Source organism: Stenotrophomonas sp. YJH_SMC_119, from assembly GCF_059368315.1.
The window spans coordinates 56848-112804 of sequence record NZ_JCAFRP010000008.1; the positions used below are offsets into that span (position 1 = coordinate 56848).

55 protein-coding genes (2 of these 55 running past the window's edge) are annotated in these 55957 nt (G+C 67.8%); 30 read left to right on the plus strand and 25 right to left on the minus strand.

The window, feature by feature from the left end; all coding sequences use genetic code 11:
- From AC5P6S_RS13560 to AC5P6S_RS13570, 3 genes are all read left to right on the plus strand, one after another.
- Positions 1–560 carry the 3' portion of a LysR substrate-binding domain-containing protein gene (locus tag AC5P6S_RS13560; RefSeq protein WP_005412310.1) on the plus strand. Its footprint begins 403 nt before the window's first position, so only the last 560 of its 963 coding nucleotides appear in the window; its start codon lies off the left edge, out of view; it ends in the stop codon at positions 558–560.
- Positions 561–683: 123 nt separating this feature from the next.
- Positions 684–1088 (plus strand): nucleoside diphosphate kinase regulator, encoded by a 405-nt coding sequence (gene rnk, locus AC5P6S_RS13565; RefSeq protein ID WP_005408156.1) that lies wholly within the window; start codon positions 684–686, stop codon positions 1086–1088.
- 50 nt (positions 1089–1138) lie between these two features.
- Positions 1139–2095 (plus strand): transaldolase, encoded by a 957-nt coding sequence (locus tag AC5P6S_RS13570; RefSeq protein WP_235643797.1) that lies wholly within the window; start codon positions 1139–1141, stop codon positions 2093–2095.
- Between the two features lie 676 nt (positions 2096–2771).
- On the opposite strand, the gene msrA is transcribed toward AC5P6S_RS13570, so the two are convergent.
- A complete protein-coding gene (gene msrA, locus AC5P6S_RS13575; protein WP_049418682.1) occupies positions 2772–3437 on the minus strand; it encodes a peptide-methionine (S)-S-oxide reductase MsrA in 666 nt (221 codons plus the stop codon).
- Between the two features lie 30 nt (positions 3438–3467).
- Positions 3468–3731, minus strand: a complete 264-nt coding sequence (locus tag AC5P6S_RS13580) for a putative signal transducing protein (RefSeq protein ID WP_005408153.1) — start codon at positions 3729–3731, stop codon at positions 3468–3470.
- A 259-nt stretch (positions 3732–3990) separates the two neighbouring features.
- On the opposite strand from AC5P6S_RS13580, the gene AC5P6S_RS13585 reads away from it, so the two are divergent.
- The 6 genes from AC5P6S_RS13585 (at position 3991) to AC5P6S_RS13610 (ending at position 9366) form a co-directional block, all read left to right on the plus strand.
- On the plus strand, positions 3991–5739 hold the full coding sequence (locus AC5P6S_RS13585) for a glutamine--tRNA ligase/YqeY domain fusion protein (RefSeq protein WP_060380611.1): 1749 nt from the start codon (positions 3991–3993) through the stop codon (positions 5737–5739).
- A gap of 43 nt (positions 5740–5782) precedes the next feature.
- Entirely contained in the window at positions 5783–6436 is a 654-nt protein-coding gene (locus tag AC5P6S_RS13590; RefSeq protein WP_012479203.1) for a membrane protein, read from the plus strand.
- A 51-nt stretch (positions 6437–6487) separates the two neighbouring features.
- Positions 6488–7210 carry a DUF6348 family protein gene (locus tag AC5P6S_RS13595; protein WP_033834175.1) on the plus strand — a complete coding sequence of 241 codons (723 nt, stop codon included), beginning with the start codon at positions 6488–6490 and terminating at the stop codon, positions 7208–7210.
- Between the two features lie 97 nt (positions 7211–7307).
- A complete protein-coding gene (locus AC5P6S_RS13600) occupies positions 7308–7868 on the plus strand; it encodes a nucleoside deaminase (RefSeq protein WP_004154307.1) in 561 nt (186 codons plus the stop codon).
- Positions 7852–8919, plus strand: a complete 1068-nt coding sequence (rlmM, locus tag AC5P6S_RS13605) for a 23S rRNA (cytidine(2498)-2'-O)-methyltransferase RlmM (RefSeq protein WP_049418717.1) — start codon at positions 7852–7854, stop codon at positions 8917–8919. Before AC5P6S_RS13600 ends, rlmM begins: the two co-directional genes overlap by 17 nt.
- Before the next feature lie 51 nt (positions 8920–8970).
- Positions 8971–9366 (plus strand): EF-hand domain-containing protein, encoded by a 396-nt coding sequence (locus AC5P6S_RS13610; protein ID WP_495204638.1) that lies wholly within the window; start codon positions 8971–8973, stop codon positions 9364–9366.
- Positions 9367–9508: 142 nt separating this feature from the next.
- On the opposite strand, the gene AC5P6S_RS13615 is transcribed toward AC5P6S_RS13610, so the two are convergent.
- Both AC5P6S_RS13615 and ubiH read right to left on the minus strand, forming a co-directional pair.
- Positions 9509–10690 (minus strand): UbiH/UbiF family hydroxylase, encoded by a 1182-nt coding sequence (locus tag AC5P6S_RS13615; RefSeq protein ID WP_049419202.1) that lies wholly within the window; start codon positions 10688–10690, stop codon positions 9509–9511.
- Positions 10687–11895, minus strand: coding sequence for a 2-octaprenyl-6-methoxyphenyl hydroxylase (gene ubiH, locus AC5P6S_RS13620; RefSeq protein WP_242874992.1), 1209 nt, complete (start codon positions 11893–11895; stop codon positions 10687–10689). The genes AC5P6S_RS13615 and ubiH overlap by 4 nt, the downstream gene beginning before the upstream one ends.
- Before the next feature lie 106 nt (positions 11896–12001).
- Between ubiH and AC5P6S_RS13625 the strand changes: the two genes are divergently transcribed.
- The 10 genes from AC5P6S_RS13625 to AC5P6S_RS13670 all read left to right on the plus strand — a co-directional run bounded on the left by AC5P6S_RS13625 (position 12002) and on the right by AC5P6S_RS13670 (position 21909).
- Positions 12002–12586, plus strand: a complete 585-nt coding sequence (locus AC5P6S_RS13625; RefSeq protein ID WP_005408145.1) for a hypothetical protein — start codon at positions 12002–12004, stop codon at positions 12584–12586.
- A gap of 8 nt (positions 12587–12594) precedes the next feature.
- Positions 12595–13149 carry a cob(I)yrinic acid a,c-diamide adenosyltransferase gene (locus AC5P6S_RS13630; protein ID WP_005408144.1) on the plus strand — a complete coding sequence of 185 codons (555 nt, stop codon included), beginning with the start codon at positions 12595–12597 and terminating at the stop codon, positions 13147–13149.
- A gap of 9 nt (positions 13150–13158) precedes the next feature.
- Positions 13159–14097 (plus strand): histone deacetylase family protein, encoded by a 939-nt coding sequence (locus tag AC5P6S_RS13635; protein WP_138969801.1) that lies wholly within the window; start codon positions 13159–13161, stop codon positions 14095–14097.
- Positions 14098–14186: 89 nt separating this feature from the next.
- Positions 14187–16688, plus strand: a complete 2502-nt coding sequence (gene lptD / locus AC5P6S_RS13640) for an LPS-assembly protein LptD (RefSeq protein WP_080334831.1) — start codon at positions 14187–14189, stop codon at positions 16686–16688.
- A complete protein-coding gene (locus AC5P6S_RS13645; RefSeq protein WP_005408141.1) occupies positions 16685–18028 on the plus strand; it encodes a peptidylprolyl isomerase in 1344 nt (447 codons plus the stop codon). The genes lptD and AC5P6S_RS13645 overlap by 4 nt, the downstream gene beginning before the upstream one ends.
- Before the next feature lie 3 nt (positions 18029–18031).
- Entirely contained in the window at positions 18032–19012 is a 981-nt protein-coding gene (gene pdxA / locus AC5P6S_RS13650; RefSeq protein WP_099498191.1) for a 4-hydroxythreonine-4-phosphate dehydrogenase PdxA, read from the plus strand.
- Positions 19009–19812, plus strand: coding sequence for a 16S rRNA (adenine(1518)-N(6)/adenine(1519)-N(6))-dimethyltransferase RsmA (gene rsmA, locus AC5P6S_RS13655; RefSeq protein ID WP_005408139.1), 804 nt, complete (start codon positions 19009–19011; stop codon positions 19810–19812). The genes pdxA and rsmA overlap by 4 nt, the downstream gene beginning before the upstream one ends.
- A gap of 13 nt (positions 19813–19825) precedes the next feature.
- The gene (apaG, locus tag AC5P6S_RS13660) at positions 19826–20209 is read left to right on the plus strand and encodes a Co2+/Mg2+ efflux facilitator ApaG/CorD (protein WP_005412297.1); all 384 of its coding nucleotides are present in this window, start codon (positions 19826–19828) and stop codon (positions 20207–20209) included.
- Between the two features lie 15 nt (positions 20210–20224).
- Entirely contained in the window at positions 20225–21250 is a 1026-nt protein-coding gene (locus AC5P6S_RS13665; protein WP_005412296.1) for a symmetrical bis(5'-nucleosyl)-tetraphosphatase, read from the plus strand.
- Entirely contained in the window at positions 21247–21909 is a 663-nt protein-coding gene (locus AC5P6S_RS13670; protein ID WP_062607764.1) for a DUF1287 domain-containing protein, read from the plus strand. The genes AC5P6S_RS13665 and AC5P6S_RS13670 overlap by 4 nt, the downstream gene beginning before the upstream one ends.
- Before the next feature lie 125 nt (positions 21910–22034).
- On the opposite strand, the gene AC5P6S_RS13675 is transcribed toward AC5P6S_RS13670, so the two are convergent.
- From AC5P6S_RS13675 to AC5P6S_RS13715, 9 genes are all read right to left on the minus strand, one after another.
- Entirely contained in the window at positions 22035–22526 is a 492-nt protein-coding gene (locus AC5P6S_RS13675; protein WP_414498528.1) for a dihydrofolate reductase, read from the minus strand.
- A 5-nt stretch (positions 22527–22531) separates the two neighbouring features.
- Complete coding sequence (locus AC5P6S_RS13680; protein ID WP_057498746.1) at positions 22532–23326, minus strand: thymidylate synthase; 795 nt, start codon at positions 23324–23326, stop codon at positions 22532–22534.
- Positions 23323–24210, minus strand: a complete 888-nt coding sequence (gene lgt / locus AC5P6S_RS13685; protein WP_012479192.1) for a prolipoprotein diacylglyceryl transferase — start codon at positions 24208–24210, stop codon at positions 23323–23325. The genes AC5P6S_RS13680 and lgt overlap by 4 nt, the downstream gene beginning before the upstream one ends.
- A gap of 51 nt (positions 24211–24261) precedes the next feature.
- Complete coding sequence (locus AC5P6S_RS13690; protein ID WP_060380614.1) at positions 24262–24756, minus strand: TPM domain-containing protein; 495 nt, start codon at positions 24754–24756, stop codon at positions 24262–24264.
- Positions 24756–25643 (minus strand): TPM domain-containing protein, encoded by an 888-nt coding sequence (locus AC5P6S_RS13695; RefSeq protein WP_043035668.1) that lies wholly within the window; start codon positions 25641–25643, stop codon positions 24756–24758. The genes AC5P6S_RS13690 and AC5P6S_RS13695 overlap by 1 nt, the downstream gene beginning before the upstream one ends.
- Before the next feature lie 3 nt (positions 25644–25646).
- Complete coding sequence (locus AC5P6S_RS13700; RefSeq protein ID WP_012479189.1) at positions 25647–26267, minus strand: LemA family protein; 621 nt, start codon at positions 26265–26267, stop codon at positions 25647–25649.
- Between the two features lie 539 nt (positions 26268–26806).
- A complete protein-coding gene (locus AC5P6S_RS13705; protein ID WP_005408128.1) occupies positions 26807–27967 on the minus strand; it encodes an MFS transporter in 1161 nt (386 codons plus the stop codon).
- Positions 27968–28189: 222 nt separating this feature from the next.
- Positions 28190–28939, minus strand: a complete 750-nt coding sequence (locus AC5P6S_RS13710; protein WP_049418805.1) for a TerC family protein — start codon at positions 28937–28939, stop codon at positions 28190–28192.
- 29 nt (positions 28940–28968) lie between these two features.
- A complete protein-coding gene (locus tag AC5P6S_RS13715; RefSeq protein ID WP_049418807.1) occupies positions 28969–29364 on the minus strand; it encodes a diacylglycerol kinase in 396 nt (131 codons plus the stop codon).
- A 212-nt stretch (positions 29365–29576) separates the two neighbouring features.
- Here AC5P6S_RS13715 and AC5P6S_RS13720 point away from each other — a divergent pair, with 212 nt between their 5' ends.
- Complete coding sequence (locus AC5P6S_RS13720) at positions 29577–30278, plus strand: SGNH/GDSL hydrolase family protein (protein ID WP_049418809.1); 702 nt, start codon at positions 29577–29579, stop codon at positions 30276–30278.
- Positions 30279–30589: 311 nt separating this feature from the next.
- Here AC5P6S_RS13720 and AC5P6S_RS13725 read toward each other — a convergent pair whose 3' ends face one another.
- From AC5P6S_RS13725 to AC5P6S_RS13735, 3 genes are all read right to left on the minus strand, one after another.
- Positions 30590–31861, minus strand: a complete 1272-nt coding sequence (locus tag AC5P6S_RS13725; protein ID WP_005412286.1) for a sensor histidine kinase — start codon at positions 31859–31861, stop codon at positions 30590–30592.
- A gap of 156 nt (positions 31862–32017) precedes the next feature.
- Positions 32018–32731: a response regulator transcription factor gene (locus AC5P6S_RS13730; protein WP_002811889.1), complete on the minus strand. Its 714-nt coding sequence runs from the start codon at positions 32729–32731 to the stop codon at positions 32018–32020.
- Positions 32732–32818: 87 nt separating this feature from the next.
- Positions 32819–33463 (minus strand): arylesterase, encoded by a 645-nt coding sequence (locus AC5P6S_RS13735; protein ID WP_012479183.1) that lies wholly within the window; start codon positions 33461–33463, stop codon positions 32819–32821.
- Between the two features lie 75 nt (positions 33464–33538).
- Here AC5P6S_RS13735 and AC5P6S_RS13740 point away from each other — a divergent pair, with 75 nt between their 5' ends.
- Both AC5P6S_RS13740 and AC5P6S_RS13745 read left to right on the plus strand, forming a co-directional pair.
- Positions 33539–34186, plus strand: a complete 648-nt coding sequence (locus tag AC5P6S_RS13740) for an ABC transporter ATP-binding protein (RefSeq protein ID WP_024957309.1) — start codon at positions 33539–33541, stop codon at positions 34184–34186.
- A complete protein-coding gene (locus tag AC5P6S_RS13745; protein WP_099526900.1) occupies positions 34183–36699 on the plus strand; it encodes an ABC transporter permease in 2517 nt (838 codons plus the stop codon). Before AC5P6S_RS13740 ends, AC5P6S_RS13745 begins: the two co-directional genes overlap by 4 nt.
- Before the next feature lie 107 nt (positions 36700–36806).
- Here AC5P6S_RS13745 and AC5P6S_RS13750 read toward each other — a convergent pair whose 3' ends face one another.
- The 5 genes from AC5P6S_RS13750 to AC5P6S_RS13770 form a co-directional block, all read right to left on the minus strand.
- A complete protein-coding gene (locus AC5P6S_RS13750) occupies positions 36807–37733 on the minus strand; it encodes a DUF6607 family protein (RefSeq protein WP_111151159.1) in 927 nt (308 codons plus the stop codon).
- A gap of 73 nt (positions 37734–37806) precedes the next feature.
- Complete coding sequence (locus tag AC5P6S_RS13755) at positions 37807–38406, minus strand: ChuX/HutX family heme-like substrate-binding protein (RefSeq protein ID WP_005408118.1); 600 nt, start codon at positions 38404–38406, stop codon at positions 37807–37809.
- 4 nt (positions 38407–38410) lie between these two features.
- Complete coding sequence (locus tag AC5P6S_RS13760) at positions 38411–40654, minus strand: TonB-dependent hemoglobin/transferrin/lactoferrin family receptor (protein WP_495204639.1); 2244 nt, start codon at positions 40652–40654, stop codon at positions 38411–38413.
- Between the two features lie 154 nt (positions 40655–40808).
- On the minus strand, positions 40809–41003 hold the full coding sequence (gene hemP / locus AC5P6S_RS13765) for a hemin uptake protein HemP (RefSeq protein WP_005412278.1): 195 nt from the start codon (positions 41001–41003) through the stop codon (positions 40809–40811).
- Positions 41004–41334: 331 nt separating this feature from the next.
- On the minus strand, positions 41335–42306 hold the full coding sequence (locus AC5P6S_RS13770) for an aldo/keto reductase (RefSeq protein ID WP_044571190.1): 972 nt from the start codon (positions 42304–42306) through the stop codon (positions 41335–41337).
- A gap of 193 nt (positions 42307–42499) precedes the next feature.
- On the opposite strand from AC5P6S_RS13770, the gene AC5P6S_RS13775 reads away from it, so the two are divergent.
- Together AC5P6S_RS13775 and AC5P6S_RS13780 are read left to right on the plus strand one after the other, a co-directional pair.
- The gene (locus AC5P6S_RS13775; protein WP_005408115.1) at positions 42500–43798 is read left to right on the plus strand and encodes a NupC/NupG family nucleoside CNT transporter; all 1299 of its coding nucleotides are present in this window, start codon (positions 42500–42502) and stop codon (positions 43796–43798) included.
- Positions 43799–43823: 25 nt separating this feature from the next.
- Positions 43824–44789 (plus strand): ribokinase, encoded by a 966-nt coding sequence (locus AC5P6S_RS13780; protein ID WP_005408114.1) that lies wholly within the window; start codon positions 43824–43826, stop codon positions 44787–44789.
- Between the two features lie 65 nt (positions 44790–44854).
- On the opposite strand, the gene AC5P6S_RS13785 is transcribed toward AC5P6S_RS13780, so the two are convergent.
- Positions 44855–46075 carry an MFS transporter gene (locus AC5P6S_RS13785; RefSeq protein ID WP_012479178.1) on the minus strand — a complete coding sequence of 407 codons (1221 nt, stop codon included), beginning with the start codon at positions 46073–46075 and terminating at the stop codon, positions 44855–44857.
- A gap of 92 nt (positions 46076–46167) precedes the next feature.
- On the opposite strand from AC5P6S_RS13785, the gene AC5P6S_RS13790 reads away from it, so the two are divergent.
- The 6 genes from AC5P6S_RS13790 to AC5P6S_RS13815 all read left to right on the plus strand — a co-directional run bounded on the left by AC5P6S_RS13790 (position 46168) and on the right by AC5P6S_RS13815 (position 52650).
- On the plus strand, positions 46168–47085 hold the full coding sequence (locus tag AC5P6S_RS13790) for a LysR family transcriptional regulator (protein ID WP_005408112.1): 918 nt from the start codon (positions 46168–46170) through the stop codon (positions 47083–47085).
- 109 nt (positions 47086–47194) lie between these two features.
- Positions 47195–47626 (plus strand): hypothetical protein, encoded by a 432-nt coding sequence (locus AC5P6S_RS13795; RefSeq protein WP_012479177.1) that lies wholly within the window; start codon positions 47195–47197, stop codon positions 47624–47626.
- 147 nt (positions 47627–47773) lie between these two features.
- Positions 47774–48769, plus strand: coding sequence for a tRNA dihydrouridine synthase DusB (gene dusB / locus AC5P6S_RS13800; RefSeq protein WP_235643747.1), 996 nt, complete (start codon positions 47774–47776; stop codon positions 48767–48769).
- Between the two features lie 57 nt (positions 48770–48826).
- Positions 48827–49654, plus strand: coding sequence for a class I SAM-dependent methyltransferase (locus tag AC5P6S_RS13805; RefSeq protein WP_005408109.1), 828 nt, complete (start codon positions 48827–48829; stop codon positions 49652–49654).
- Positions 49655–49816: 162 nt separating this feature from the next.
- The gene (locus AC5P6S_RS13810; protein WP_235643738.1) at positions 49817–51643 is read left to right on the plus strand and encodes a DUF7657 domain-containing protein; all 1827 of its coding nucleotides are present in this window, start codon (positions 49817–49819) and stop codon (positions 51641–51643) included.
- The gene (locus AC5P6S_RS13815; RefSeq protein ID WP_049397445.1) at positions 51640–52650 is read left to right on the plus strand and encodes a glycosyltransferase family 2 protein; all 1011 of its coding nucleotides are present in this window, start codon (positions 51640–51642) and stop codon (positions 52648–52650) included. The genes AC5P6S_RS13810 and AC5P6S_RS13815 overlap by 4 nt, the downstream gene beginning before the upstream one ends.
- Positions 52651–52708: 58 nt before the next feature.
- Here the strand turns inward: AC5P6S_RS13815 and AC5P6S_RS13820 are convergent, their stop codons facing one another.
- The 3 genes from AC5P6S_RS13820 to olsF all read right to left on the minus strand — a co-directional run.
- On the minus strand, positions 52709–53767 hold the full coding sequence (locus AC5P6S_RS13820) for a metal-dependent hydrolase (protein ID WP_012479173.1): 1059 nt from the start codon (positions 53765–53767) through the stop codon (positions 52709–52711).
- A 138-nt stretch (positions 53768–53905) separates the two neighbouring features.
- The gene (locus AC5P6S_RS13825; RefSeq protein WP_049397444.1) at positions 53906–54706 is read right to left on the minus strand and encodes a UDP-2,3-diacylglucosamine diphosphatase; all 801 of its coding nucleotides are present in this window, start codon (positions 54704–54706) and stop codon (positions 53906–53908) included.
- A protein-coding gene (gene olsF, locus AC5P6S_RS13830) for a bifunctional ornithine lipid synthase OlsF (protein ID WP_012479171.1) crosses the window boundary here: on the minus strand, positions 54703–55957 show its 3' portion. 461 nt of this gene lie beyond the right edge of the window; the window shows 1255 of its 1716 coding nt (coding positions 462–1716); its start codon lies beyond the right edge, outside the window; it ends in the stop codon at positions 54703–54705. The genes AC5P6S_RS13825 and olsF overlap by 4 nt, the downstream gene beginning before the upstream one ends.

Consider the following 55957-nt stretch of genomic DNA (forward strand, 5'->3'; position numbering starts at 1 on the left):
GCCTGCGCGAAGGCAAGCTGGACGCCGCGCTGCTGGCGCTGCCGGTAATCGACGACCAGCTGCACGCCGAGTTCCTGTTCGAGGAACCGTTCCTGCTGGCGGTGTCCGGGCGCCACCCGCTGGCCCGCCGCGAACACCTGGATGTGCAGGAACTGGCCACGCAGAAGCTGCTGCTGCTGGAAGATGGCCACTGCCTGCGCGACCAGGCGCTGGAAGTGTGCCGCCTGTTCGGCGCCAACGAGAAGTCCGAGTTCCGCGCCACCAGCCTGGAGACGCTGCGGCAGATGGTTGCCGCCGACGTCGGCATCACCCTGCTGCCCAGCCTGTCGGTGCAGCCGCCGGTGCCGCGCTCGAACAACATCCGCCTGCTCGACTTCACCGGCGAGGGCCGTCCCAGCCGTCGCATCGCCATGATCTGGCGCCGCAGCTCGGCCATGAACGACTTCCTGATGGAACTGGCCGACCAGTTCAAGCGCCTGCCGCAGGCGCTGTTCACCCTTGATGCGGTGAATGCCACCGGCGAAGCGACCGCCCTGCCCGGCCCCGCCCTGAACGGCTGAACCCCCGCAGCACCGGCCTGGAATCGGCAGGAGTCGATTCCGGCCGCATTTGTCCCCACAATACAGACAGGCGGCGCCAGCAGGTGCCGCCTTTTGCATGGCTTTCAACCAAGGAGCTTCACCATGAGTACCGCCAGCGGCCTGCCGCCGTCGATCACCGTTTCCACCTTCGACATGGACCGCCTGGACGCCATGCTCGAATCCCCTGCGCTGAGCCAGACGCCTGCCGCGCTCGCGCTTGCTGAAGAACTCAACCGGGCCACCGTGCTGGCACCGGACCAGATTCCCGAAGGCATCGTCATGATGCATTCGCGCGTGGAGTGCGAAGATGAAGTGTCGGGCGAGAAGCACGTCCTGACCCTGGTCTTCCCCCGCGAAGCCAACGTCGATGAAGGCAAGGTTTCCGTGCTGGCCCCGGTCGGCAGTGCCCTGCTCGGCCTTTCGATCGGCCAGAGCATCGACTGGAACGCGCCCGGCGGCCGCAAGCTGCGCCTGCGCGTGACCGCGGTCCACAACGACCGCCCCTGATTACCGCTGCGCACCGCGCGCGATTCGATTCCCCTGCACCAGGAGCCGTAATGAGTACCCCGTCCAAACTGTCCCAGCTGCGCGAACTGTCCGTGGTCGTTGCCGATACCGGTGACTACGAGGCGATCAAGCGCCTGCAGCCGGTGGACTGCACCACCAATCCGACCCTGGTGAAGAAGGCGCTGGACCTGCCGGTCTACGCCGAGCTGATCGAACGCGAACTGGCCTGGGGCCGCCAGCAGAGTGGCGACCGCGAAGCCGTGGTGCACGCCGTGGCCGACCGCCTGACCATCGGCGTCGGCGCGCTGCTGAGCACGCTGGTGCCGGGCCGCGTGTCCACCGAAGTGGACGCCGACCAGGCCCACGACACCGCCGCCACCGTGGCCAAGGCCCGCCAGTTCATCCAGATGTACGCCGATGCCGGCGTGCCGCGCGAGAAGATCCTGATCAAGATCGCCGCGACCTGGGAAGGCGTGGAAGCCGCGCGCATCCTGCAGGCCGAGGGCATCGACTGCAACCTGACCCTGATCTTCAACCCGACCCAGGCGCTGGCCTGCAGCGAAGCCGGCGCGTTCCTGATCTCGCCGTTCGTCGGTCGTATCCTCGATTGGTACGTGGCCAACGGCCAGACCCCGGCCACCATCGACGAAGACCCGGGCGTGAAGTTCGTGCGTGGCGTGTATGCCGAATTCAAGCGCCGCGGTTCGCCGACGGTGGTGATGGGTGCCTCGTTCCGTTCGACCGCGCAGATCGAAGCGCTGGCCGGCTGCGACCGCCTGACGATTTCGCCGGACCTGCTGGAGAAGCTGGACGCTGACCACGGCGAGTTGCCGCGCAAGCTGGTGGCCGCTGCAGCGGACGGCGCGGCGGTGACCCCGATCGATGCGGCGAAGTTCGCGGCGGACCTGGCGGCCGATCCGATGGCGACCGAGAAGCTGGCGACCGGTATCGATGCGTTTGCCAAGGATCTGCAGGCGCTGCGCGAGCGGATCCGCGCGGCACTGTGATTCCGGCCAACGGCTGAGCCCCTCGTGGCGGGTCGGTAGAGTCGAGCTTGCTCGACTGACTGCTAGAGCAAAAGCCGCGCTGGGTCGGGCGGGTTGGGTTCGCGGGGGACGCCGTGAACCCGTCCATGGGGGCTTGGCCGCGGCATCCATGCCGCGGACACCCCCGCGAACCCAACCCGCCCGCCCTCTGACAATTTCCTGCGGCCGCCCGCCACGGAAGAAAGAAAGAAGAGCAACAGTGGGTCGCGCGCTTCGCTTGCTCGGAGCCGAGCATGGCTATGCCGGTCGTCCTGACCGGCACCCTCCGGGCCGTCGCGCAAGCGACGTTGGCAGCGGCTCCTGCCGCTGCCTTCAGCTCTACAGAAAGCACTGCAGGATCAAACAAAAAGGACGCGGCGAACGCCGCGTCCTTTTTGTTTTTCTTCAGTTCGTCAGTAACCAATGCTCTCGCCCACCGTCACCGGAAAACTGTCGAAGGTGGGACGGGTGCAGATGGCGGGACCGTCCACGGCATGGATGCCGTGGCCGAGCCCCCAAGGACGGGTTTACGGCGTGTCCCGCCATCTGCACCCGTCCCGCCAAACTCACAGCAAACCAGAGCCGCTTGGCTTTGGCTTTGGCTTTGGCCTTGGCTTTCAGCCGTTGACGTTGCCCGCCGCAGGCGGACCACCGCGCGTCAGCGCGGCGCCTCCACATCCAACCCGATCGGGCAGCTCACGCCGGTGCCGCCGATGCCGCAGTAGCCGTTCGGATTCTTCGCCAGGTACTGCTGGTGATAGTCCTCGGCGTAGTAGTACGCCGGTGCCGGGTACACGATCTCGGTGGTGATCGGGCCGTAGCCGGCCGCATCCAGCTGCGCCTGGTAGGCCTCGCGGCTGGCCAGCGCGGCCTTGTACTGCGCCTCGTCGGTAGCGTGGATCGCCGAGCGGTACTGGGTGCCGGTGTCGTTGCCCTGGCGCATGCCCTGGGTCGGGTCGTGGCTCTCCCAGAACAGCTGCAGCAGGCGCTCCAGGCTCACCACCGCCGGGTCGAACACCACCTGCACCACTTCGGTGTGGCCGGTCAGGCCCGAACAGACCTCTTCATAGGTCGGGTTCGGGGTGATGCCCCCGGCATAGCCCACCGAGGTGCTGTACACGCCCGGTTCGGTCCAGAACTTGCGCTCGGCGCCCCAGAAGCAGCCCAGCGCGAAACGGATCTGCTGCAGGCCGGCAAAACGGTCCTTCAGCGGATGGCTGTTCACGAAGTGCTGGTTGCTGTGCAGCGGCAGCGGCTGGTCACGCCCCGGCAGCGCCTCTTCCGGGCGTGGCAGGCGCTGCTTGAAGGCGCCGATGCCGAGGATGCCCTGGCCAATTCCCAACATGATGCGCTCCTACGCCGGAAGTCCGGCTATGTCGTCTGCATCTGAAATGGGGGCGTCCGGCGCGTGGCCCAAGTCCAGCGCCGCCACGATGTCCTCGGCCTGCGGGCGTGCCGCATCGGGGATTCCCACCCGCAGCACACCGAACAGCGGCAGCTCGCCCATGCCGCCCAGCAGCTGCTCGCCAAACACGAAGGCCGGGATGCCGGCATCTTCCAGCGCGTGCTTGACCAGGTGGGCGTCGAACAGGTTGTCGGCCTTGTACACGATGTGCATGCGGCGGCTCCGTGGGACAGGGTTCCAGCATACGCCCGGGGGCTGAATGGTGGTGGTGACGGCGCATGACCGTTCTGCCGGCCAGCGGCCGGCACTACCCACCCACCTTCCGGTAGCGCCGGCAGCGGGCCGGCGGAAGGTGGACCGCCGTGCAGTTGGGTAGTGCCGGCCGCGGGCCGGCATCCCCACACCCCACCGGGCAGCCCTGCCCCGTACGCGCTAGACTGTTGGTCTTTCTGCCCTTTTTCGCCCCAGACTCATGTCCGAGCACACCCCCGCCAGCCCCGAGACCCCCGCCGACAGCCACGAGAAGCGCGATTTCATCCGCCAGATCGTGCGCGAGGACCTGGCCAGCGGAAAGCACCAGGCGATCAAGACCCGCTTCCCGCCGGAGCCGAACGGCTACCTGCACATCGGCCATGCCAAGTCGATCTGCCTGAACTTCGGCATCGCCGGCGAATTCAGCGGCGTCTGCAACCTGCGCTTCGACGACACCAACCCGGCCAAGGAAGACCCGGAATACGTGGCCGCGATCCAGGACGACGTGCGCTGGCTGGGCTTCGAGTGGAACGAGCTGCGCCATGCTTCGGACTACTTCCAGGCCTACTACCTGGCCGCCGAGAAGCTGATCGAAAAGGGCAAGGCCTATGTCTGCGACCTGTCGGCCGAGGAAGTGCGCGCCTACCGCGGCACCCTGACCGAGCCGGGCCGCCCGTCGCCGTGGCGCGACCGCAGCGTCGAGGAAAACCTCGATCTGTTCCGCCGCATGCGTGCCGGTGAGTTCCCGGATGGCGCGCGCACCCTGCGCGCGAAGATCGACATGGCCAGCGGCAACATCAACCTGCGCGATCCGGCGCTGTACCGCATCAAGCACGTCGAGCACCAGAACACCGGCAACGCGTGGCCGATCTACCCGATGTACGACTTCGCCCACGCGCTGGGTGATTCGATCGAGGGCATCACCCACTCGCTGTGCACGCTGGAGTTCGAAGACCACCGCCCGCTGTACGACTGGTGCGTGGACAACGTCGATTTCGCCCATGACGATGCGCTGACCCAGCCGCTGGTCGATGCCGGCCTGCCGCGCGAAGCCGCCAAGCCGCGCCAGATCGAGTTCTCGCGCCTGAACATCAACTACACGGTGATGAGCAAGCGCAAGCTGATGGCGCTGGTCACCGAGCAGCTGGTGGACGGCTGGGAAGACCCGCGCATGCCGACCCTGCAGGGCCTGCGTCGCCGTGGCTACACCCCGGCCGCGATGCGCCTGTTCGCCGAGCGCGTGGGCATCAGCAAGCAGAACTCGCTGATCGACTTCAGCGTGCTGGAAGGCGCGTTGCGCGAAGACCTGGACAGTGCAGCGCCGCGCCGCATGGCAGTGATCGATCCGGTCAAGCTGGTGCTGACCAACCTGCCGGAAGGCCATGAAGAACAGCTGACCTTCAGCAACCACCCGAAGGACGAGAGCTTCGGCAGCCGCGAAGTGCCGTTCGCACGCGAAGTGTGGATCGACCGCGAGGACTTCGCCGAAGTGCCGCCGAAGGGCTGGAAGCGCCTGGTGCCGGGTGGCGAAGTGCGCCTGCGCGGCGCCGGCATCATCCGCTGCGACGAAGTGATCAAGGATGCCGACGGCACCATCACCGAGCTGCGCGGCTGGCTGGATCCGGAATCGCGTCCGGGCATGGAAGGCGCCAACCGCAAGGTCAAGGGCACCATCCACTGGGTCAGCGCCGTGCATGGCGTGCCGGCCGAGATCCGCCTGTACGACCGCCTGTTCTCGGTGCCGAACCCGGATGATGAATCGGAAGGCAAGACCTACCGCGATTACCTCAATCCGGAATCGCGCCGCACCGTCACCGGCTATGTCGAGCCGGCCGCGGCCAGCGCCGCGCCGGAGCAGTCGTTCCAGTTCGAACGTACCGGCTACTTCGTCGCCGACCGCCGCGACCACACCGAAGCCAAGCCGGTGTTCAACCGCAGCGTGACCCTGCGCGATACCTGGTCGGCCTGAGGACCTGCGCGGGCGCCAGCACGGCGCCCGCACACCATCGACAATGATCACCGCCCTCTCCGTCCTGTTCTGGTTCATCTCGCAGCATCCGCTGCTGACGTTCTTTGCAGCGATGGTGCTGGCCGGGCTGGTCTCGTGGTGGCGGCGCTTTCCGGGCTACGCCATCGTGGTGTTCCCGCTGGCGATGCTCAACATGTTCCTCGGCCACTTCCTCAACGCCACCTTCCTCAACGTGGTGGGCGAGCGTGGTGAAGCGGTGATCGTCAAGGCCGAGCGAACCAGCTCCACGCTCAACGAGCAGTACATCTGGCGCTACGAAGGGGTGCTGCGTACCGCCGAGGGCCGCGACGTGGACGTGGTGTTCCACACCAACACCGCTTCGCTGTGGCCGCTGGAAAACGCCATCCGTATCCCGGCGCGCGACCAGCCGTTCGTGGTCAAGTACACGCCGGGCTTCCCACGCAACTTCGTCATCCTCACCAATGAATCCCCGCACGGCGTCGCCCAGGCCCGGGCCAGCGCGCGCGAGCGGGTGGAGGTGGCGGCACGCAAGCTGCATTTCAGCCCGGGCAATGCCGATTTCCGCGCGGACTATCGCCGCGAGCTGGAAAGCTGGCTGCGCGACCACGGCAACGATCCGCAGCAGCAATCCGACGCGCAGCGATATCGCGCCGAACTCGACGCGCTCGACCGCTAGATGCCCAGGCCCTGCCTGGATGTTCCACCCCATCCACCCCACAGGCCTGACATGACCACGACCTCCGCCGCTCTCCTCCCGCTGCTGCAGCAGGTCCTTCAGGACGCGGGCGTCGCCAGCCACGTCGACGGCAACGCGCTGCTGCTGGACAGCGGCCTGCGCCTGACCCCGCATGCAATGGCCGCACACGCGCGCGACAACGGTGGTTGGCAGACCTCCACCGTCATCGAAAGCCAGCATCCGCAGTTGTTCGCCGATGGCCTGTTCGAGTACCAGCACGCAAATGGTGCCGATGAGCAGGCATCGCTGTTGTCCGGCTTCCAGGCCTGGGCCCGGGTGGACCTGGTGACCCTGCAGACCGCGATCGGCGCCCAAGACGCACAGGGCCTGCCGATGATGGGCCTGACCTATCCGGCCGGTGACAATGGCGAGGAACACGAGCGCACTGTAGTGCTGGGGCCGTTGGCGCACTACCGTGCACAGGAAGTGGATGCCTCCACCTGCAGCGAAGACGATCATGGATCCTGCCCTTGCTGCCTGTTCACCCGCAGCATGGAGGCCTTCGACGAGCTGCTGAAAGCCCGCCAATTCCTCGCCATCCGCCTGTTCGCCTCGCGCGATGCCGACGGCCTGTGCGAGGCCGATTGCCGGGTCAACGGCCACGACTTCGCCGCCGCCCTGCCCCTGCTGCGCGCCTACGCGGCCAGCTGGCCGCAGGCCGGGCTGGAGTTCCGCAAGCAGTACGTGGTGATCCGCACCGGCTCGCCAGGCTGACCCACGCCCACACCCGATACAGGCCCGTGCGGCTACACTGCGCGCCGGTTCCCCAAGCAACCGCACTTTTTCCCATCCCACACGAGGCACCCCCGCGATGCTGTACGCGCAAGTCCACCTGACCCTTCCCGCCTGGATCCACGACCAGATCGACCTGGATCGTCGATATCCGGGCGATGAGGCCAAGGTCGCGCTGGCGATCGAGCTGTCGCGGCTGAACGTCGAGCACGCCAGTGGCGGTCCGTTCGGTGCCGTGGTGTTCGGACCGGACGACAAGGTCATCGCCGCCGGCGTGAACCGGGTGATGCCGCACGCGACCTCGCTGGCGCACGCCGAGAACATGGCCTACATGCTGGCCCAGCAGCGCCTGCAGACCCCGCGCCTGAACGCAGTGCTGTCGCCGGTCACCCTGGCCACCAGTTCGCAGCCGTGCTGCCAGTGCTATGGCGCTACCGTGTGGGCGGGCATCGACCGCCTGCTGATCGGTGCCAACTCGGCCGACGTCGAGGAACTGACCCCGTTCGATGAAGGCCCGCTGCCGGCCGACTGGGTCGGCGAGCTCAACAAGCGTGGCATCGAAGTGGTGCAGGGCCTGAACCGCGACGCCGCGCGCAGCGTGCTGCGCGCCTATGGGGAAAGCGATGGCGCCCGTTACTGACACCGGGATCGGCCTGCTCTGCCTGTGCCGGCAGGGCTTCGAGCCCGAGCTGGCCGGCGAGCTGCAGTTCCGCGCCGGCGAAGCCGGTTTCGCAGGTTATGCACGTACCCAGCGCAATGACGGTTACGTGCTTTTCATGTGCGACGAAGCCGCCGCGCTGGCGCCGCGCCTGCGCTGGCGCGAGCTGATCTTCGCGCGGCAGAAGCTGGTGGTGCTGGCCGAGCTGCCGCAGCTGGACCCGGCCGACCGTATTACCCCGATGCTCGACGTGCTGGCCGATGCGCCGCGCTTCGGCGACCTGTGGGTGGAACACCCGGACTCGGACGCCGGCAAGCCGCTGTCCGGGTTGGCCCGCGCCTTCGGCAACGCACTGCGCCCGGCGCTGCGCAAGGCCGGCAAGCTGACTGACAAGCTGAACAACCGCCTGCCGCGCCTGCACGTGGTGTTCGTCGACGGCACCCACGCCTTCGTCTGCGTGGCCGACCCGGCCGACAGCGCGCCGTGGGCACTGGGCATCCCGCGCCTGAAGCTGCTGCCCGAAGCACCCTCGCGTTCGGCGCTGAAGCTGGACGAAGCACTGCTGACCCTGCTGACGCCGGAAGAACGCGAAGCACTGGCCAAGCCCGGCATGCGTGCGGCCGACCTGGGTGCCGCCCCCGGCGGCTGGACCTGGGTGCTGACCCGCCAGCACATGCACGTGTTGAGCATCGACAACGGCCCGCTGCGCCAGCACGTGCTGGACACCGGCCTGGTCGAGCACCTGCGCGCCGATGGCTTCCACTGGCATCCGGAACAGCCGCTGGACTGGATGGTCTGCGACATGGTCGAGCAGCCGCGCCGCGTGGCCGAACGCATGGCCACCTGGTTCCGCGAAGGCTGGTGCCGGCACGCGATCTTCAACCTGAAGCTGCCGATGAAGAAGCGCTGGGACGAAACCCGCCTGTGCCTGGACCTGTTCCAGGACCAGGCCGGCAAGCCGCTGGTGGTGCGTGCCAAGCAGCTCTATCACGACCGTGAGGAGATCACCGTACTGGCGTCGCCACTGCGCTGAGGCCATCACGTCCGCCGGGCATACCCCGGCGCTGCAGAGGGAGGAGCATCCATGCGACATCGAACGATTCCGCTGCTGATCACCCTGCTGGCCGCCGCACCAGCGGTGGCCCAGCAATTGCCGCACACCCCGGCACAAAGCCAGCCGCTGGGCCCCACCGGCGGCGCGATCCGCCAGCAACCGCTGGATGCGGGCCGGGTCAGCGGCAGCGTCGAGATTCCGCAGCCGGCCGGCGAGGCGCAGGTGACCGTGCGTTCGCTGGAACCGAGCAGCGTGGTTGGCCAGTACCGCATCCACTTCGCTGCGCTGGATGTGAACGGCGATGGTCTCATCAGCCGCGAGGAAGCGCAGGCGAATCCGGCGCTGGCCGATGAGTTCAATGCGTTGGACGTGAAGCGTCGCGGCAAGCTGGATCGTGCCGACCTGGCCGGCTGGCTGGTCGACTGAAAAAGGGGACGGAGGGGATTAAGTCGTTTGTGGCACAAACGACTTAATCCCCTCCGTCCCCTTTTTGATCCAGCGCGATCTTCATCCACGCATGGCGTGGATCTACTGACGTCGGGCACCCACCAGAGCGGTTTGCATTCTGCTACACCCCGGCGGCGCGCTTCCAGAATGCCTGCACCAGCGGCGGCCATTTGCCGACGCAGCCCAGCGCGCGGCCGCGGGCCAGGGTCAGGTGCATTTCGTCGTTGGAGAACAGGCGGTTGATCGCATCGAAGCTGCAGGCGGCGATGTGGTTGTCGCTGCGCCGTTCGCGTGCCCAGCGCTGCAGACGCTGCGGCGACAGCCGCGGCTGGCCACGGCGCTCGGCCGACGGCGCCAGCCACTGCTGCAGGGCGGCCACATCGCGCAGGCCCAGGTTCACGCCCTGCCCGGCCAGCGGATGCACCACGTGCGCGGCATCACCCAATGCCAGCACACGGCCGGCCACGTAGTGACGTGCCAGCTGGCGGCGCAGCGGGAAGGCTGCGCGCGGTGATGCCAGCCGCAGCTCACCCAACCGCGCCGCGAAGGCGCGGGTCAGTTCGCGGTTGAAGCTGTCTTCGTCCAGCGCCAGCACGCGCGCCGCCTCGTCCTCGGGCAGGGTCCATACGATCGAGCTGCGGCGCTCGGCCACCGGCAGCAGCGCCAGCGGCCCGCTCGGCAGGAAACGCTGCCAGGCGGTGGCCTGGTTGGGAAGATCGCTGTCCACGTAGGCCACCACGCCACGCTGGTGGTAGTCATGCTTTTCAACCTCGATCCCGGCCAGTTGGCGCAGGGTCGATTCGGCGCCGTCGGCGGCTACCGCCAACGCCGCTTCCAAGCGACGACCGTCATCCAGGCGCAGGCGCACGCCGTCGTCGTCCTGCTCCAGCGCTTCCACCCGCGCCGGGCAGTGCAGCTGCACGCCCGCCGCCGGCAACGCCGCCCACAGCCGATCCTGCAGCAGGCCGTTCTCGACGATGTAGCCCAGTTCACGACGGCCGAAGCGATCGGCATCGAACAGCAGATCTTCGCCACCGGCCGCATCCCACACCTGCATGCGCCGGTAGGGCCAGGCGCGGGCCTGCGCGATCGCCGGCCACACGCCCAGGCGGCTCAACAGTTGTACGTTGTCAGCAGCGAAGGCGAACACGCGGAGGTCAGGCTGTGCGGCCTGCCACGGCGCGGGCTCACGACCTTCCACCAGCGCAACCGACAGGCCGGCATCGGCCAGCGCCAGCGCGCACGCGGCACCGACCACGCCACCACCGACGATGGCCACATCAAGGCGCATGCGCCGGCTCATGCGGCTTCTCCGCGGCACAGGCGCGGCACTTCGCCGCGGAAGCCCATCGCGCCACCGACCAGCATCGACTGCACCGATGCGCGTTGCGCGGCCACCAGGCCGAGGCTGCGCAGCGGCCGCATCAGCGGCGCCGAGTTGCTGGTCAGGCGCGCCAGGCCGCCGGAGAACGCCACCGTCTGCCGGCGATCTTCCTCGCGGCGCGCGACATAGGCCTGCAGCAGTGCATCACTGCCGGCATCTTCATGCGCATCCTCCAGCAGCTCGGCCAGGGTCAGCGCATCGCGCAGGCCCAGGTTGAAGCCCTGTGCACCCAGCGGATGAATGGTCTGCGCGGCATTGCCCAGCAGCACCGTGCGCTCACCGGCCAGCGCGCGCGCCAGCACCTGGATGAGCGGGTAGGCGCTGCGCGGGCCGGACTCGAGCAGGCGGCCGGCACGCCAGCCGATCGCGTTCTGCAGGCGTTGCAGCCAGGCGGCATCGTCCAGCGCCATCACCGCATCGGCCTGGTCGCGCGCAACACCATGCACGGTGCCGAAGTGACGATCGCCGCGCGGCAGCAGGGCCGTCGGGCCGGTATCGGTGAAACGCTCCCACGCGGTGCCATCCGGCGCGCGCTGGCTGCGTACACGGGCCACGAACAGGGTCTGCTGGAAATCATGGCGGTCGACCTCGATGCCCAGTGCACCACGCACGCCACTGGTCGTACCGTCGGCACCCACCACCAGCCGTGCCAGCAATATGCGCTCGCCGGCCTCATCGGCGACCCGCACCTGGCGGTAGCCGTCGACCACTTCACCCAGGCCCAGGAACCGCATCGGCCGGTAACGGCGCAGCCGCGGCAGCTCCTGAAGCCGCGCTTCCAGCGCCTGGCCGAAGTCGCGGGCGACCACCACCTGGCCGAACCAAGGCCGGTCGTAATCGGCCGCTTCCAGCTGCACGCGGCCGAAATCGCCGGCACGGCTGACGTGGATGCGCCGGATCGGGCCCGGTGCCATCGCCAGCTTCTGCGTCACCCCCAGCGCGGTCAGCGCATTGACGGTGGCAGCGGCGAAACTGAGATTGCGCTGGTCGAACACCGCCGGCAGCTCGCCGGCCGGGCTGGCCTCGAGCAGGCCCACGTCGCGGCCGAGGCGGTCCAGGGCAATGGCCAGGCTGGCGCCGACCAGGCCACCACCGACAATCAGCACGTCATGTCGTTCACTCATGCGTTCATGATACGCGCTCGCCCCATCTGTACGCCGAACGGCCGGTCCTGCGCCAACCCGCGCGGCGGGCTAGAATGAAACCTGAATCCGCTCCGGGCCCGCCACCATGTCCGACACTGCCAACCGCGCCTTCGTCCTGTCCGTGCTCGTTCTGGTGCTGGCAGCGACCCGTGTCAATCACTTCGCGGCGATCCCCGATGCCTCATGGGCGGTGTTCTTCATCGGTGGCTTCTACCTGGCCCGCTGGACGCGCTGGGCGTTCCCGCTGCTGATGGTGTTCGCGGTGCTGGTGGACTGGATCGTGATCCGCAGCAGCGGCCTGGACTTCTGGCAGCACTACTGCGTGTCGCCGGGCTACTGGCTGCTGCTGCCGGCCTATTTCTCGCTGTGGGCCGGCGGCATGCTGCTGGGCCGCAACTACCAGAGCGCGCGCTGGCCGGTACTGGCCAAGGGCGCGCTGCTGCTGGTCGCCTCGGTGGCGGTCTGTCACCTGCTGGCGCAGGGCGGCTTCTACTGGACCAGCAGCAACGTGGCCGAGCCGACCCTGGCCGGCTGGGCACAGAACTACGCTCAGTGGTTCGGCCCCTACCTGCGCACCACGGCGATCTACGTGGCGCTGGCCGCCGCCCTGCAGCTGGCCGTGGAGCAGGTGTTGAAGCTCCAGCAGGCCCGCCGCGACATCCGCCACTGAGCCGCGACATGGGTCATCGCCTCTCGCGCATCTACACCCGCACCGGCGACGACGGCAGTACCGGCCTCGGTGACGGCCAGCGTGTGCCCAAGGATGACGCCCGGGTGGCGTCCTACGGCACCGTCGACGAGGCCAATGCCGCGCTCGGCCTGCTGCTGGCCGTGCCCCTGCCCGAGGATGTGCGCGCGCTGGTGGTGCATCTGCAGCACCAGTTGTTCGACCTGGGCGCCGAACTGTGCATCCCCGGCCACGCCGCGATCCACGCCGCCGATGTCTCGGCCCTGGAACAGCAGCTGGACCATTACAACGCCGACCTGCCGATGCTGAAGGAATTCATCCTGCCGGCCGGCGGCGAAGCCGCCGCGCGCTGCCATCTGGCCCGCACCATCGTCCGCCGCGCCGAGCGCGAAACGGTCACCCTGGCCCGCCACGAGGCCGTGCGCAGCGAGGCGTTGCAGTACCTGAACCGGTTGTCGGACCTGTTGTTCGTGCTGGCCCGGGTGCTGGCCCGTGCCGACGGCCAGGGCGAAGCGCTGTGGCAACCACAGCAGCGCCAGCGCTGAGCCTGCACGATGCTGGTCTACACCCATCCGTCCTGCCTGCTGCACGACCCCGGCCCCGGCCACCCGGAGTGCCCGCAACGCCTGCAGCATGTGCTGGACGCGCTGCACACCGCGTTCCCCGGCCAGCTGGAGTGGCGCGAAGCGCCACCGGCCAAGTTCGGTGAACTGACCCGGGTCCACGACAGCGCCCTGCTCGACTTCGTGCTGCAACCGCAGACCGCACCGCTGCGCCAGCTGGACATGGACACCTGGACCTCACCCGGCTCGGCCAGCGCCGCCGTGCACGCCGCCGGTGCCGGCGTGGCCGCGGTCGATGCGGTGATGCTGGGCGACGACCCGCTGGCCTTCTGCGCGGTACGCCCGCCGGGCCACCACGCCACCAGCAGCACGGCGATGGGCTTCTGCCTGCTCAACAACATCGCCATCGCCGCCGCCTATGCCCGCGACCGCCACGGCCTGGAACGGATCGCGGTGGTCGACTTCGACGTCCACCACGGCAACGGCACCCAGGACATCTTCCAGCACGACGCCCGGGTCTCGTACTACAGCACCCACCAGGCCGGGCTGTTCCCCAATTCCGGCCTGCGCCGTGACCGCGGTGCCGGCAACCTGATGAACATCCTGCTGCCGCCGGGCAGCGGTGGCTTCCGCTTCCGCAATGTCTGGGCCGACGAGATGCTGCCGGCCATCGACGACTTCCGCCCGCAGCTGCTGCTGATCTCGGCCGGCTTCGACGCCCACCTGCGTGATCCGCAGGCGGACCTGATGCTGGAGACCGACGATTTCGCCTGGATCACCGGTGAACTGCACGCGCTGGCACGCCGTCACGCGGCCGGCCGGATGGTCTCGATGCTGGAGGGTGGCTACGACCTGCAGGCCCTGGCCGAGTGCAGCGTGGCCCATGTCCAGACCCTGCTCACGCCGTCCGTGGGCACCTCCGCCGGATGAACCCGAACCGGCAGGCTCCGGCGTCCTTCATTGCCCCTATGCAAGGGATGGGGCAAGCTACCGTCCGTTTTCGCCCGAATCCGAACCGCGTGCGCCGAGCCCTCCGCCTGCTTCCCCTGCCTCTGAGCATCGCCATCAGCCTGCCGGCGATGGCCGATGAAAAGCCGCTCAACTGGGGCCTGTGCCCGGCCACCGACGTCATTCCCGCGTTCACTGACGCCCCCACCCCGGTTCCGGCCCAGGACAAGGCTGCCGCCGCGGCCGCCCGCGAGCAGCAGCCGACCGACATCGAGGGTGACCAGCTGCTGGGCACCACCACCGTGCCGCAGTACGAGGGCAACGTGGCGCTGCGCCGGGGTGACCAGTTCGTCGGTACCGACAAGCTCAGCTTCGACACCGAGACCGGCAACTACATCGCCGACGGCAATGTCCGCTACCAGGACGGGTCGATCCGGATGGTCGCCAAGCGTGCCGAAGGCAACCAGGAAAGCGATACCCACAAGATCTCCGACATCAAGTACCAGCTGGTGTCGCGCCGGGGCAACGGCGATGCCGAGTCGGTCGACCTGCAGGGTGCGGTCGGCCAGATGCACCGCTCCACCTACACCACCTGCGACCCCTCGCAGCCGGTGTGGAAGCTGTCGGCGCCGCAGATCGAAGTGGACAACGACGAGGGCTTCGGCACCGCGCGCAACGCCGTGCTGCGCATCGGCAAGGTGCCGGTGCTGTGGGCGCCGTACTTCAAGTTCCCGATCGATGACCGCCGCAAGACCGGCCTGCTGTTCCCGCAGCTGGGCATGTCCGGGCGCAACGGCTTCGACTACGCCCAGCCGATCTACTTCAACCTGGCGCCGAACTACGACGACACGCTGACCCCGCGCTACATGAGCCGGCGCGGCCTGCTGCTCGACAACGAGTTCCGCTACCTCTACAACGGCGGCCGCGGCGAGGTGTTGACCTCGTTCATGCCCAACGACCGCCTGCGTGACCGTGACCGCGGCCGGGTGATGTTCACCGGCTACCACAACGTGGACAGCCACTGGCAGGCCCGCGCCAACCTGGCCTGGGTCAGCGACGAGCGCTATGTCGAGGATTTCGCCAACCGCCTGGTGGGGGTGACCGCCTCCAACCTGCAGAGCACGGTGGGCCTGTATGGCACCGGCACGAACTGGACGGCCGGCATCATGGCCGACCGCTGGCAGCTGACCGACTACACGCTCGACGAGCGCGCCCTGCCCTACAACCGCCAGCCGCGCCTGTACTTCAACTGGGACAAGCCGGTCCGGCCCTGGCTGGAAGCCGGCATCTACGCCGAAGCGGTGCGCTTCACCCACGACGACATCAACTTCAAAAACGCCGTCGGCACCGGTAAGGATCTGCAGTACACCCGCAACGGAGTGCAGTGGACCGACGGCGTCGGTGTCAGCGGTGGTTCGCGATTGGACGTGAAGCCGTATGTGTCGTTCCCGATCAGCGGCGCGGCCTGGTACGTGACCCCGACCCTGGCCTACCGCTACACCGCCTATCAGCTGGACCGAGGTCTGGTGGATGGTGTGAGAGGCATCCAGGCCCAGATCCTGCGTTCGCAGGGCATCGACCCGAACACGGCCACGCCCGAGCAGCTGCGCGGCAATACCTCGCCCAGCCGCAGCCTGCCGATCGGCAGCATCGACGCCGGCCTGTTCTTCGATCGCGAAACCAGCATCCGCGGCAAGTCGTTCCTGCAGACCCTGGAACCGCGCCTGTTCTACCTGCGCACGCCGTACCGCAACCAGGACGAGCTGCCGATCTTCGACACCCGTGACTTCACCTTCAGCTGGGGCCAGCTGTTCCGCGACTCGCGCTACACCGGCGCCGACCGCCAGAACGACGCCAACCAGCTGACCCTGGCGGTGAGCACCCGGTTCATCGACCAGACCACCGGCAAGGAACGTTTCTCGGCCTCGATCGGCCAGATCCAGTACTTCGATGAGTCGCGGGTGACCACCACCCCCGGCGGCGCCCCGGTGGAAAAGGGCAAGTCAGCCTGGATCGCCGACGGCAACTACATGATCAACGACCGCTGGACCCTGGGCGCCACCTACCAGTGGGACCCGAAGTACAAGCGCGAGGATCTGGCCAGCGTCCGTGCCCGCTACCTGATGCCCAACGACGGCGTGGTCAACCTGAGCTACCGCTACCGCATCAATGCCGGTGCTCTGCCCGGTGCCAACAAGCATGACCGCACCCTGCTGGAGCAGGCCGACCTGTCGTTCCTGTACCCGCTGAATGCGCGTTGGAGCCTGGTCGGCCGCTATTACTACTCGCTGCAGGACAAGGAGCCGCTGGAAATCATCGGCGGTGTCCAGTGGGACAGCTGCTGCCTGGCCGTGCGTGTGGTCGGCCGCCGCTATGTCCGCAATCGCGAAGGCGAGATGAACAACTCCATCCAGGTGGAGTTCGTCCTGAAGGGCCTGAGCTCCATCGGCCAGGACACGGACCGCACTCTGCGCCGTGCTATCCTCGGCTACAACCGCGACGACCTCTATCTCGTGCCGCCCAGCAACACCGGGGCGACCCGCGATGACTACGATCCGAATCTGATCCCATGACCAAGCGCTTCCCCGTTCTACTCGCCTCGCTGCTGGCGGTGTCCAGCGTGTCCGCCCCCCTGCAGGTGCTTGCCCAGGAGGCGCAGCCGCTCGACCGCATCGCCGCCGTCGTCGATGAGGACGTGATCCTGCAGAGCGAGCTCCAGCGTGCGATCGCCAACATCAAGGCGCAGTACGCCGGACGGGAGAACCAGCTGCCGCCGGAAGACGTGCTCAGCCGCCAGGTGCTCGAGCGCCTGGTGCTGGTCAAGCTGCAGGTGGCCCGCGCCCAGGGCAGCGGCATCCGTGTCAGCGACCAGGAGCTGAACCAGGCGATGAACTCCATCGCCCAGCAGAACGGTTCGAACCTGGACGCCCTGCGCCAGCGCCTGGCCCACGACGGCATCGATTTCAACGATTTCCGCGCATCGGTGCGTGATGAGATCACCGTGCAGCGCCTGCGCCAGAGCTTCGCGCAGAGCCGCATCAGCGTCAGCGAGGGTGAAGTCGATGCCGCGCTGAAGCAGCAGGCCACGGTAGGCAACCAGTACCACCTGGCGCACATCCTGGTCGCGTTGCCGGACGGCGCCAACGCCGACCAGATCGCCACCGGCCAGAAGAAGGCCGATGGCGTCAAGGCCCTGCTGGACAAGGGCGAGCTGGACTTCAACGCGGCGGCCGTGCGCTATTCCGACAGCCCCAATGCGCTGGAAGGCGGCGACCTGGGCTGGCGCAGCCTGGATGAAATCCCGCAGGCCTTCGCGCAGATGATGGAAAAGATGAAGCCCGGCGAAGTGGTCGGCCCGATCCGCGGCCCCAGCGGCTTCCAGCTGTTGAAGCTGGTGGAAGTGCGTGATGCCAGCGCCACCGCTGGCGCCAGCACCGTCACCGAGTACCACGGTCGCCACATCCTGGTGCGCGTGGACGATCATCAGACCGACGCGGCCGCCAAAGCCAAGATCGATACCCTGCGTGCCCGCATTGCCGGTGGCGCGGACTTCGAAACCGTGGCCAAGGAGTCCTCCGAGGACAACAACAGCAAGGGCCAGGGCGGCGATCTGGGCTGGTTCCCGGCCGATGCGTTCGGTCCGGCCTTTGGCCAGCAGGTGGCCGCCATCCAGGACGGCGGCGTCAGCCAGCCGTTCCGCACCGATGCCGGTTGGCACATCCTGCAGCGCGTGGCCACTCGCCAGACCGACGTGACCAACGACAACCAGCGTGCCCAGGTCCGCGAGACCATTGGCCGCCGCAAGCTGGAAGACGAGTACAACCGCTTCCTGCAGGAACTGCGCGGCGAAGCCTACGTCAGCTTCCGCAGTGGCGACCGCGCGGAAAACACCGCCACGCCGCCGCAGTCCTGATCGATGCGCCCCGAGCTCGCTCTGGTACCGGGCGAGCCCGCCGGGATCGGCCCGGAGCTGTGCGTCCGCCTCGTCCAGCAGCCGCGTGAAGATTGCCGGCTGCTGGCCTTCGCCGACCCGGACACCCTGCGCGCGGCCGCGGCCGCGCTGAACCTGCCGCTGCAACTGTTGCCCGAGGGTGCCGAAGCGCGCGTCCCCGGCGACCTGCGCCTGCGCGTGGTTGCCAATGCCACCCCGAGCCGTTTCGGCCAGGCCGATCCGGCCAATGCCGGCGCGGTCATCGGCGCCCTGCTCGGTGCCGGCCAGGCCTGCCTGTCAGGCGAACTGCACGGCGTGGTGACCGGCCCGGTGCACAAGGCCGTCATCAACGAAGGCGGCATCGCCTACAGCGGCACCACCGAACTGCTGGCCGACCAGGCTGGGGTGAAGGTGGTGATGATGCTGGCCAACCACATCGTGCGCGTGGCCCTGGCCACCACCCACCTGCCACTGCGCGAGGTGGCCGACGCGATTACCGCGCCCAGCCTGGAACACACCCTTCGCACCGTGCACGCCGCGCTGCGCCGCGAGTTCGGCCTGCCCGCGCCACGCATCGCCGTGCTCGGCCTGAACCCGCACGCCGGCGAAGACGGCCATCTGGGCCGCGAGGAACTGGACCGGATCATTCCGCTGCTGCAGCGCCTGCGCGCGGAGGGCATGGACCTGATCGGGCCGCTGCCAGCCGATACCGCCTTCCTGCCGGCCAAGCTGGCCGGCTTCGACACCGTGCTGGCGATGTACCACGACCAGGGCCTGCCGGTGCTGAAGTACTCGGGCTTCGAGCAGGCGGTGAACCTGACCCTGGGCCTGCCCTACCCACGCGTTGCAGTGGACCACGGCACCGCGCTGGACCTTGCCGGCCGTGGCGTTGCCGATCCTTCCAGCCTGCAGGCGGCAACGACGTTGTGTGCGCAGCTTGCGCGGCAACGTACACTGAGCGCATGAATTCCCCGCATTCCCCCTCCGGCCCGGTGTTCACCGCCCCGGCCAAGAAGCAGCTTGGCCAGCATTTCCTGGCCGACCGCCACTACATCGACAAGATCGTGATGGCGGTCAACCCGAAAGACGGTGACCGCCTGGTCGAGATCGGTCCCGGCCAGGGCGCGATCACGCTGCCGCTGCTGCGCGTGCATCCGAAACTGACGGTGATCGAGTTCGACCGTGACCTGATCGCGCCGCTGACCGCCGCCGCCGAGCCGCTGGGCGAGCTGACCATCGTCCACCGCGACGTGCTGCGCGTGGACTTCACCGAGCTGGCCGCCGGCCAGCCGATCCGCCTGGTCGGCAACCTGCCCTACAACATCTCCTCGCCGATCCTGTTCCATGCACTGGAACATGCCGCGGTGATCCGCGACATGCATTTCATGCTGCAGAAGGAAGTGGTCGACCGCATGGCCGCCGGCCCCGGCAGCAAGGTGTACGGCCGGCTCAGCGTGATGCTGCAGGCCTACTGCCAGGTGACCTCGCTGTTCGTGGTGCCGCCGGGCGCGTTCCGGCCGCCGCCGAAAGTCGATTCGGCCGTGGTGCGGCTGGTGCCGCGTGACCCGGCCACGATCAACATCAACGACCACAAGCGTTTCGCCGAGGTGGTCAAGGCCGCCTTCGGGCAGCGCCGCAAGACCCTGCGCAACGCCCTGAACAACGTGGTGTCCGCCGAACAGTTCGTTGCCGCCGGCGTGCGTCCCGATGCCCGCGCCGAACAGCTGGACGTGGCCGAATTCATCGCTTTGGCCAATGCCTCCTGATTACACTGCCGGTATGGAAGACGCTGACGTTTACGCCATCTCCGTCGAAGTCGCACCGCGCTTCCTCGACGATCAATCCGCGCCGGAAGACGGACGCTATGCGTTCGCCTACACGATCCGCATCCACAACCAGGGGCGTGTTGCCGCGCGCCTGGTCGCACGCCACTGGCGCATCACCGATGCCAACGGCCGCGTCGAGCATGTCGATGGCGACGGGGTGATCGGCGAGCAGCCACGCCTGCGTCCCGGTGAAGACTTCCATTACACGTCCGGTGTCATGCTGGGGACCGATCACGGGACCATGCAGGGCCACTACGACATGGTCGCCGACGACGGCACCGAATTTGCCGCGCCGGTCGCACCTTTCGTGCTGGCCATCCCGCGTACCCTGCACTGACACGGAGGCCGGACGATGAGTGTGTGGGCGATCGGCGACCTGCAGGGCTGCTATGACGTCACCCAGCGGCTGCTGGAGAAGATCCGCTTCGACCCGGCGCAGGACACCCTGTGGTTCTGCGGCGACCTGGTCAACCGCGGTGGCCAGTCGCTGGAAACGCTGCGGCTGGTGCATTCGCTGCGCGAGCACAGCGTGGTGGTGCTGGGCAACCATGACCTTTCGCTGCTGGCCGTCGGTGCACGCACCGAAGAGGAACAGCGCAAGGTCAACCCGGACCTGCTGCGCATCGTGCAGGCCGAGGACCGCGACGAACTGCTGGACTGGCTCCGCCTGCAGAAGCTGGTGCACGTGGACCGCGAACTGGGCTGGATGATGGTGCACGCCGGCCTGGCGCCGAAGTGGACCACGCAGATGGCCGAAAAGCATGCCGCCGAGGTCGAGGCGCAACTGCACGGTGCCGGCTACCGCAAGCTGTTCCGCAACATGTACGGCGACAAGCCGAGCTGGGCACCGAACCTGTCCGGCTACGACCGTTCACGCGCGATCATCAATGTGCTCACCCGCATGCGCTACTGCACCCCGCGCGGGCGCATCGGCATCGAGGACAAGGGCACGCCGGGCACGCAGGAACAGGGACTGTACCCCTGGTTCGAAGTGCCGGGCCGGGTCGAGCGCGACCTGAAGATCGTCTGCGGCCACTGGTCGGCGCTGGGCCTGACCATCACCCAGGGCGTGCATGCCATCGACACCGGCGCAGTCTGGGGCGGCAAGCTGACCGCGATCCAGCTCGATACCGATGAACTGCGCGTGGTGCAGGTGCCGGGCCGCGATGTCCCCGCACCCGTGCCCAACGCACGCCCGCCAGCGCGACCGGCGCACGAGCGTCCGGCGGCATCGGCGCAGGGCAAGGAACAGGGCGGCGGCAACACCCCGGCCGCCACCCCGGGCAACCGCGGCCCACGCCGTCGTCGTCGCCGTGGCGGCGGCGCGGGTGGTGGCTCTGCGGGCCCCGGCAGCAACAGTCCCCCGCCGCAGGCATGACGCGGCGCGGTGGGGCACCATGGACGGTGCTGCTGCTGACGGTGGCCCTGGCCAGCGGCTGCCAGCCCCCTTCGGCCCCGGCCCCCGCCGACGGCGGAAACGCCGGCCTCACGCCATCGCAGCCGCAGGCGCCTTCGCCGCCGCTGGTGGCAGCGGCGCGCGCACAGGTCGGCGTCACCACCCGCTACGACCCTACCTATCAGGTGCTGGCCTATCCCGGCGGCGACGTTCCGGTTGATCGCGGCGTGTGCACCGACGTGGTGGTGCGTGCCCTGCGCAGCCAGGGCCTGGACCTGCAGGCGCGCGTGCATGAAGACATGCGCGGCAATTTCAGTGCCTATCCCGCGATCTGGGGCCTGTCACGGCCGGACCGCAACATCGATCATCGCCGTGTGCCGAACCTGATGCGCTGGTTCGAACGGCAGGGCTGGCAGCAACCGATCACGGCCGCCGCCACCGACTATGCGGCCGGCGACATCGTCGCCTGGAAGCTCAACGGCAACGGCCTGCTGCACGTGGGCATCGTCTCCGACCGGCGGCTGGCCAATGGCACGCCGCTGGTGCTGCACAACATCGCGCGCGGCACGCGCGAAGAGAACCTGTTGTTCCAGCACGCCATCATCGGGCATTACCGGATGCCGCAGCGACAGCCCAGGTAGAGTCGACTGTCAGTCGACTATCACGCGCAGCGCGGGTTTTTCGGGTGACCGCCGAGAGCAGTCGACTAACAGTCGACTCTACCCCGTCGACATCCCCGTCGGTGTTTTCGTTGGTATTTGCGCGATCAGCGGCGCACGTAGTGCGCGAAGCGGAACGCGTAGGCATGGCGTTCGTCGGCCGGGTGCGGCTCGCTGCTCACTTCCCGCCAGTCCTGCATGTCGACTTCGGGGAAATGGGTATCAGCGGGGATTTCGGCATCCACCCAGGTCAGGTACAGGTCACTGGCCTGGTCCAGCAGCTGGTGGAAGATCTCGCCGCCGCCGATGATGCACAGCTCGCTGGCGCCCTCGCCTTCGGCAATCGCCTTCGCCTCGTCCAGCGACGCCACCGCGCGCATGTCCTCGAACGGCACCTGGCCGCTGCGGGTCAGCACCAGGTTGGTCCGTCCCGGCAGCACGCGGCCGATCGATTCGGCCGTCTTGCGGCCCATCAGGATCGGCTTGCCCAGGGTGAGCGCCTTGAAGTGCTTGAAATCATCCGGCAGGTGCCAGGGCATGGCATTGCCCTGACCGATGCCACGGTTGCGATCCAGCGCCACGATCATCGACAGCTTCATCGCGCTCATACCGCCACCGGCGCCTTGATGGCCGGGTGCGGATCGTAGCCGTCGATGCGGATGTCGTCGAACTGGAAGCCGAACAGATCGGTCACCTCCGGGTTCAACCACAGCTTGGGCAGCGCGCGCGGTTCACGCGACAGCTGCTCGCGCGCCTGCTCGAAGTGGTTCGAATACAGGTGCGCGTCGCCCAGCGTATGCACGAAATCGCCCACGCCCAGGCCGGTGGCCTGCGCCACCATGTGGGTCAGCAGCGCGTAGCTGGCGATGTTGAACGGCACGCCGAGGAAGATGTCGCCGCTGCGCTGGTACAGCTGGCAGCTGAGCTTGCCGTCCACCACGTAGAACTGGAACAGGTTGTGGCACGGCATCAGCGCCATCTGCGAAAGCTCGCCCACGTTCCAGGCGCTGACCACCAGCCGCCGCGAATCGGGGTTGCGCTTGATCTCGTCGACCAGCCACTGCATCTGATCGATCTCACGGCCATCGGCGGTGGCCCAGCTGCGCCACTGCTTGCCGTACACCGGGCCGAGATCGCCGTTCTCGTCGGCCCACTCGTCCCAGATCCGTACCTGGTTGTCCTTCAGGTAGCCGATGTTGGTGTCGCCCTTCAGGAACCACAGCAGCTCATGGATGATCGAGCGCAGGTGCAGTTTCTTGGTGGTGACCAGCGGGAAGCCTTCGGCCAGGTTGAAACGCATCTGCCAGCCAAACACGCTGCGGGTGCCGGTGCCGGTGCGGTCGCTCTTCTCGGCGCCGTGCTCGAGCACATGCGAGAGCAGGTCCAGGTAAGCCTTCATGCCTTGCCCCCGGCAGTCACCGGCAGCTGCGGCTGCAGTACCGGCGCACGGCGCGACATCACCAGCAGCACCAGGCCGAAGGCAATCAGCGGCAGGCTGAGGATCTGGCCACGGGTCAGCCAGTCGAAGGCCACGTAGACGCCGTTGTCGGGCATGCGCACGAACTCCACCGCGAAGCGGAACAGTCCGTACATCAGCGCGAACAGGCCGCCGACCAGATAGCGATGGCGCGGCTTGGCTGACACGGCCCACAGCACCACGAACATCACCAGGCCTTCCAGGAAGGCTTCATACAGCTGCGACGGATGGCGCGCGAACTGGTTCAGCGCGCCGGTGGCGAACTGCGCCTGCAGGGTCGCGTGGTCCAGCTGGTTCAGCGGCGCCGGCAGGCCGGACGGGAACACCACGCCCCACGTGCCGTCGGTGTACTTGCCCCACAGCTCGGCGCCGATGAAGTTGCCGATGCGGCCGAAGCCCAGGCCCAGCGGCACCAGCGGCGCCATGAAATCCATGGTGTCGAAGAAATGCAGCTTGTGCTTGCGCGACCACCACCAGCAAGCGCCCAGCACCCCCAGCAGGCCGCCGTGGAAACTCATGCCGCCATCCCACACCTTGAACAGCAGCAGCGGGTTGTGCAGGAAATCGCCCAGCGCGTAGAACAGCATGTAGCCGATGCGCCCGCCCAGCACCACGCCGAGCATGGCGTAGAACAGCAGGTCGGAGAAACCATTGGCGTCGACGCCCGGCAGGCGGCCGGCGGCGATGCGCTTGCGTCCCAGCAGCCAGGCGGCGGTGAAGCCCAGCAGGTACATGATGCCGTACCAATGCACCTTGATCGGCCCCAGCGAGAGGGCGATGGGGTCGATGTCGTGGAAATAGATCATGGAAGGTGCCTTGCGGTTGAACGCCTATTCTCGGGCCAGTGCCGCCCCGGCTCAACCAAGGAGCTGGGGCGAGTTCGGCAACGCGTCATCGTTCGACCGGGTCGAGGCCGGAAAGTGCCCTTCGATCAGGCTGGAAACCTCGTCGATGGCATCCTGCAGCGCTTCCACCGGATGGGAGCCACGCAGGCCCTCCCGCAGGTGGGTGCAGACCCGCTGCCATTGTGCCGGGCTGACCCGGCCCTGCAGGCCACGGTCGGCGACGATCTCGATGGCGTGGTCGGCCAGCAGCAGGTAGATCAGCACGCCATTGTTGTGGGTGGTATCCCAGGTGCGCAGGCGCGCAAACGCATGCTCGGCGGCCTGCCGCGGGGTGACCCTGTGCCACAGCGCGGCCAGCGGCAGGTCCGCTTCCACCGCGAACATCACCTGGCCACCGTGGCGCTGCTCACCGGCCGCGATGGCCTCGGTGATCGCCTGCAGCGTGGCCGGCGGGAATGCGCGCCGTACCGACGGCGAAAACACATGACGACACAGCCGTTGGATCATCACCAGCCCCCCGAAGCACCGCCACCGCCGGAGCGGCCACCGCCGCCGCCCCAACCGCCGCCGCCGCCGAATCCACCGCCCCCGCCGAAGCCGCCTCCGCCGCCCCAGCTGCCACCACCCCAGCCACCGCCACCGGCAAAGCGGCCCGGGTGACCGGAGAGCATGGCAACAATGAGGCCCACGACGCCAGCCAGGCCACTGGCGAGCAGTGTGGAGGTGAACAGGAATGCCGCCAGCGCCGCGCCGGCACCGCCGAGCAGGCCACGCAGCGGACGCGGCACGCGCGAGAAGATCCCGCGCAGGATGCTGCCGGCGAACACACCGATGAACAGCGCCAGGAACCAGGTATCGCCACCACCACTGGGCTCACGCCCGCGATGGCCGCTGACCGGTGCCGGCAGCGCTTCCCCGTCGATCAGCTTGACCAGCACCGCCGTGGCGTCGGTGATGCCACCGGCGTAGTCGCCGCTGCGGAAGCGCGGCACCAGGTATTCCTGGATGACCCGGTTGGCGATGGCATCGGGAATCGCTCCCTCCAGACCATAACCGGGTTCAATGCGCACGCGCCGGTCGTCCTTGGCCACCACCAGCAGCACCCCGTCGTCCACGCCCTTGCGGCCGATCTGCCACTGGTCGAAGACCCGCGTGGTGTACTGCGCGATGTCTTCCGGCTGGGTCGTGGCTACCACCAGCACCTGCAGCTGGCTGCCCTTGCGCTGCTGAAGGTCCAGCGCCTGCTGTACCAGCGCCTGCTTCTGCGCGGCATCCAGCGTGCCGGTGGCGTCGACCACCGGCGAATCCAGCGCCGGAATCGGCGCCAGCTGCTGGGCGTGCGATGCCAGCGGCAGCCATAGCAGCAGGGCCAGGAGCGCAGTGGCCAGGCGCATGGGTCAGTGGCCCGGCTGCGGTGCCGGCTGCTGCTGCGGCGCGCTGCCGAAATCGACCGCCGGCGCGTTGGAGATCTGCGCTTCGTTTTCCACGGTGAAGTTCGGCTTGGTCTTGTAACCGAAGATCTTGGCGGTGATCACCTGCGGGAACGAGCGGATGTAGGTGTTGTAGTCCTGCACCTGCTGGATGTAGCGGCCGCGGGCGACGGTGATGCGGTTTTCAGTGCCTTCCAGCTGGGCCTGCAGGTCGCGGAAGTTCTGGTCCGACTTCAGCACCGGGTAGTTCTCGGTGACCACCAGCAGCCGCGACAGTGCGCTGCCGAGTTCACCCTGGGCCTGCTGGAACTGCTTGAGCGAGGCTTCGTCGTCGGCGTTGACGTTGATCTGGCCAACACGCGAGCGGGCGTTGGTCACTTCGGTCAGCACGCGCTCTTCCTGGCTGGCGAAGCCCTTCACGGTCTGCACCAGGTTGGGCACCAGATCGGCGCGGCGCTTGTACTGGTTGAGCACTTCGGACCAGCTGGCCTTGACCGCTTCATCCTTCTGCTGGATGGCGTTGTAGCCGCAGCCGGACAGCAGGGAGGCCAGCAGCATCAGGGGCAGGACACGGGTGAACAGGCGCATGGCGGAGGTTCCGGGTGGACTGGGCACCGAGCATGCCACGGTTCGGGTGAAAGACCGGCCATCGGGCGCCGCCCCCTCCGCGGTGGTTGGCGAGGAAGCGTTATCGGGGTCGGCCGGGAGGGTGGGTTGGCTGGGGGGCGCTGCAAGTACGTCCATGTAAGCTCGATCGCCGCATCCATGCGGCTCACGCCACCAGCCAACCCACCCTCCCGGCCACGGACAATTTCCTGCGCACCGCGGGAAGATCAAAAGAAAAATCAAAAGCAAAACGCGGTTCTTCAGGCATTCGTGTCGACCAAGGTCGACACCTACCGGAGCGGAACGCCGTTCCGGCAGACCGCGGGAAATTGTCGAAGGCGGGGTGGGTCCGGTGGCGGGGGTGTCCGCGGCATGGATGCCGCGGCCAAGCCCCCAGGGACGGGTTTACGGCGTCCCCCGCCACCGGACCCACCCCGCCACCCCACGGATAACCAGCTTTTGACGTTGACGTTGATTGCAGCGGGTGCAGGGCTGCAAGCCCTGCCGGAAACCCTCTCCCCTCAGCAGGCCTCAGCCACCGCAGTGCGGGGACGCCCCAGCCACGCCAGCAGCAGCCCCGATGCCGCCAGCAGGCCACCGGCCACCGGAATCGCCGCGTAACCCAAACCCAAGCTGATCACCGCACCACCCAGCGCGGCACCCACCGCGTTGCCGAGGTTGAACGCACCCACGTTGATCGACGACGCCAGGCCCGGCGCCTCGCTCGCCGCCTGCATCACCCGGATCTGCAGCGGCGGCACGATGGCGAAGGTCGCCGCGCCGAACAGCAGCACGCCCAGCGCCGCAGTGGCGTGGTGCATGAACGCCAGCGGCAGCACGAACATCAGCACGGCCAGGACCGCCAGCAGGATGCGGGTCGCGCCATCAAGCGACCAGTCGGCCATGCGCCCACCGATGCCATTGCCAAACGTGAAGCCGATACCGATCAGGGCCAGCGACATCGCGATGAAGGTGTTGGAGGCGCCGGTCAGTTCGGTCAGCACCGGCGCCACGTAGGTGTACAGAGTGAACATCGCACCCGCGCCGAGCACCGTGGTGCCCATCGCCAGCAGTACCTGCGGCTGCAGGATGGCCTTCAGTTCGCGGCGCACGTCCGGGCGCGGCCCCGGTGCAGATGCCGGCAGCGCGAAGCCGAGCGCGGTGATCGCAATCAGGCCCAGCACTGCAGTACCGGCGAAGGACAGGCGCCAGCCCAGTTGCTGGCCCACCCAGGTCGCCAGCGGCACGCCGCCGATATTGGCGATGGTCAGGCCCATGAACATGGTGGCCACGGCGGCGGCCTGCTTGTCCTTCGGCACCAGGCTGGCGGCAACCACAGCACCGATGCCGAAGAAGGCGCCGTGGTTGAGGCTGGTGACCAGGCGCGACAGCAACAGCAGGCCGTAGTTCGGGGCCAGTGCCGAGAGCAGGTTGCCGACCACGAAGATCGACATCAGCAGCATCAGCGCAGTGCGCTTGCCGAACCGTCCCATCAGCAGGGTCATCACCGGTGCGCCCAGCATCACGCCCACGGCGTAAGCGGTGATCAGCATGCCGGCAGTGGGAATGCCCACGCCCACGCCGTCGGCGATGACCGGCAACAGGCCCATCGGCGCAAACTCGGTGGTTCCGATGGCGAAGGCGCCGACGGCAAGCGCCAGCAAGGCGGCTCTGGAATTCATGGGGGGGCCTGGGGGAGGGATTCGGGAGTGCGTAGCCTGCGCGCTTTGCTGTGGCGGATTAAGCCTCGTCCCGGGAAAACACTGTTGATCCTGGGTCACAAGTGAGGCACGGAAACCCGCTGCAAGTGCAAAAACCGCAGCGCCGTAGCAGAGCCGTGCCCCCACAAACGCAGAACCCCCGGCCGGGCCGAGGGTTCTGAGGGACTTACATGCCAGAGGCGCTTACCAGTTACCAGCGCCCGGCACGTTGTGCTCGCGCGCGCGACGGCGCATCAGCAGGTTCAGCCATTCCACCAGCACCGAGAAGCCCATCGCGGCGTAGATGTAGGGCTTGGGCACGTGCACGTCCAGGCCGTCCAGGATCAGCACCGCACCGATCATAAGGATGAAGGCCAGCGCCAGCATCTTCACGGTCGGGTTGGCGTCGATGAAACGGCCCAGCGGGTTGGCGGCCAGCAGCATCACCAACACCGACAGCAGAATGGCGGCGACCATGACCGGGATGTGGTCGGCGATGCCAACCGCGGTGATCACCGAGTCCAGCGAGAACACGATGTCGATCACCGCGATCTGCGCGATCACGTAGCCGAACACGGCCGAGGCCTTGGTGGTGCTCGGATCTTCATCCTCGCCGCCGCTGATCAGTTCCTTGATCTCCATGCAGCCCTTGATGATCAGGAACAGGCCACCGACGATCAGCACCAGGTCACGGATGGAGATGCCCATGCCGGCCACCGTGAACAGGTTGGCCGCCATGTGCGCCAGATACGCCAGCGACACCAGCAGACCGATACGGGTGATACAGGCCACCGCGATGCCGAGCCGGCGCGCGAACGGGCGGCGGTGCTCTGGCAGCTTGCTGACGGCGATGGAGATGAACACCAGGTTGTCGATGCCGAGCACGATTTCCAGCGCGCTCAGCGTGAACAGGGTCAACCAGACATTCGGATCGGCAAGAAACTCAAGGGACATGGGAAGTCTTCAACAAGGGGGAATGGGGATCAGCCGTAATTGCCGGCCATTGCATGCGGGACCACGACCAGCGCCCAGCACAGAAGCACGTTCATCATCAGCACGAAGACCGCCGCCGAGCCCATGTCCTTGGCGCGGCCGGCCAGCTCGTGGATCTCGCTGCCGTAACGTTCGATCACCGCTTCGATGGCCGAGTTGGCCAGTTCCATCGCCAGCACCAGCAGCATCGAACCGATCATCAGCGCACGCTCGACCGGCGTCTGCCCCAGCCAGACCGCGACCGGCGCCAGCAGGATCAGCAGGTAGACCTCCAGCCGGAACGACGATTCGTGCAGCCAGGCGGCGCGCAGGCCCTGCCAGGACCAGCGGGCGGCCTGGAAGATGCGGCGCGGGCCGCGCGGCAGATGGCCGAACTGATCAGCCACGGGTGGAACATCCAGCAACAGGGGCGCGGCGCAGCGACCGCTCAGACGCACGGCAGGGAATCATGGGTGCACAGGAATAGGCAGATGGCCGCCATTTTGCCACAAGGCCGCCAGCCGCATCCCGGCACCGGCCCGGTGAATGGACCGCCAGGGGCAAGCCCCGGCCCGCCCCAGCTTCTATGATGGCGTTCCCTTCCCTGCTGGAGCGCCTGATGTCCCGTCGCCGTACCTGCCTGCTGATGCTGGGCCTGCTGACCGCCGCACCGCTGGCCCAGGCCTTGGGCCCGACCACGTCGCCCCGGGTACCCGAACAGGTCTCCAACGTGGCCTGGGCCGGCGACATGGCCCGGTTCGCCAGCGCCGACCAGGCCAACCCGCCGCCCCGCGGTGGCATCGAGTTCATCGGCAGCTCCTCCATCCGCTTCTGGGAGAGCCTGGCCACCGACTTCCCCGGCCAGCCTGTATTCAACCGCGGTTTCGGCGGCTCGGAAGTGCGTGACAGCACCTGGTATGCCGGCCAGATCGTGGTGCCGTATGCGCCGTGCAAGGTGTTCTTCTACGCCGGTGACAACGACCTCAACAGCGGCCGCACCGCGACCCAGGTGCGCGACGACGTGGTCGCCTTCGTGCAGCGCGTGCATCGCGACCTGCCGAAGACCAAGGTCGAGTACCTGTCGATCAAGCCGAGCCCGTCGCGTGCGCACCTGCTGCCGGCGATCAACGAGGCCAACACGCTGATCAAGGCCGCGCTGGCCAAGCTGCCCAACACCGGCTTCACCGATATCTACACGCCGATGCTGGGCGCGGATGGCCAGCCGGATGCAACGCTGTTCCGCGAAGACATGCTGCACATGACCCCGGCCGGGTATGACATCTGGACCAAGGCGCTGGCGCCGAAGGTCAACTGCAACTGAGCAACCCCATCCACGCATGGCGTGGATGTACTGCGGATCGCGGGAAACTGTCGAAGGCGGGGCGGTGTGGGTTTGCAGGACCGTTGGCGCCATGGATGGCGCCATCGAGCCCCCATGGGTGAGGGCGCTTTGCTTGCGAAGCACTGCTTCGCAAGCGCCCGAACGCACAGCCGCCAGCGGCTGGGCCGGACCCCGGAGGGGGGTTTACGGCGTGTCCTGCAAACCCACACCGCCCCGCCATTCCACGGAATGCCCGCTTTTGATGTTGATGTTGCCTCGGCGGGTGCCGGGCGCAGCCCGGCAAAATCCCTCTACCGGAAGATCACCGTTGCCTCGGTGCCCTGACCCGGCTCGCTGGCCAGGCTGACCTTCCAGCCGAAGCGATCACACAGCCTGCGTACGATCGACAGGCCCAGGCCGGTACCCTGCGGCCGGCTGGGTTCGGCGCGATAGAACGGTTCGAACGCCCGTGACAGCGCCTCGGGGGACATGCCGATGCCGGTATCGTGCACCACCACCCGATCGTTGTGCACATGCACGTCGATGCGCCCCTCGTCGGTGTAGCTGCATGCATTGCGCACCAGGTTGCTGACCACCACCTGCAGCACCCGCGGCGGCGCATGCAGCTGCACCGGGCCATCGCTGTGCAGGTGCACCGACACCGGGCGAGCCCCCAGCAGTTCGTTGGCGTTGTCCACTTCATAGCGGACGATGTCGTTGACGTCGAACAGCTCGATCTGCGGTTCGACGTCTGCCTCGCGGGCCAGGATCAGGAACGCATCGATCACCGCTTCCATGTCGCGGCCAGCCCGCTGGATGCGCTGCAGGCTGCGGCGCAGGCGCGGCTGCAGGCTTTCATCGCCCAGTGCCATGTCGCTGGCAACGCGGATGACGGTCAGCGGCGTGCGCAGTTCATGGCTGGCATCGCGGGTGAAGTTGCGCTCGCGTGCCACGTGCGCGCTGACCCGGTTGGCCAGCGAGTGCAACGCGGCCGCCAGCTGCCGGGTCTCGCCCTGCATGTCCGCCGGCAGCTTGTTGGGCTCCAGGTCGGCCGCTTCCGGATGCCCCGGGTCCCAGCGCGAGACGCGCCGAGCCAGCCAGTTCACCGGCGACACCAGGCGCTTGGACGCGCGGTAGGTCACCCAGCTGGCGCCATACACCGCCAGCAGGGTCAGCAGCACCGGCACGATGCCGAACCAGAACGCCAGCATCTCTGCCCGCGAGCGCAGGAACACCAGATACAGGCGGCCAGCCGGGCGCACATCAACCAGCACCAGCTGGTCGTCCTTGGGCAGTTCGTGGAAGCCGGGCTCCAGGTTGCGCAGGTTGGCCGGCAACGACAGTGCCGACTGCCCGCTTTCCAGCAGGTAGCCGCGGATGTTCTGGGTATTGGGCGGTGGCTGCACCGGGGACGCTTCGTGCAGCGTCCAGTAGTACGCCGCCTCCTCGCGCAGGGCAGCGCCCACCAGGCTGTGCTTGATCACCAGCGAGACCAGCCACGCACCCAGCAGGATGCCCAGGCTGGCCAGCACTGCCTGCAGGATGAAGGCGATACGGATCTTGCGCGGCAGGCCGTGCGGCATTGCGGAGTCCCGGTCAGAGCGCTGCGATTATAGGCAGCGCGCCACGCCGTGCGGGTGCATGGGCGATGACCGGCGGCAGTGCAGACCGGTCATGCCCTGCCCTCGTACGTGGCCACAACCCGGCCGGGCCTGCTGCTGCACCGGCGAGTATCCTGCTCAGGCCATCGGCTGGGCGATGTCGGCAATGCGGTAGCCGGCACTCTGCACGGTGTGCAGCAGCGGACGGTCGAACGGCTTGTCGATGATCTTGCGCAGGTTGTACAGGTGGCTGCGCAGGGTGTCCGAATCCGGCAGGCCATTGCCCCAGATCTCGCGCTCGATCTCCTGGCGGGTGACCACGCGCGGCGATTCGCGCATCAGGATGGTCAGCAGGCGCAGGCCGATCGGCGAAAGCTGCAGCTCGGTGCCGGCACGGGTCGCACGCATGCTGACCGGATCGAGCACCAGGTCGGCCACCTTCAGCACTTCCGAACCGACCTGGCGACGTTCGCGACGGATCAGCGCGCGCAGGCGGGCTTCCAGCTCCTGGATCGCGAACGGCTTGGTCAGGTAGTCATCGGCACCGAAACCCAGGCCGGTGAGCTTGTCGTCCAGCGTGTCGCGTGCCGTGAGCATCAGCACCGGGGTGGACTTGCGCGCATCGTTGCGCAGGCGACGGCACACTTCGATGCCATCCAGGCGCGGCAACATCAAGTCGAGCACCACGACGTCATAGCTGTTCTCCGCCGCAAGGCGGTAGCCATCCAGGCCGTCCTGTGCATAGTCGACTTCGAAGCCGCGACCTTCCAGGTATTCCCCGATCATCTCGGAGATGTTGCGGTTGTCTTCGACCACCAGCACCAAGCCGGAGGTCTCCTTCGTCTGACGCATGTGATTCCCTCTAACTTCAGCTTTGTGAAACATGCCGGATCGACGGTGGACGCGATGTGAAGTTCCGTCAAGGGGTACACAAACGGTTCAGAGCAGCGGCCTCAGCAGCGGCCAGACGTTGTCCAGCACCTTTGGCTGCGCCTGTGCGGTCGGGTGCAGGCCGTCGGCCTGCATCATGCCCGGCTGCAGGGCGACACCCTCCAGCAGGAAGGGCAGCAGCGGCACCTTGTACTGCGTGGCCAGCGCCCTGTAGGCCGCCGCCAGGCGCTGGCGATAGGCCGGCCCGTAGTTGGGCGGCACGTCGATGCCCAGCAGCAGCACCTTCGCGCCCGCCTTCTGGCTGGCCTGCACCATCTTTCCCAGGTTGCCCTGCACCTGCGCCGGGGTCAGCCCGCGCAGTGCGTCATTGCCGCCAAGGGCGATCACTACCACGGTCGGCTTTTCCTTCGCCAGCAGGGCCGGCAGGCGGGTGAGTGCGCCGGCGGTGGTCTCGCCGCTCATGCTGGCGTTGACGATGCGCGCCGGGGTTTTCGACTGCTGCCTGACCCGCTGCTGCAGCAGGCTGACCCAGCCGGCGTCGGCAGGGATATTGTGGGCAGCACTGAGGCTGTCGCCGAGCACCAGCACGGTGCCGGCCGGACCTTTGGCACAGGCCAGCCCGGGCAGCAGCAGGAACCCTAGCAGCAGCACCATCATCGCGCCGGCTCGCCGGCTCCATCCCGTCTTGCGCATTGGAGTCTCCTCATCGACAGCCTGTCCCCCCGCAGCGCGCCCGTCGCCATCGCCGTCGACCAGGTCGGCAAGTCCGTGCAGGGCCCGGAGGGTGAAGTCCACATACTGGACAACATCACCCTGACGGTCCATGAAGGCACCAGCGTGGCCATCGTCGGCGCCTCCGGTTCCGGCAAGACCACCCTGCTCGGCCTGCTGGCCGGGCTGGACCTGCCCAGTCGCGGCCGCATCGCGCTGGCTGGCCAGGACCTGTCGGCGCTGGACGAGGAGGCCCGCGCCCAGCTGCGCGCGCGTGAGGTCGGCTTCGTGTTCCAGAGTTTCCACCTGCTGCCGGCGCTGACCGCCGCCGAGAATGTCGCGCTGCCGCTGGAACTGGCCGGACGCGAAGACCGGGCGCGGGTCGATGAAGTGCTGGCCCAGGTCGGGCTGGCCCATCGCGCCCGCCACTATCCGCGCCAGTTGTCGGGCGGCGAGCAGCAACGCGTGGCATTGGCACGTGCGTTCGTCACCCGCCCGCGCATCCTGTTCGCCGACGAACCGACCGGCTCGCTGGACCACGCCACCGGCCAGCACATCAGCGACCTGCTGTTCGAACTCAACGCCGGCAGCGGCACCACCCTGGTGCTGGTCACCCACGACCTGCGCCTGGCCCAGCGTTGCCAGTACATCCACCGCATCGACAACGGCCGCCTGCTGCCGGTCGAGCGTGGGGCGCAGGCATGAACCTGCTGCGGCATGCGTGGCGCGCACTGCGCCGCGAGGCGCTGGCCGGCGACCTGCTGACCGTGTTCGCCGCACTGGTGCTGGGCGTGGCGGTGATGACCGCGGTCGGCACGCTGGTGAACCGGGTCAACCTGGCACTGACCGGCAGCGCGGCGGAGATGCTCGGCGGCGACCTCGGCATCGCCGGGCGCGATGACCCGCCGCAGGCATTCGCCGACGAGGCGCAGCGGCGTGGACTGGCCTTCACCCGCATCGCCAGCTTCGGCAGCGTGCTGTTCAACGGTGATGCCAGCCAGATGGCCAGCATCAAGGCGGTGCAGGCGGGCTATCCGCTGCGTGGCACGCTGCGGGTGCGCAGCACGCCCGGTGGCGCGCTGATCGCCAACGCCGGCATGCCGCCCAAGGGCCAGGCCTATGCCGACCCGCGCCTGCTGCAGGGGCTGGGACTGAAGGCCGGCGATGATCTCGAATTCGGCGCCGGCACGCTGCGCATCGCCGGCATCATCGAGGCCGAGCCGGATGCCGGCGGCGACCTGCTGACGCTCTCCCCCACGCTGCTGGTCAACCGCGCCGATGTGGAAGGCACAGGCCTGCTTGGCCCCGGCAGCCGCATCAACTACCGGCTCATGTTCGCCGGCTCCGCCGACCAGGTTGCCGCGTTGCGCCAGTGGCTGCTGCCACAGGTGAAAGGCCTTCGCCTGCTGAGCGTGGACGACACCCAGCGCGGCGTGCGCCAGGCCTTTGATCTTGCCGGGCGCTTCCTCGGCCTGAGCGCGCTGCTGGCGGTATTGCTGGCCGGCGTGGCGACCGCGCTGGCGGCCAACCGTTTTGCCCTGCGCCGCATCGACCAGGTGGCGATCCTGCGCTGCCTGGGCGCGCGCCAGCGCGACATCCTGCTTGGCCTGGCGCTGCAGCTGCTGATGCTGGCGGTGCCGGCCTGTGCGCTCGGCATCGGCCTGGGCATGGCCGCGCAGGAAGGCCTGGTGCAGGTACTGGGCAGCCTGGTGCCGCAGCGCCTGCCGCTGCCGGAAGCGATGCCGGCGCTGACCGGCGCCGGCATCGGCCTGTTGCTGCTGTTCGGCTTCGGCCTGCCGCCGCTGCTGCGCCTGCGCGGGGTGCCGCCGATGCGCGTGCTCAACCGCTCCTTCGCCGCCCTGCCCCCGGCCTCGCTGCTGGCCTACGTAGCAGCGCTGGCGGCGAGCCTGCTGCTGGCGGTGCAGGTGACCGGTGATCTCAAGCTGGCGCTGTGGGTGCTGGGCGGCCTGGCCGCGTTGGCGGTGGCGGCCGGCGTGGTCGGTTTCGTGCTGCTGCAGCTGCTGCGCGGCCTGCAGCACCGTCTGCACGGCCACTGGCGGCTGGGCCTGGCGGCGCTGACCCGGCGCCGGATGCTGGCGGTGATGCAGCTGGTCGGGCTGTCGCTGTCGCTGTGCGCGCTGTTGCTGCTGGCGGTGACCGGCCCCGGCCTGCTGCAGCAGTGGCGCGAGCGACTGCCTGCGGACACGCCGAACTACTTCCTGATCAACATCCAGCCCGAACAGCGCGACAGCGTGCTGGCCGCGCTGCGTGGACTGGGCGCCAACGACGCCAGCATCGAACCGATGGCCACCGGCCGCCTGATCGCGATCAACGGCAAGCCGCCGCTGCGCGTGGATCGCTCGCCGGACCAGAGCGGGCAGCCGGCGTCAGGCGAAGCCCAGCGCGATGACGACGACGAGAACCGGCCGTTGAACTTCAGCTGGCGCAGCAGCTTCCCGCCGGCCAACACGCTGATGAACGGCACCTTCTGGACGCCCGACAGCACGGCGGCGGAGGCGTCGGTTGAAATCGGCTGGGCCAAGCGCTACGGCGTGTATCCGGGCGACCGCATCACCATTGCAGTTGGCGAGCAGGAGCGCGAGTTCACCGTGACCAGTGTGCGCAAGGCCGACTGGAACACCTTCCGGCCGAACTTCTTCGTGCTGCTGAATCCGAATGCGGTGGGCGACACCCCGCACAACCTGCTGTCGGCATTCCACCTGTCGGCCGGCAAGGCAGCCGGACTGGGCGAGCTGATACGCGCGCAGCCCAACCTGTCGCTGCTGGACGTGGACGCGGTGATCTCGCAGGTGCGCGATGTGATGGAGCGGGTGGCACAGGCGGTGCAGCTGGTGATGGTGTTCAGCCTGCTGGCCGGCGTGCTGGTGCTGCTGGCCGCACTGCAGGCCACGGCGGGCGAGCGCCGCTACGACAGCGCGGTGCTGCGCACGCTGGGCGCGACCCGGCGCCAGCTGCGTGGCGCGGTACTGGTGGAATTCGGCGCGCTGGGCACGCTGGCCGCGTTGCTGGCGGTGGGCGCCGCGGCTGCGATCGGCGTGGCGGTCTCGCAGAAGGTGTTCGAGCTGCCGTTGCTGCCGCCGTGGCCGGGCCTGCTGGTCGGCGGCGTGGTCGGCATCGGGCTGAGCCTGCTGGCGGGCTGGTGGGGTACGCGGGCGATCCTGCATACGCCACCGGCATTGGCGCTGCGCGAGGCCTGAGGCGGCGCCGAACCGGGGCGCGTGCCGAGCAAGCTCGGCACCTACCAAGAGCCCAGGACGGCGCTGCCAGTGTTCAAGGAACAAGCGCATCCACGCATGGCGTGGATCTACTGGGCCTTTTCCACGTACTTGGCGAACACGTCGTCAATCTGCTTGTCCTTCACCTTCTTGCCGGCCTGGATCTCTTCGGCCTGGGTGAACAGCGGAATGATCATCGCCATGCCGTCGATCCTGGTCTTCAGGTGCACGCCCGGGGCCTGGGTCAGGAAACCATCCCAGCGCTGGCGCACCTTGGCCCAGTAGCCGGCGGTGGCCTTCCAGTAGTTGCGCGCCGGGGTGAAGTCGACCTCGGTGGTCTTCACGTAGTCGTTGAAGCCGAACTCGCGTGCGATCTCCACCTGGCTGCCATCGGCGTTGCGCTGCACCTTGGTGTTGAACTGTTCGTGGGTCCAGCCGTTCGGGGTCAGCGTATGGCGGTTGACCACAGCCAGCGCGTTGTAGTCGCTGCGCTTGGTGTACTCACGGCGCGGCAGCGGGCGCCAGCTCAGATCGCTGGTCCAGCTCGGCACGTTGTTGGTGTAGGTCCAGGTGCCGGTGCCGCAGTAGCGCGGTGCGTCGCTCACTTCGTACACGCACTGGGTCCAGGCGCCCTGGTTCACCGCCGACGGAATACTGCGCACCTTCCAGGTCTGGTCGGCGCTGAACTCGAAACGGTTCGGTGCTTCGTACACCCAGTCCTGGCGCCAGTGCTTGGTGATGTGGCCGCTCTTTTCATCCAGCAGCAGGTGCTGCAGCACGATGCGCTTCGGGGTGTTCTCGACCACGATGACCACTTCACTGCCGCCGCTGCGCATCGCCGGTGCACGCTCGTAGCCCGGCTTCAGCAGCACGGTCTCGTCGAAGGCGAAGTCCACGGTGTACTCACCCTGCATGGCGAGGATGCTGTCGTGGTCGCGGGCGATATCGGAGGGCTGCGCGCTGGCCACGCCGCTGGCGGCGAGCAGCAGCATGGCGCTGGCTGTCTGGAGCTTCATCGGGGTCTTCCTTCGGGGTTGCAGATTCATTGAGGGGCCATCCGTGGCCAACGGGCGTTCCATCAGGAGAGGGTCACAGGCGGATCAGCGGCAGGTCGCCGGGAATCTGGGGCGCCGGACGCCGGGCGGCGTCGGCACAGCAGCAGTCGTCGATCGCCAGCTCGCCTTCAGCACCTTCCAGGCGTGCGATGCGGCGCGCGGTGGCCGCGCCCAGCGAGGACAGGGTCGACAGACTGGCGGCCAGCGTGCGTCCGTCGTCGGCGGCATGCAAGCGCAGCGCGCACAGGCGCCAGCGCTGGCCGCCAAGATGGCCGGCCAGGCGCCGCCACAGGCGTTCGCCAACGCTCGCCTCGCTGTCGTGTTCCGGTCCCGGCGGCAGCGCCGCGACCAGACGGTCCCAGGCCAGGAAATCGCTGTCGGGCAGCAGGTACAGGCGCCACACGCAGCGGCCGCGTCCATCAAGGAAGCACAGGCTTTCGCGCAGGCCCTCGCTGTCCACGCCCTGGCAGGCGTGTACGCGTACGGCCTGGCGCCAGCCGCCCAGCTCGTTGCCGTCGGCGTGGTACAGGCACAACACGGTGCCGAGCGTGGCCAGCTGTGCCGGGGTCGGCCAGGCCGCGCTGTTCGGCGCGGCGATGGAGTCATTCCTGCGTGCGGACAAGGCTCGGCTCATGAGATCACCAGGAAACGGCAAGGCTGGCGGAGAAGGTGCGGCCCGGGCTGCTGAAACGATCGCTCAGTGCGCGATCGGTGATCAGGCTCGGGGTGATCGACGACCATTCGATGTAGCGCTTGTCGGCCAGGTTGAACACGCCGACATTGAAGGTGGCACCCGGCGCGAAGTTCCAGTGCGCCATCAGGTCCAGCACGCCGTAGCCGGCCGGCTGGTAGACGAACGGCGCCGGTGCGTTCGGATTGGTCTGCGCCGCAGGCGGCGGCAGGCGCTTCTTGCGCTGCACGAAGGTACCGGCCAGTTCGACGCCCCAGGTATCGGTGTCGTACATCAGGCCCAGCGTGCCACGCAGCGGATCGACCGAGGCCAGCGGTTCGTCATCGGTCCGGTTGTCACCACGCGACCATGCCAACGCACTGCGCAGCGCCCAGCCCTTCAGCGCCGGGCTGAGTTCGCCGAATTCGATGCCGGCCTTCATTTCCGCGCCATAGATGCGCGCGTCGGCGATGTTCTGCGACTGGAACACGGTCAGACCCTGTGCGTTGCGACCGGTATCGACGTTGGACTGGATGAAATCCTTGTAGTCGTTGTAGTAGCCGCTGACGCTGACGTACGCCGCCGGCGCAATGAAGCGCAGGCCCAGTTCGTAGCCGTCGCTGGTTTCCGGCTTCAGATCCGGATTGGCGATGGCGGTATAGCGGAAGGCGACGTTGGTCAGGCCGATGTTGACGTCGTTGTACGGCGGCGAACGGAAGCCACGTGCATAGCCGGCGAACAGCGACCATTCGTCGGTGAAGCGCCAGACCATGCCCAGCTTCGGCGACACGCTGGTCTTCTTCAGCTGCGCCACGGCCGTGGTCGGGTTGTCTTCGGCGAAGATGCCGTCCACTTCCGGCTTCAGCTCGTAGCGGTCCACGCGCACGCCCGGCACCAGCGACAGCCTGCCATCGGCAAAGCGCATCTCATCCTGTGCATACAGGCCCAGCTCGGTGGTCTTGCTGATCGGGAAGTCACGCACCGGGAAGGTGTCCGGCAGCACCGTGTTGCTGACCACGCCAGCCTTGCTGACCTGATAGCCGTCGCGCTTCTGGCGGATCTCGGTACGGGTGCCTTCGAAACCGTAGGTCAATGCGTGCTCGACGCTGCCGGTGGTGAACGCCTTGTTGAACTGCGCCTGCAGGCCATAGGCATGCTGGTCGAAGGAGAACACGCGGTGGCGGCGGGTGCCGTCGGTGCGGGTCTCGTCGGTCTGCTGCCGGGTTTCGCTGTTCTGCGCGTACACCTGCCAATGCAGGCTGTCGGCGAACGGCTGGTCCAGCGCATCCATCTCGTGGGCGAAGGACACGCGGTTGCGCTTCTGGGTGTCGTGGGACTTCATGCCAGTGGCCGCAGCCATCGCGCCGGGGCGCGGTGCAACGCTGGCGATCGCCGACAGCACATTGGTATCGGTGGTGTCTTCGTTGCCTTCCACGGTCAGGCGGAAGCGCTGGTCCTCGCTGGGTGCATAGACCAGTTTGCTGAGCAGGCTGCGGCCGTCGCGATCCTGCGGATTGGACGCGGTGCGGGTGTCGTTGTCGCTGCGCACCGTCCCCTTGTTGTCCGTTTCCTGGCCCTGGTGGTGGTTGACGTTGACCAGGCCGCTCCAGTGGTCGCCACCAAAGGCGGCCGTGGCACCGCCGAGCAGGCCCTTCCACTCACCGTCGTAGCCGAACTTCAGGCCGAAGTAGCTGTTCTTGCCGCCCTTGAGGTAGTCGGCCGGGTCCTTGGTCACGAACGCGACCACGCCACCGAGTGCATCGGAGCCGTACAGCGAGCTGGCCGGGCCACGCACGATCTCGACGCGCTTGAGCGTATCGAGGTCGGTGAAGTTGCGGTTGGAACTGGCGAACGAACCGATGTCGAACCGGGTCGGCATGACGATGCCGTCGGTCTGGATGCGCACGCGGTTGCCGTCCAGGCCACGGATGCGGAAACCATCCAGGCCGAAGCGGGTCGCGCTGCGGGTGACCGACAGGCCCGGCTCGTAGCGCACCAGATCCTTGATGTCCTGCACCAGGTGCCGGTCCATCTGCTCACGGTCGATGACATCCACCGTTGCCGCCACGTCGCTCACCGCCCGCTCGGTGCGGGTGGCAGTGACCTGCACCCGATCGAATTCGCGCGCATCGGGGGCAGCAGTGGCAGCAGCGTGGGCGGACAGCGGCAGCGCCATCCAGACAGCAAGGCAAAGGGCGGTATGGCGGGTCATCTGGGTTCGTTCGGTCAGGCAGGGGAACCCCCGGTCACCGGCACACCCGGAAGGTGCACGCGGTAGACCGAGGGGGAGAGAGCGGGAGCGGACGGGTCGCCCACCCTGTCGGCGCTGCCGGCAGGAGGGAGGGAGGCGGGCGACCAGACCGCGATTACTTGGTCAGGATCAGCTTGTCGTTGCTGGTGTGCCGCAGGCGATAGAAGCGGTCGCCGTGCTGGATCAGGATTTCACGACGGCCCTTGAGCAGGGCTTCGCTGTCGATGACCTCTTCCGGCGGAACGACGCGGACCGGTCGATCGCGGAGGGTCAGCGTTTCGGGGCGCAGCAGTACAGGTTGAGCATTCATGAGCATCTGGACTCGTGCGAGGGACGAGTTAAATGATAATGATTCTCAGTTGACAATCAACAACCATTCTCAATTTCATTGATGGGATTAATGATCGAGTTCCGTAATTCGATAGATCGCATCAATTAAATGGCGACGCAGGTGTGTAGAGTCGACTGTTGGTCGACTGCTGTTGCTCGAAGCAGTCGGTTATTCGAAGCAGTCGACTGACAGGCGACTCTACCGTTCCCGTTCCCGTCCCGTTCCCGTCCCGTTCCCGTCCCGTTCCCGTCCCGTTCCCTCGGCCGAACCGGCCCGAGCCAGGCCCCCGAGGCCCGGTCGGCCCCGGGGTTCAGGCGAAGACGGCTTCCACCTGCGCCCAGCCGCTCGCGTCGACCTGCTCCAGCACGTCCAGTGCCTGCAGGTTCTGCAGCAGCTGGCTGACCCGGCTGGCGCCGAGGATCACGCTGGAAACGTTCGGGTTGCGCAGGCACCAGGCGATGGCCAGCGTGGCCGGGGCGTGGCCCAGCGCGCGTGCCACCTCGCTGAAGCGCCGCACCTGGCCCAGGCGGGCCCCGGCGTCGGCCCCCAGCACCAGGTCCTGCAACCACTCCATGCCTTCCCGCCCCAGCCGTGCATCGGCCGGAATGCCCTGGTCGTACTTGCCGGTGAGCAGGCCCGACGCCAGCGGCGAGAAGATGGTGGTACCCAGGCCGGCACCGGCATACAGCGGCGCGTACTCGACCTCGACCCGCTCGCGGTGCAGCAGGTTGTACTGCGGCTGCTCCATCGACGGGCCCTGCAGGTTGCGCGCCTCGGCGATGTCCAGCGCCTGCTGGATCTGCACCGCCGACCACTCCGAGGTGCCCCAGTAGAGGATCTTGCCCTGCCGCACCAGGGTGTCCATCGCATGCACGGTCTCGGCGATCGGCGCGTCCGGATCCGGGCGGTGGCAGTAGTAAAGGTCCAGGTAGTCCACCCGCAGGCGCTTGAGTGCAGCGTGGCAGGCGTCGGTCACGTGCTTGCGCGACAGCCCGCGCTGGGTCGGCCGCGGGTCCTTGGCGCTGCCGAAAAACACCTTGCTGGACACGCAGAAACCGTCGCGCGGCAGGCGCAGGTCGGCGATCACGTCACCCATGACCTGTTCGGCACGGCCGTTGGCATAGCCCTCGGCGTTGTCGAAGAAGTTGACACCATGATCCCAGGCGGCGGCCACCAGGTTGCGGGCCTCATCACGCGGGATCTGGTCACCGAAGGTCACCCAGGCGCCGAAGGACAAGGCGGAAATCGGCAGGCCGGTGGAGCCCAGGCGACGGTATTGCATGCGAATCTCCTGCTGCGGGCCCGCATCCGGGCCGGGATCGACCCCCATTCTACCTGCCGCCGCCAGCCGCAAGCCCTTGCCGTTGCTGGCCTGATCGGTACCGTTGGCCGCGCGCACGCTGCTTTTTCTTGCCCCGGCCCCTGCCCTGCACTAGGCTTCCCGTTTTTCGCGACGCCCCAGGGGAGTCACTCACATGGTCGAAGGTTTGGGCAGGATCGGCTTCGGCCTGTTCGGGTTGGCGGTGCTGATCGGCATCACCTGGTTGTTTTCCAATAACAAGCGCGCGGTTGACTGGAAGCTGGTTGCCACCGGTATCACCCTGCAGATCGCCTTCGCGGCGCTGGTGATCCTGGTGCCGGGCGGGCGCGACGTGTTCGACGCGCTGGGCCACGGCTTCGTCAAGGTGCTGAGCTTCGTCAACGAGGGTTCCGGTTTCATCTTCGGCTCGTTGATGGACACCAAGAATTACGGCTTCATCTTCGCCTTCCAGGTGCTGCCGACCATCATCTTCTTCTCGGCGCTGATGGGGGTGATGTACCACCTGAACATCATGCAGGCGATCGTGCGCGTGATGGCGTGGGCGATCACCAAGGTCATGCGTGTGTCCGGTGCGGAAACCACCAGCGTCTGCGCCAGCGTCTTCATCGGCCAGACCGAGGCGCCGCTGACCGTGCGCCCGTACATCGCCAGGATGACCCAGTCCGAGCTGCTGACCATGATGATCGGCGGCATGGCACACATCGCCGGCGGCGTGCTGGCGGCCTACGTGGGCATGCTTGGCGGCGGCGACCCAGCGCAGCAGGCCTTCTACGCCAAGCATCTGCTGGCGGCCAGCATCATGGCCGCGCCGGCCACCTTGGTCGTGGCCAAGCTGCTGATCCCGGAAACCGGCACCCCGCTCACCCGCGGCACGGTGAAGATGGAAGTCGAAAAGACCTCCAGCAACATCATCGACGCGGCTGCGGCCGGCGCCGGCGACGGCCTGAAGCTGGCGCTGAACATCGGCGCGATGCTGCTGGCCTTCATCGCCCTGATCGCGCTGCTGAACGCCCCGCTGACCTGGATCGGTGAAGTGACCGGCCTGGCTGCGCAGATCGGCAAGCCGACCAACCTGTCGACCATCTTCGGCTACCTGCTGGCCCCGATCGCCTGGGTGATCGGTACGCCGTGGGCCGATGCCACCACCGTCGGTTCGCTGATCGGCCAGAAGGTCGTGATCAACGAGTTCGTGGCCTACACCGAGCTGTCGCAGATCGTGAACGGCCAGGTGGCTGGCGTCAGCCTGTCCAGCGAAGGTCGCCTGATCGCGACCTACGCGCTGTGCGGCTTCGCCAACTTCAGCTCGATCGCGATCCAGATCGGCGGCATCGGTGGCCTGGCCCCGGAACGTCGCCACGACCTGGCCAAGTTCGGCCTGCGCGCGGTGCTGGGCGGTACCATTGCCACCTTCATGACGGCGACCATCGCCGGCGTGCTGACGCACTTCAGTTGAACCCTTGGTTGAGAAAAGATTCCCTATGAGCAGCAGTGTCGTTGTCGTCGGTTCCTTCAATGTCGATCACGTGTGGCGGTGCGAGTCGCTGCCGGCACCGGGCGCGACCATTGCCGGCCGCTACAGCACCGGCCCCGGTGGCAAGGGCTTCAACCAGGCCGTGGCGGCCTGCCGCGCCGGTGCCGAGACGCACTTCGTGTGCGCGCTGGGCGACGACGCCGGTGGCGCCACCGCGCGCGAACTGGCGGCGCAGGATGGTTTCGGCCTCATCGCCGAAGCCAGCAGCGAACCGACCGGCACCGCCGGCATCTACGTCGATGCCCGTGGCCGCAACACCATCGTGATCGGCCCGGGTGCCAACGCTGCGCTGAGCACCGACTTCCTGCAACAGCAGCAGGCCCTGTTGACCGGCGCCAGGGTGGTGCTGGTGCAGCTGGAATCGCCGGTGCAGACCATCGAAGCGGCACTGGCCACGGCCCGCGAGGCCGGCGTCACCACCGTGCTCAACACCGCACCGGCCGATGCCCCCTCGACCATCGGCCTGCTCAAGCTGGCCGATGTGATCACCCCGAACGAGACCGAGTTCGCTGCCCTGCTCGGCCGCCATGTCGGTGAGCGGGTGGATGCCAACGACGTCGCCGCGCTGGATGGCGCCAGCCTGCACGCGCTGTGCCGCAAGCTGGTCGGCAACGGTACCGTGGTGGTCACCCTGGGTTCGGTGGGCGTGTTCGTGTCGCATGCCGACGAGAACCTGCGCGGCGATACCCAGCCGTACTACCGCGTGGGTGCCGAACAGGTGCAGGCGATCGACACCACCGGTGCCGGTGACGCCTTCAACGGTGCGCTGGCCGCGTCGCTGGCGCAGGTGGCCGACGCCCCGTTCGCCCGCCACGTGCGCTTCGCCAACCAGTTCGCCGGTCGTTCGACCGAGAAGGAAGGTGCTGCAGCGGCGATGCCGCGCTTCACCCCGGCCGACGCCGAAGCAAAGTAGATCCACGCCATGCGTGGATGAAGAAGCCCGGGTGTGCAGACACCCGGGCTTTTTTTGTTTGCCTTTCAATGAGGCAGATCCACGCCATGCGTGGATGAGCGAGACCGGGCAAGCTGCCGCAGCAGCAGGCCCGCGACGATTGCCAGCAGCGCCACGGCAGCGGCCACCACGCCCAGCGAGGCAAGCCCGAAGCGTTCGATGGCCCCACCTCCCAGCAGCGCGCCGAGGCCGATTCCGGCGTTGGCCGCGGACACATTCAAGGTTCCCGCCAGCGCCTGCGCCTGCGGCGCCGCACGCATCACCCGCACCTGGCACAGCGGGAACAATGCGGTATGCGCCACACCCCACAGGGCCAGTGCGATCAGCACGAACGTGCCGTGGCCGGCCAGCCCGACACTGGCCAGCACGCCCAGCGCCAGCACCGCGCAGAACACCAGGGTCGCGCCCAGCGGCGCACGATCGACCCAGCGCCCACCCAGTGCATTGCCGATCAACCCGACAGCTCCGAAGCCCATCAGCCACCAGCCCACCTGTGCCGCCGGTACCTGCATCAGCCGCTCCAGCACATCGGCCAGGTAGGTATAGGCAGCAAACATCGCGGTGAACACCAGCACCGACAGCAGCACATCGCCCAGCAACTGCGGCTGGCGCAGTACTCGTGCCTGTTCGCCCAGCGCGCGCCGCGGTCCGGCCACGGTGTCCGGCATCCACAACGCCAGCGCGCCGGCCATCAACAGCGACAGGGCCGCCAACAGCCAGAAGCTGCCGCGCCAATCGAGGGCGTCGGCAGCCAACGTACCCAGCGGGATACCGAACAGCATTGCGGCGGTGATACCCAGGTAGACCCGCGCGACCGCACGACCGCCCTGCCCTGCAGGGGCCAGCTGCGCAGCAGTCTCACTGGCGGTGCCCCAGAACACCGGCAGGGCCAGTGCCGGCAGCACCCGCGCCAGCGCCAGCAGCCACGGCTGCGTGGCCATCGCGGCCAGCGCGTTGGAACCCGCGAACAACAGCAGGATGGCCACGAACAGGCGGCGCCGGCCGACGTGTGACAGCAGCGCGGTCAACGGTGGCCCGGCCAGCATCACGGTGAACGCGAACAAGGTAACCAGCTGCCCGGCGCGGGCGATGCCCAGGCCAAGGTCGCGCGCCAGCGCCGGCAACAGGCCGACGATCAGGAACTCGGAGGTGACGATGACGAAGGCGGACACCGCCAGCAGGACAACCGAAAGGCGTGCGCGGGCGTTTGCGTGGACAGCGGCCGCAGCGGAATCGAGGGAGGACATGGGCGGGCATCAGAACAGGGGCCGCCAGCCTATTTCCTCCCCGGGTTCCGATTACTGCTATGTTTTCCATCGATTCCGGACAGAAATTCCCCATGCTTCCCACCGAGCGCCTGCGCGGCATCGAGGCCTTCGTCGCCACCGCCGATGCCGGCAGCTTCACTGCCGCCGCCGAACGCCTGCACCTGACCAGTTCGGCGGTGGGCAAGACCATCGCGCGGCTGGAGGCACGCCTGGGCGCGCGGTTGTTCGAGCGCAGCACGCGCCGCCTTCGCCTGACTGAGGCCGGTGAGGGCTTCTACCGCACCTGCGTGCGGGTGCTGGGCGAGCTGGCCGATGCCGAGTCGGTGCTGGTCTCGCACGCAGACGCGCCCGTGGGCCGCCTGCGGGTGGATGCGCCGGCCACCTTCGGGCGCCTCAAAGTCTGGCCGTTGCTGCTGCAGCTGGCCGCCGAGTTTCCACAGTTGCATCCGCAGGTGACCTTCAGCGACCGCTTCAGCGACCTCGCCGAGGACGGCGTCGACCTCGCCGTACGCATCGGCGGTCCCGAGCCGCTGCCCGCCACGCTGGGCAGCCGCCTGCTCGGTTACGAATGCCTGCGCTTCTGCGCCTCCCCGGCCTATCTGCTTCGGCATGGCCAGCCCCGCTCGGCCGCCGAGCTGGCCGGGCATGACGGTGTGCTGTTCGGACGCGCGGACGGCAGCATCGGGCCGTGGCAGGTGGCCGATGGCAGGCAGCGCAGTACACCGCTGCAGGCCCGCGCGCGCCTGGTGGTTGGCAGCGCCGAGGCCCAGGTGGCGGCGGTCGAGGCCGGCTTCGGCATCGCGCAGCTGGCCACCTGGCTGGTCGATGACGCGCTGGCGCGCGGCAGCCTGGTCTCGATCCTGCCATCGCTGGACTGCCGCGGCCTGCCACTGCGCCTGCTGTGGCCGCAGGGCCGGCAACGGCTGCCACGCGTGGACGTGGCCTTGGACCGTCTCGGCGCCGGGTTGCAGATCGATCCGCCGCGCTGAGCGAAGCGCCATCGGCGGCGGTCGCATCGAACAGCTGCGACTGCCGGTCGCATTGCCCGCATCCCGCCCCTCACCCACCATCCGCGCAGCGTTTCAGCGTGGGCAGGACATGGACGGATTCCCCTGGTTGCTGGTTGCCGCCGCCGGTAGTGCCATCGCAGCCTTGCTGCATATCGGCTGCATTGCCTTCGGCGCCGCGTGGTACAGGTACTTCGGTGCTGGCCAGCGCATGGTCCGGCTGGCACAGGCCGGGCATTGGTGGCCGCCGCTGATGACCGCCGGCATCACTGCCGTGCTGGTGGCCTGGACGCTGTACGCACTGGCAGCCGCGGGCTGGCATTCGCCGCTGCCGGCCAGCCGTCTGGTCTTGTCGGGCATCGCCCTGCTGTTGCTGATGCGCGCGGCGATGGGCTTCGGGCTGGCCCTGCTCCGGCCCGGCTACAACGGCCGGCGTTTCTGGGTGGTCAGTTCAGTGGTCTGCCTCAGCCTGGGGCTGGCCTTCGCGCTGGGTACCGGCCAGGCCTGGCAGAGCCTGAGGTAGCCGCCCACCATCGCCCGCCCGTGGGGGCGGCGGAAGCAACCGTCAAGCATCTGCTGATGCCGGTACGGCATGAGGTCGGTGCCGATCGGCCTGAACCGGACCGCGCCCGACGCGGCCGTACCGCCGCGCGCGCCCTACAATGGGCGCATGCAGATCGGCCCGTACACCATTGCCCCCAACGTCGTGCTGGCGCCCATGGCCGGCGTCACCGACAAGCCCTTCCGCCTGCTGTGCAAACGGCTGGGCGCGGGTCTGGCCGCCTCGGAAATGACCATCAGTGATCCGCGCTTCTGGAACACGCGCAAGTCGATCCACCGCATGGACCATGACGGCGAACCGGCCCCGATCAGCGTGCAGATCGCCGGCACCGAGCCGCAGCAGCTGGCCGAGGCCGCGCGCTACAACGTCGACCACGGCGCGCAGATCATCGACATCAACATGGGGTGCCCGGCCAAGAAGGTGTGCAACGCCTGGGCCGGTTCGGCACTGATGCGCGACGAGCAACTGGTGGCGCGCATCCTCGAGGCCGTGGTCAACGCGGTGGACGTGCCGGTCACGCTGAAGATCCGTACCGGTTGGGACTGCGATCATCGCAATGGCCCGCTGATCGCACGCATCGCCGAGGACAGCGGTATCGCGGCACTGGCGGTGCACGGCCGTACCCGCGACCAGCACTACACCGGCCAGGCGGAGTACGCCACGATCGGCGAGATCAAGGCCGCGCTGCGCATTCCGGTGATCGCCAACGGCGATATCGATTCGCCGCAGAAGGCCGCCTACGTCCTGAAGGAAACCGGCGTGGATGCGGTGATGATCGGTCGCTCGGCGCAGGGCCGGCCGTGGATCTTCCGCGAAGTGGCGCACTACCTGGCCACCGGCGAGGAACTGCCACCGCCATCACTGGCGGAAGTGCGCGACATCCTGCTTAGCCACCTGCACGCGCTGCATGCGTTCTATGGCGAGCCGCAGGGCGTGCGCATCGCGCGCAAGCACCTGGGCTGGTATGCCAAGGACCGGCCGGAGAATGCCGCTTTCCGCGCGGTGGTCAACCGTGCCGAGGATCCGGCCAGCCAGATCGCATTGACCACCGAATACTTCGACCGCCTGATCGCCGGGGAACCGGCGCTGCCTTCGGCGGCCTGAGCCGCCAGCCCCGCGTTTGCGAACAGTCGAGCCAGCTCGACGCTACAAGAGCCCACCATGACCCCGCCGATTTCCTCCCCGACCTATCTGCACGGGTTTTCCGGCACCGAGCAGCAGCGCCTGATGACCCAGGCCCGGCTGCTGGAGTCAAGCATCTTCGGCCAGATCGACTACAGCGGCGCTCGGCGCCTGCTGGAAGTCGGTAGCGGCGTCGGCGCACAGACCGAGATCCTGCTGCGCCGCTTCCCCGAGCTGCACGTGACCGGCGTGGACCTGAGCGAAACGCAGCTGGCCACCGCGCGCGAGAACCTGGCGCGCACGCCGTGGTGCAGCGACCGCTATACCCTGCAGCAGGCCGATGCCGGTGAGCTGCCGTTCGAGGCACGCAGCTTCGACGCGGCGTTCCTGTGCTGGGTGCTGGAGCACGTGCCGTCACCCGCACGTGTGCTGAGCGAAGTGCGCCGGGTGCTGGCACCGGGTTCGCCGGTGTACATCACCGAAGTGATGAATGCCTCGTTCCTGCTCGATCCGTATTCGCCGCACATCTGGCGCTACTGGATGGCCTTCAACGATTTCCAGTACGACCACGGGGGCGACCCATTCGTCGGCGCCAAGCTGGGCAACCTGCTGCTGGCCGGCGGCTTCCGCGACGTGCACACCGAGATCAAGACCATCCACCTGGACAACCGCGAGCCGGCGCGTCGCAAGACGATGATCGCGTTCTGGGAACAGCTGCTGCTGTCGGCCGCCGACCAGCTGCTGCAGGCCGGCTCGGTGGACGAGGAAACCGTGGAGGGCATGCGCCGCGAGTTCCGCCTGGTGCAGAACGACCCGAACGCGGTGTTCTTCTACTCGTTCGTGCAGGGCCGCGCGACGGTGTATTGAGGCCCATCCTCGCCACAGGATGGCCTGCGGCTCCGGCGGCAACCCGCTAGAATCCCGCAGTCCCGGCCTCGGAACGGCGCGTGCCGGGATCCCCCTCTATTGCCCTCAGGCAGCGGTGTGCGGGTACGTCGCGCATGGATGGACCTTACCTGCGAGCGCATGATGAGTGACAGCGGACGAACGCCTTTCTCCACCCATGAAGTGAACCTGCCGGGCGGGCTCCCGCCCGGCCAGACGCGCCTGCTCGCCGGGATCATCGCGCTGTTGTGCATTCTCTACGTCGCATTCGCGCTGACGCCATCCTCCTACTCGCTGGCCTACGAGTATCTCGGCCTGGCGCCACAGAACCCGGTGCTTGGCAGCGCCCGCATGATCCGCAGCGATGAGTGGATCGTGTTCACGCCCTACATCCAGATCGCGGTCAACAACGATTTCGGCCAGTTCAACGCACACTCGCCGTACCACGAGTCACTGCGCACCTTCCAGGCGCTGCCGCTGCTCGACTGGGGCCTGCTGTTCAAGCCCTACCACTGGGCGTTCTTCGTGTTGCCAGCAGCGAACGCCTATTCGTTCTTCTTCATGTTCATGGCCATGGCCTTCCTGAGCGGATGGGCCCTGTTCCTGCGCCAATTGCGGATGCCGGTACCAGCCGCAGTGCTGGTTTCGGCCACGCTGTTCTTCGCGCCATTCGTGCAGGTCTGGTGGACCAGCAATGCCGGTGCCTTCGCTCTGGCACCCTGGGCCGCCGCAGCCTGGCTGTGCATCGGCAATCGCTGGGTTCGCATCCTGGCCAGTGCGTACGCCCTCGCTGTCTGGGTGATCGCAGTGTCCTATCCGCCCTTCATCATTTCCTCGCTGCTGGCCATGGCGGTGCTGGTCCTGGCCTTCCGTCGCGATGCCCTCACGCTTCCACGACTGATCGATGCCGGCATCGCAGGCGCGCTCGCATTGGCCGTGTTCATCGGTTACTTCCACGACATCATCCCGATCGTTCGCAACACGGTTTATCCGGGCCAGCGCCAGAGCGCCGGAGGTGGGGTCGGGCTGACGTCCCTGTTCGCGCACGTCTTCCCGAACCTGATGACCTACCGGTTTGCACCGCTGCCAATGTTCAAAGGCTCCAACGAGTGCGAGATCGCCGTACTCGGCAGCCTGTTGCCGCTGTTCACTCTGGTCCTTGCTGATGGCGCACGACTGCGCGAATGGGTGCGGGGCCACCGCGGCAGCGTGCTGGCCCTCGCCGCTGGCGTACTGCTGATCGCCTGCTGGATCTTCCTGCCCGTGCCCGTTCTGGTCGGCAAGTTGACCGGACTCTCGATGGTGCCACCCGCACGCGCGCTGCTGGCGTTCGGCCTGCTGCTCAACATCGGCTGCGCGATGATCCTGGTGCGGTGCGGCGTACGCCTGGAGCGCAGGCGTCTGCTGCTGCTGGCTGCGCTGCTGATGGCTGGCAGCGTGGCCAAGTTCCTGTTCGGCGAAGGCCAGTTCAGCCGCCTGCACAGCGCCGCCGATGCCATTCCCTACCTCTGCTTGGCGGGGCTGGCCGTTGCCGCCCTCCGCCCAAAGCTCTCGGCGCATGCGGCCACCTTGGTCCTGGCCACCGCCGCTTTGGCCAATCTGCTGGGCAACGGCCTGTTCAATCCCGTGCAGCCGGCCGGCCCGATCTTCGCAATGGACCGCACTGCCGTCCTGCACTCCCTGCAGGCCCGCGGCTCAGCCACCACGACCGAAGGCGCGCTGGTGGCTCCCGGTGGGTTCGGGGCCCTCCTGCCGGGTGTTGGTATTCCCGCCGTGAACCATGTGCTGTACCTGCCACAGATGGAGTACTTCCGCCGGTACTTCCCATTGATGTCCGACGAGGCGTTCAATTTCACCTTCAACCGCTACCACCACATCACCGTAGCGCCTGAGGGCGACGCACCGCAGGTGCTGCAGGGGGATCTGGTGGAACTGCCGGCAAAGGCCCTGCTGGCCCACCCCGCCCCATGAGTCCGATGACCACCAGTACGCCCTCCGCATCCACGCCGGCTCGGATCGCCGTGATCATCCCCTGCTACAAAGTGACCCGCCACGTGCTGTCCGTCCTCGCGGCGATCGATGATGCGGTAACGGCGATCTACTGCGTGGATGATGCGTGCCCCGACGGCAGCGGCCGCCTGATCCAGGCCGAAGCCAACGACCCGCGTATCGCCGTGCTGTTCCATCAGCACAACCTGGGCGTCGGCGGCGCGATCAAGACCGGGTACCGCGCGGCCATCGCAGATGGCATGGACATTCTGGTGAAGGTCGATGGCGATGGGCAGATGGACCCGGCGCTGCTGATGGACTTCGTCGCGCCGATCGCCGACGGCCATGCCGACTACACCAAGGGCAACCGATTCTGGAACCTGACCCACATCCGCCGCATGCCCCCGGTGCGGCGCCTGGGCAACCTGCTGCTGTCCTTCATGACCAAGGCCTCATCCGGATACTGGCAGGTGTTCGATCCGACCAACGGCTACACCGCCATCCATGCCAAGGTCGCCAGCCACCTGAAGCTCGAGGCGGTCAGCGACCGCTATTTCTTCGAGACCGACATGCTGTTCCGACTGAACACCGTGCGCGCGGTCGTGCAGGATGTGGCAATGGACGCCCACTACGGCGACGAAACCAGCAACCTGCGCATCGGTCGCATCCTGGGAGAGTTCAGCTTCAAGCACCTGCGCAACACGCTCAAGCGCATTGCCTACAACTATTTCCTGCGCGACCTCAGCATCGCGTCACTGGAGCTGATCGCCGGCAGCAGCCTGCTCGCCTTCGGGGGGCTGTTCGGGCTGTACCACTGGGTGCGGTCGGCCCAGGCCGATGTCGCCACGCCGGTGGGTACCATCATGATCGCCATGGTCGCGCTGATCTCCGGGCTGCAGTTCCTGCTGGCGTTCGTTGGCTTTGACATTGCCAACGTCCCACGCCAGGTGCTGAACCGTTCTATCAAGCTCAACCGCCAACCGCAGTAGAGCCACGCCATGCGTGGCTGCCACTGCCGATGTCCCGCCATCCACGCATGGCGTGGATCTACGGGTGCGCCGCACCAGTCGCGGAGGCTGCCGGCTCGTGCCAGATCCGCTGCCACATCGCCGCCAGCCGGCGCCCGGCATCCGCGCGCGCGGCCGGGCTGCTGTAATCCGTCCGCACCTGCTCGGGCGTGATCGGTCGCCACTGCCCGTCGACCTGCTCGGCCACGGCGAAGTTGAAGGTGTAGTCCGGCTCCAGCCCCATGCGAAGGTCGCTCAGGACCAGCCGCCCGTCCACCACCTGTGCACGCATGAAGCCCCGGTTGAACCACGTCAGCTGCTGCACTGCCGGGATGCTCCCTGCTTCGCGCAACGCCTGCACATTGGACGCATGGCCTTCGAACTGCATCGGTCCATGGTCGGCCACCAGCGAGCGGTCGCCCACCACGTAGCCGTTCGGCGTCATCGCCACCACGCGCCACAGCAGGGTGTTGAACGGCATCGGCACCGAGAAGCGCGGTGCATCGCCCAGACCCATCGCCGCCAGGCTCTGCTGGGCAGCACGGTCGACCTGGGCCTTTGCGATCAGGCCCCAGCCCAGGTAGGCGCTGCTGAGCAGCAACGCCACGCCCAGCACCTTGCCAGCCCAGGGGCGGGCGCGGCCAAACCAGGCCAGCACGCAACCCAGCAGCAGCCACACCGTGTAGCCAAGATCGATGATGAAGACGCTGGAACCCATGGTCGGGTGTGGGCGCAGCGGCCACCACAACTGGGTGCCGTAGACGGTGAACGCATCCAGCACGGGATGGGTGACCAGCGCCAGCTGGATTGCCCAGAACCAGCGCACCGGTGACTGCGCGACGCGGCCGTTGCCGAAGCGCTTGAACAACCACCAGATCAGTGCCGCCACCCAGGGCAGCACCAGCAGCGAATGGCTGAAGCTGCGGTGCTCGATCATGTTCGCCACCGGGTCGGCGGCGGTGAAGCCCAACCACAGGGCATCGAGGTCCGGCAGGGTGCCGAGCGCGGCACCGGCCAGCAGGGCCGCGCGGCGATGGCCGGGCGGAGCGATGGCAGCAGCGACGGCGCCGCCGAGCACGATCTGGGTCAGGGAATCCATGGACCGATGCTAGCGGCTTGCGGGCGCGCCGTCTCACTCCCGGACACCGCGTCTGTAGAGTCGACTGCTGGTCGACTGCTCTCCCATCAGGCCGCGGAAACCACGCGCTACGCGCGACAGTCGACTCTACGGAACGGGTTACGCCGCCTGCGACAGCCGCGCGCCCGGCAGTTCCACCAGGGTCTGGCCATTGTGATCGAGCAGGCGCAGCGCGCCATCGTGGTCTTCGGCCAGTGCGGTCAGGCTCTCCACCCAGTCGCCGTCGTTGGCGTAGACCAGGCCATCGCGTTCGACCAGCGCCGCGCGGTGGATATGGCCACAGACGATGCCATCCAGACCACGCCGGCGCACGTCGTCCAGCCCGGCCTGCACGAAACGCTCGATGTAGCGTTCGGCGGCACCACTGCGCTTCTTCAGGAATTCCGACAGCGACCAGTAGCGCATGCCCAGCCGGCGCCGCACCGCGTTCAGCGCCTGGTTGCCGGTCAGGATGCGGTAGTACAGCCAGTCGCCGAACTTTTCCTGAAGGCCGCCGAAGTGGGTCACGCCGTCGTACTCGTCGCCGTGCGCGACCAGCAGGCGACGGCCATCGGCGGTCACATGGATGGCGCGGCGGCGCACCTGCATCGCTGGCAGCATCAGCCCGCACACCTGGCGCAGCGAGGCATCGTGGTTGCCGGGAATGTAGATGATCTCGGTCCCGGCACGGCGCAGCGCGTGCAGGGCCTGGATGACCTCGCTGTGCGACTGCCGCCAGTTGGCACGGCGATGGGCCATCCACCACAGGTCGATGATGTCGCCGACCAGGTACAGACGCTCACAGCGCAGCTGCGAGAGAAAGCGTGCCAGTTCGGTGGCATGGCAATGACGTGAACCCAGGTGGACGTCAGAGACGAACACTGCGCGCCGGTGCGGCGACAGGTTCGCCAGCACGCTCATGCCGGCGTCCCCGCATCGCGCAGGTAGCGTTTGCGCTTGTTCGGCCGGATCGCGCACAGGTCCACTTCGATCAGGCCGTCGATCGAATCGCTGAAGTCCGGGTCCACACCGAAGGCGAGGAAGCGCGCGCCACCGGGTTCGCACAGATCGGTGTACTGGCGATACAGCGTCGGCACGCCGGTGCCGAGTGCGGCCAGGTTGGCCTTGAGCACGTCGAACGCGGCGCCTGCATCCAGCTCACCGAAACTCGGCGGTGCGGCGAAGTACTGGAACGGCCGGTTCGATTCGGCCAGGCCAGCGGTACCGCCGTAATAGCGCTGGTAGTACGCCACCAGCTGCTCGCGCGCATCGCGTGGCAGCGCCGCGCTGATCGACACGGCGCCGAACAGGTAGCGGATGCCCGGCCGGCATTGCAGGTAGGCACCGATGCCCTGCCACAGGTAGTCCAGGCTGCGGCTGCCCCAGTAGTCGGGCACGACGAAGCTGCGGCCCAGTTCCAGGCCTTCGGCGATGTGGGTGATGGCATCGTCGGAATAGCGGAACAGCGACGCGCTGTAGAGCCCGGACAGTCCGTGCCGGGCCAGCGCGTGGGCACCACGCATGATCCGGTACGCGCCGGCGATGCGCTGCGCGGCCGCGTCCCAGATCACGATGTGCTCGTACCGCGAGTCAAAGTCGTCCAGGTCGCGGCTGCGCCCGGTGCCCTCGCCCACCTGGCGGAAGGTCAGTTCGCGCAGGCGGCCCAGCTCCAGCAGCAGCGGCGAATCGGCAGTACAAGTGGCCAGCAGAATCTGCTTGCCGTCGGCGGTCTGGCCCAGCTGGGTGGCTGCGGCAATCCCAGCGGCGACCTGCGAGGGTGGCACCGGGGCCGCCAGCGGCTCGGGGCCTGCGAAGGCAGCGGCATTGCCGGCCGCGCCATTGCGGCCCAGCGCATACAGCGCGCGGCGTACGGCCAGCAGCTGTGCGCCTGGGTCACCGCCCTTGCCCAGCTGCATCGGCTCACCGATGCTCAGCCGCAGCGGGCGGCCACGACGGGTGAACATCTCGCGCGCCAGCAGCGCGGTGCCGGCCGGCTTGAACAGGGTCGAGGCGCCGTAGAACAGCGCCGAGTTGCGCGCTTCCACCCGTACCGGCAGCACCGGCGCGCCGGCGGCACGGGCAAAGCGGACGAAACCGCGCTGCCAGCGACCATCGCGGATGCCTCGCAGCGAGAGGCGCGAGACCTCGCCGGCCGGGAACACGATCACGCAC

Coding starts and splice junctions, on each gene's coding strand:
- rnk (WP_005408156.1), top strand. CDS start 684: ATGAGTACCGCCAGCGGCCTGCCGCCGTCGATCACCGTTTCCACCTTC.
- AC5P6S_RS13570 (WP_235643797.1), top strand. CDS start 1,139: ATGAGTACCCCGTCCAAACTGTCCCAGCTGCGCGAACTGTCCGTGGTC.
- AC5P6S_RS13580 (WP_005408153.1), bottom strand. CDS start 3,731: ATGCACATCGTGTACAAGGCCGACAACCTGTTCGACGCCCACCTGGTC.
- AC5P6S_RS13585 (WP_060380611.1), top strand. CDS start 3,991: ATGTCCGAGCACACCCCCGCCAGCCCCGAGACCCCCGCCGACAGCCAC.
- AC5P6S_RS13590 (WP_012479203.1), top strand. CDS start 5,783: ATGATCACCGCCCTCTCCGTCCTGTTCTGGTTCATCTCGCAGCATCCG.
- AC5P6S_RS13595 (WP_033834175.1), top strand. CDS start 6,488: ATGACCACGACCTCCGCCGCTCTCCTCCCGCTGCTGCAGCAGGTCCTT.
- AC5P6S_RS13600 (WP_004154307.1), top strand. CDS start 7,308: ATGCTGTACGCGCAAGTCCACCTGACCCTTCCCGCCTGGATCCACGAC.
- rlmM (WP_049418717.1), top strand. CDS start 7,852: ATGGCGCCCGTTACTGACACCGGGATCGGCCTGCTCTGCCTGTGCCGG.
- AC5P6S_RS13610 (WP_495204638.1), top strand. CDS start 8,971: ATGCGACATCGAACGATTCCGCTGCTGATCACCCTGCTGGCCGCCGCA.
- AC5P6S_RS13615 (WP_049419202.1), bottom strand. CDS start 10,690: ATGAGCCGGCGCATGCGCCTTGATGTGGCCATCGTCGGTGGTGGCGTG.
- ubiH (WP_242874992.1), bottom strand. CDS start 11,895: ATGAGTGAACGACATGACGTGCTGATTGTCGGTGGTGGCCTGGTCGGC.
- AC5P6S_RS13625 (WP_005408145.1), top strand. CDS start 12,002: ATGTCCGACACTGCCAACCGCGCCTTCGTCCTGTCCGTGCTCGTTCTG.
- AC5P6S_RS13630 (WP_005408144.1), top strand. CDS start 12,595: ATGGGTCATCGCCTCTCGCGCATCTACACCCGCACCGGCGACGACGGC.
- AC5P6S_RS13635 (WP_138969801.1), top strand. CDS start 13,159: ATGCTGGTCTACACCCATCCGTCCTGCCTGCTGCACGACCCCGGCCCC.
- AC5P6S_RS13645 (WP_005408141.1), top strand. CDS start 16,685: ATGACCAAGCGCTTCCCCGTTCTACTCGCCTCGCTGCTGGCGGTGTCC.
- pdxA (WP_099498191.1), top strand. CDS start 18,032: ATGCGCCCCGAGCTCGCTCTGGTACCGGGCGAGCCCGCCGGGATCGGC.
- rsmA (WP_005408139.1), top strand. CDS start 19,009: ATGAATTCCCCGCATTCCCCCTCCGGCCCGGTGTTCACCGCCCCGGCC.
- apaG (WP_005412297.1), top strand. CDS start 19,826: ATGGAAGACGCTGACGTTTACGCCATCTCCGTCGAAGTCGCACCGCGC.
- AC5P6S_RS13665 (WP_005412296.1), top strand. CDS start 20,225: ATGAGTGTGTGGGCGATCGGCGACCTGCAGGGCTGCTATGACGTCACC.
- AC5P6S_RS13670 (WP_062607764.1), top strand. CDS start 21,247: ATGACGCGGCGCGGTGGGGCACCATGGACGGTGCTGCTGCTGACGGTG.
- AC5P6S_RS13675 (WP_414498528.1), bottom strand. CDS start 22,526: ATGAAGCTGTCGATGATCGTGGCGCTGGATCGCAACCGTGGCATCGGT.
- AC5P6S_RS13680 (WP_057498746.1), bottom strand. CDS start 23,326: ATGAAGGCTTACCTGGACCTGCTCTCGCATGTGCTCGAGCACGGCGCC.
- lgt (WP_012479192.1), bottom strand. CDS start 24,210: ATGATCTATTTCCACGACATCGACCCCATCGCCCTCTCGCTGGGGCCG.
- AC5P6S_RS13690 (WP_060380614.1), bottom strand. CDS start 24,756: ATGATCCAACGGCTGTGTCGTCATGTGTTTTCGCCGTCGGTACGGCGC.
- AC5P6S_RS13695 (WP_043035668.1), bottom strand. CDS start 25,643: ATGCGCCTGGCCACTGCGCTCCTGGCCCTGCTGCTATGGCTGCCGCTG.
- AC5P6S_RS13700 (WP_012479189.1), bottom strand. CDS start 26,267: ATGCGCCTGTTCACCCGTGTCCTGCCCCTGATGCTGCTGGCCTCCCTG.
- AC5P6S_RS13705 (WP_005408128.1), bottom strand. CDS start 27,967: ATGAATTCCAGAGCCGCCTTGCTGGCGCTTGCCGTCGGCGCCTTCGCC.
- AC5P6S_RS13710 (WP_049418805.1), bottom strand. CDS start 28,939: ATGTCCCTTGAGTTTCTTGCCGATCCGAATGTCTGGTTGACCCTGTTC.
- AC5P6S_RS13720 (WP_049418809.1), top strand. CDS start 29,577: ATGTCCCGTCGCCGTACCTGCCTGCTGATGCTGGGCCTGCTGACCGCC.
- AC5P6S_RS13725 (WP_005412286.1), bottom strand. CDS start 31,861: ATGCCGCACGGCCTGCCGCGCAAGATCCGTATCGCCTTCATCCTGCAG.
- AC5P6S_RS13730 (WP_002811889.1), bottom strand. CDS start 32,731: ATGCGTCAGACGAAGGAGACCTCCGGCTTGGTGCTGGTGGTCGAAGAC.
- AC5P6S_RS13735 (WP_012479183.1), bottom strand. CDS start 33,463: ATGCGCAAGACGGGATGGAGCCGGCGAGCCGGCGCGATGATGGTGCTG.
- AC5P6S_RS13745 (WP_099526900.1), top strand. CDS start 34,183: ATGAACCTGCTGCGGCATGCGTGGCGCGCACTGCGCCGCGAGGCGCTG.
- AC5P6S_RS13750 (WP_111151159.1), bottom strand. CDS start 37,733: ATGAAGCTCCAGACAGCCAGCGCCATGCTGCTGCTCGCCGCCAGCGGC.
- AC5P6S_RS13755 (WP_005408118.1), bottom strand. CDS start 38,406: ATGAGCCGAGCCTTGTCCGCACGCAGGAATGACTCCATCGCCGCGCCG.
- AC5P6S_RS13760 (WP_495204639.1), bottom strand. CDS start 40,654: ATGACCCGCCATACCGCCCTTTGCCTTGCTGTCTGGATGGCGCTGCCG.
- hemP (WP_005412278.1), bottom strand. CDS start 41,003: ATGAATGCTCAACCTGTACTGCTGCGCCCCGAAACGCTGACCCTCCGC.
- AC5P6S_RS13770 (WP_044571190.1), bottom strand. CDS start 42,306: ATGCAATACCGTCGCCTGGGCTCCACCGGCCTGCCGATTTCCGCCTTG.
- AC5P6S_RS13775 (WP_005408115.1), top strand. CDS start 42,500: ATGGTCGAAGGTTTGGGCAGGATCGGCTTCGGCCTGTTCGGGTTGGCG.
- AC5P6S_RS13780 (WP_005408114.1), top strand. CDS start 43,824: ATGAGCAGCAGTGTCGTTGTCGTCGGTTCCTTCAATGTCGATCACGTG.
- AC5P6S_RS13785 (WP_012479178.1), bottom strand. CDS start 46,075: ATGTCCTCCCTCGATTCCGCTGCGGCCGCTGTCCACGCAAACGCCCGC.
- AC5P6S_RS13790 (WP_005408112.1), top strand. CDS start 46,168: ATGCTTCCCACCGAGCGCCTGCGCGGCATCGAGGCCTTCGTCGCCACC.
- AC5P6S_RS13795 (WP_012479177.1), top strand. CDS start 47,195: ATGGACGGATTCCCCTGGTTGCTGGTTGCCGCCGCCGGTAGTGCCATC.
- dusB (WP_235643747.1), top strand. CDS start 47,774: ATGCAGATCGGCCCGTACACCATTGCCCCCAACGTCGTGCTGGCGCCC.
- AC5P6S_RS13805 (WP_005408109.1), top strand. CDS start 48,827: ATGACCCCGCCGATTTCCTCCCCGACCTATCTGCACGGGTTTTCCGGC.
- AC5P6S_RS13810 (WP_235643738.1), top strand. CDS start 49,817: ATGAGTGACAGCGGACGAACGCCTTTCTCCACCCATGAAGTGAACCTG.
- AC5P6S_RS13815 (WP_049397445.1), top strand. CDS start 51,640: ATGAGTCCGATGACCACCAGTACGCCCTCCGCATCCACGCCGGCTCGG.
- AC5P6S_RS13820 (WP_012479173.1), bottom strand. CDS start 53,767: ATGGATTCCCTGACCCAGATCGTGCTCGGCGGCGCCGTCGCTGCTGCC.
- AC5P6S_RS13825 (WP_049397444.1), bottom strand. CDS start 54,706: ATGAGCGTGCTGGCGAACCTGTCGCCGCACCGGCGCGCAGTGTTCGTC.